This is a genomic window from Trinickia diaoshuihuensis (assembly GCF_003390925.1).
Classification (GTDB): Bacteria; Pseudomonadota; Gammaproteobacteria; order Burkholderiales; family Burkholderiaceae; genus Trinickia; species Trinickia diaoshuihuensis.
The window spans coordinates 1-56,367 of sequence record NZ_QUBS01000013.1; the positions used below are offsets into that span (position 1 = coordinate 1).

The following is a 56,367-nucleotide window of genomic DNA, read 5'->3' on the forward strand; positions in this document are numbered from 1 at the left end:
GCGTTTCATCACGGCGGGCAGCGTGGACGACGGCAAGAGCACGCTGATCGGGCGCTTGCTGTACGACAGCCGCGCCGTGCTCTCCGATCAGCTCTCGGCGCTCTCGCGCGCGAAGAACAAGCGCACGGTGGGCGAGGACATCGATCTGTCGCTGCTCACGGACGGCTTGGAAGCCGAGCGCGAGCAAGGCATCACGATCGACGTGGCCTATCGCTATTTCGCCACGGCGCGGCGCAAGTTCATCATCGCCGATACGCCGGGGCACGAGCAGTACACGCGCAACATGGTGACGGGCGCGTCCACGGCGCACGCGGCGATCATCCTCGTCGATGCGACGCGCGTGACGAAGACGGACGACGGCCAGACGGTGCTATTGCCGCAGACCAAGCGCCATAGCGCGATCGTGAAGCTGCTCGGCTTGCAGCACGTGATCGTGGCGATCAACAAGATGGACTTGGTCGAGTACAGCGAGACGCGCTTCAACGAGATTCGCGATGCCTACGTGGAGTTGGCTCGCCAATTAGGCATTGCGGGCGTGCGCTTCGTGCCGGTATCGGCGCTCAAGGGCGACAACATCGTGCAGGCGAGCGAGCGGATGCCGTGGTATGCGGGCGAGCCGCTGCTCGACGTGCTCGAAGCGCTGCCCGTTGCGCAGCCCACGGGCGAGGCGCTGCGCTTCCCGGTGCAGTGGGTGGCGCGTCAGGACGGCTCGAGCGCGGACGACTTCCGCGGCTACATGGGCCGAGTCGAAGCGGGCGAGGTGCGCGTGGGCGATGCGATCGTCGTGTTGCCGGCGGCGCGCGAGGCGACGGTGGCCGAAATCATTGCTCCGGTGCCGGGCGGCACGGCGCAAGTGGATCGCGCGTTCGCGGGCCAGACGGTGACGATCCGCTTGGCGCAGGACGTGGACGTCTCGCGCGGCGACACGTTCGTGGCGGTGCAAGCGGCGCCGCAGCCGGCCAAGAAACTGGAGGCCGATCTGTGCTGGTTCGACGACGAGCCGCTTTCCACGCAGCGTAAATATCTGCTCAAGCAGACGACTAATACGGTATTCGCGCGGATCGGTTCTATACAACGGGTTCTCGATGTCCATACCCTATCGACGATGAGCGGCATACGCGACTTGAAAATGAACGATATCGGGCGCGTTACGGTAATGCTGCAAAAGCCCATCGTCTGCGACACCTATGATGCACAGCCGGCGACGGGCGCCTTCGTGCTCATCGACGAAGCCACGCACCATACGGTAGCGGCGGGCATGATTCGTACGACCGCTGAATAGAATGTATTGCTGAAACTGAAATAATGAGTGTGGGCATTTCGCCACGTTAAACAAAAAGTTCATAAAGGTGCCGTGGAAATCGGCAAAAATTCGCCCCGGCGCTATAGGGGCCGCTACCAATTCAACAAAGACCACTCAAGAGAAATGATGAACAAACGTATTCTTGTGGCTGCCGTGCTCGGCAGCATCGGTGTCGCGGCGCACGCGCAAAGCAGCGTTACGCTGTACGGCTTGATCGATGCCGGCGTGAGCTACGTCAATCACGCGGGTACCAACTCGAAGAGCCTGTACAAGTACGACGACGGCGTCGCGCAAGGCAGCCGTTGGGGCATCAAGGGCAGCGAAGATCTGGGCGGCGGCCTGAAGGCGATCTTCACGTTGGAAAACGGCTTCAACAGCGGCAACGGTACGCTGGGCCAAAACAGCCGTGAATTCGGCCGTCAAGCTTTCGTCGGCCTCACGAAGGACGGCATGGGCTCGGTGACGTTCGGCCGCCAGTACTCGCTGTCGACCGACGTGCTCGGCAACTACACGACCGGTAGCAACACGGTCGCCGGCAACTATGCCTACCACATCAACGACATCGACCAACTGACGTCGAGCCGCATCGATAACTCGGTCAAGTTCCAAAGCGCGAACTTCGCGGGCTTCACGTTCGGTGCGTTGTACGGCTTCTCGAACCAAGCCGGCGCGTTCGCCGGTGCCCCGGGTACGGGCAGCGGCGCGACGGCGGTGGCCGGTTCGGCTCGCACGTACAGCTTCGGCTTGAACTACGCGGCTGGCCCGATCGGTGTCGGCGCCGCTTACACGGACATCCGTTTCCCGAGCCAGCAAGCGGGTGTGCCGACGACGATCTCGAACCAATCGCCGATCGGCGCGAACAACATCAAGGAACTGCGCACGTTCGGCCTCGGCGCGCGCTACCTGATGGGTCCGGCGGCATTCTGGGCATCGTGGACGAACACGCGTCTGGTCCAATTGCCGGGCACGGGCCCCTCGAACCTCGTGTTCGACGCCTATGAAGCGGGCGGCAAGTACTCGTTCACGCCGGCCCTGACGGCTGGTTTGGGCTATACGTATATGCACTTGTCCGACGCAGCCTCGGGTCACTTCAACCAGGTGGATCTGAGCCTCGACTACGCGCTGAGCAAGCGTACGGACGTCTACGTCCTCGGCGTGTACCAAAATGCTTCGGGCACCAACGGCACGACGCCGCTGCAAGCGCAAATCGGCGACTCGACGAGCTACTTCGGCCCGTCGGGCAACAACTCGCAATCGCAAGTTGCCGCGCGCGTGGGCATTCGTCATAAGTTCTAATGATGTGGCGCGGCAGGCGGCGTGCGCGGCCTGGCCGATGCAGTAAAAAAGGGGCGCCTCGTGCGCCCCCTTTTTTTCAATGCGAATCCGTTATTTGCTGAGTTCGTAGCCGACAACGCCCCCGGCTACCGCACCGCCCACCGTCCCGAGCGTGCTGCCGTGCGTCAGTTTATTACCCGCGACGCCGCCGACGGCTGCACCACCCAGCGTGCATCCGCTCAGAAGCGCGAGCATCGCCGCGCCGGTTATGCAAGCCAACCTTAGTCGTCCTGATCGTTTCATGATGATGTCTCCCATCGGCTCGACCTAGCGCGTCGACGCTCGAGCGAGCCCCATGCAAGGTTGCAAAACGCATACAAGCGGCACGCAAGGTTCATGCCGGGCGGCAATCACGCAGCCCGATGGGCGACTTCGTTCAGGGCGGCGAAATCGAGAATCCGCACTTCCTTCCCGTGTACCTCAATGATTCCTTGCTTTTGAAAACGCGATAGTGTTCGGCTGACCGTTTCCAGCTTAAGGCCGAGGAAGCTGCCCGTTTCCTCGCGCGTCATCCGTAACACGAATGCGCTCGGCGAATAGGATCGAGCCTGCCAGCGGCTCGACAGATCGGGCAAAAATGCGGCGACGCGCTCGTCGGCCGTCATCGTGCCGAGCAGCATCATCGAGTTGCTCTCGCGTACGAGTTCCGCGCTGAGCATGCGAAACACATGGTGCTGGACGGCCTTGACCTCGCGCGTGAGCAATTCCAATAGATCGAACGGCATCACGCAGACGCTGCTGTCTTCGAGCGCGATCACGTCGCTTGCGTAGTGATCTTCCGCGATGCCGTCGACGCCGAGCGATTCCCCCGAAACGTAAAAGCCCGTCACCTGCTCGCGACCGTCGGCGAGTAGCGTCACTTTCTTGAACGAACCCGTGCGGACGGCATATAAATTAGTGAACACGTCGCCGAACCGGTACAGCGCTTCGCCCTTCTTCACATGGCGATAGCCCAGCACGAGGTCTTCCATTTGCTGCGAGCAGGCGAGCTCGTCTGGGTTCACGGCGCATACGGGGCGCAGCGCGCAACTCTTGCAGGAGGACGAAGTACCGCCCAAGGCCGAGCGAGGACGCACCTCGATGGACGCGATCGCCCCGGTTGCCGAGTTGGCTGCGTTGTGTTTGCTATCCCGGTCGCTAGTCCCGAACATTCCTATTCTCCTGTTGCATCGATCGACGTGGTTAGCTTCTTTTGTTGCGGCCACTTTGTCACGCATATGCGGCGCGGCCAACGGTCGCATAGCCCGGCGCCATGCGGGGCGGGACGTCAAAACGCATGATCCAAATCAAGTCGATATGCTTAACCCTCTGTTGTAATTACGCGGTTTTGGCGATCGGATCGGGGTCCTGACTTCTCGCCGCCGTATATCGTCGTGTCCCTCGGAGACGATCACGTGATGCTCAAAAGAAAAATCGCCGCTGTGGTATTGACCGCACTCATCGGCGTGACCGCTCGCGCGCAAGACGCGCAACCCGAGCGGGCGCCCGACACCATGCAAGCCCGCGTGCTGGCGTGCGCCGCCTGCCACGGTGCGCAAGGCCAAGGCACCGACAACGACTACTTTCCTCGCTTGGCGGGCAAGCCGGCCGGATACTTGTACAACCAGCTCGCCGCGTTCCGCGACGGCCGGCGTCAGTACCCGCCGATGAACTACCTGCTGGCCTACTTGCCCGACGCCTACCTGCATCGCATCGCCGAGTACTTCGCGGCGCAACGTCCGCCCTACCCGGCCGCCGTCACCGCGGCCGTATCGGCGCCGTTGCTGGCCCGCGGGGAACAACTCGTCAAATCGGGCGATCCGGGCAAGCGCATTCCAGCCTGCGCCGCTTGCCATGGCGCCGCGCTTACCGGCATGGAGCCGGCCGTTCCCGGGCTGCTTGGGTTGCACGCCGATTACATCAGCGCGCAACTGGGCGCTTGGCGCTACGGCACGCGCAAATCGTTAGCGCCCGATTGCATGCATGAAGTCGCTTCGCGTTTGACGAACGACGACATCACCGCCGTTGCCGCGTGGCTCGCGGCATCGCCGGGGGCCGCCAACGCCGCGTTCGCCCCGGCGGGAAGCTTGAAGATGCCGCTGCGTTGCGGCAGCGAACCGCAATGACGGAGTCTTTCGTGCCAGCCATTCATTCTCTTTCACGCACCCTCGCGCGCGTGGGCGCGGGCCTCGTCCTTGCCGCATCGAGCGCGCTCGCGCTCGCTCAAGGGCCCAGTTCGGACATCGTCAGGCAAGGCGAGTACCTCGCACGCGCCGGCGATTGCATCGCCTGTCATACGCAATCCACCGGCAAACTGTTCGCCGGCGGCCGGCCGATGCCGACGCCGTTCGGCACGCTGTATTCGCCGAACATCACGCCCGATAACGAGACGGGGATCGGCACATGGACGGCCGACGAGTTCTACCGGATGATGCATTCCGGCCGCTCGCGCGACGGCTCGCTGCTGTACCCCGCCATGCCCTACGGCGCATATACGAAGGTCACGCGCGCCGACTCCGACGCGATCTTCGCCTACCTGCGCTCCGTGCCGCCCGTGCATCAGCCGAACCGGCCGCACGAGCTGCGCTTCCCGTATAACAACCGCGAACTCCTGCTCGGCTGGCGCACGCTCTATTTCCGCGAAGGCGAGTATCAGGCCGACCCCATGCGCTCGGTCGAATGGAACCGCGGCGCCTATCTGGTTCAAGGACTCGGCCATTGCTCGATGTGCCACACGGCGATCAACGCGCTCGGCGGCAGTTCGGAGTCGAAGGCGTTCGAGGGCGGTTTGATCCCGATGCAAGACTGGTACGCGCCTTCGCTCACGTCGAACAAGGAGGCGGGCCTCGGCGATTGGAGCATTACCGATATCGCCGACCTACTGCAAAAAGGCACGTCCAAGCGGGGCGCCGTCTATGGACCGATGGCCGAGGTCGTCTACGACAGCTTGCAATATTTGTCCGATGACGACGTGAAGGCGATGGCGGTTTACCTGAAGTCGTTGCCGCAGCACGGCGGCGCCGACACGGCGAACGGCAAGAGCGCCGTCTCCGGCGAGGAGCGCAATCTGCTCGCGCAACTCGGCTCGAAGATTTACGACGCCCAATGCGCGAGTTGCCACGGTAAGCACGGCGAGGGCAAATTGCCCGACTTTCCGCCGCTCGCGAACAATCAGTCGATCCAAATGACCTCGGCCGTCAATCCGATCCGGATGGTGCTCAACGGCGGATACGCGCCGGGCACCGCGAAGAACCCCTCGCCCTACGGCATGCCGCCGTTCGCCCAGTCGCTCTCCGATGACGAAGTGGCGGCGGTGGTCACGTTCATCCGCACGGCCTGGGGCAATCACGGCACGCCCGTGACGGCGAAAGACGCGAACGCGCTGCGCTCGGCGCCGCTTTATTGAATCGAGGACGTTATGAATCCGAACAACGAGGCGCATGAAAGCGCCAACGATCCCGAGACCCAGCGGGTGGATGACATCGTGCGCTCGGGGCCGGCCGGGGCCATCGCCGTAGCCGGCATCGCGACGGCCATCGTCGTCGCGCTCTGGTTCGCGTTTTACTTCCTGGTCTTTTTGCCGCGCGGCGTCATTCACTGAGCGAGCGACATGTCGAACACTCCTTCTTCCAGCCACGCCGACAGCGCCGCGGTCGCGGCGCGCGTCGAGCGCAAATGGGCGGCGCTCGTCGTTGCCATCATCGTGTTGCTCGTTGCGATGGTCGTCTACACCGGACTGCACTGGGCGATGATGCCGCCCTCGCGCGTCGAGACGGTCGATCCGACGACGCTGCACGTATCGGGCGAATTCATCGAAAGCAATTTGGGCAGCGCCGTGGAGACCGACGGCTCCGTGACCGTGCGCATCGTCGCGCAGCAATACTCCTTCACGCCGCAATGCATCGTCGTGCCGGCGAATACGCCGATCACGTTTCGCGTGACGAGCGCCGACGTCGTGCACGGCTTTTTGATCGCCGATACGAATATCAATTCCATGGTCGAGCCCGGGTACGTCTCGACCTTCAAGACGAGTTTTGCGGCGAGCGGCGAACACCTGATGCCGTGCCACGAATACTGCGGCACGGGCCACGAAGGCATGTGGGCGCACGTCAAGGTGCTCGATCGCGCCGCATTCGATACGCTCGCGGCCAACGCGCGGAGGCTTAGCTGTGCTCAATAACAAACGACTCGTACTGGCCCATTTCTGGTTCGCGTTCGCCACGTTCGGCGTCGCACTGTTGCTGGGCGCCTGGCAAATGTACGTGCGCAGTCCCATGCATGCATGGCTGCAGCAGCCCGAACTCTATTACCGTTCGGTCACGGCGCACGGCTCGGTCATGGGCTATGTGTTCCCCACGCTGATCGCGATGGGCTTCGGCTACGCGATCAGCGAGATGTCGCTCGATCAGCCGCTCGTCGGCAAGCGCTGGGCGTGGCTCGGATGGTGGCTCGTCGCCGTGGGATCGGTCATGGCGGTGATTCCCGTCGCGCTCGGCCGCGCCTCGGTGCTCTATACGTTCTATCCGCCGATGGTCGGCCACGCGTTTTACTACATCGGAGTCGTGCTCGTCGTCGTGGGCTCGTGGATCTGGGTCGCGCTGATGTCGATCAATCTGCGTACCTGGAAACGGGCGAACCCCGGTAAGCCTGTGCCGCTCGCGATGTTCGCCAACGTGGCCGGGTCGTATCTTTGGGCTTGGACGGCCGTCGGCGCCGCGATCGAGATCCTCTTTCAGATCCTGCCGGTCGCGCTCGGACTCAAATCGACGATCGACTCCGGCCTCGCGCGCGTGTTCTTCTCGTGGACACTGCACGCCATCGTGTATTTCTGGCTGATGCCCGCGTACATCGCCTACTACACGCTCGTGCCGCGCGCCGTCGGCGGGCGCCTTTACAGCGATGCGATGGCGCGCATCTCGTTCATCATGTTCCTCGTGATCGCGATGCCGATCGGCATTCACCACTTGTTCGCGGATCCGCAAGTCGGTTCGGGCTTCAAGTTCCTGCAATCGGTATTTACGGCGCTCGTTTCGGTGCCGACGCTGTTGACCGTTTTCACGATCTGCGCGTCGGTCGAGATTGCGGGACGCTTGCGCGGCGGGCGCGGCCCGTTCGGTTGGCTGCGCGTGCTGCCCTGGCATGAGCCGATGATGCTGGCCGTTGCGTTCTCGTTCGTCATGCTCGGTTTCGGCGGCGCCGGCGGGCTCATCAATATGAGCTACCAGCTCGACTCGACGATCCACAATACGCAGTGGATCACAGGACACTTCCATCTGATCTTCGGCGGCGCCATCGTGATCATGTACTTCGCGATCGCCTATGAGTTGTGGCCGCAACTCACGGGCCGCGCACTCAAGAGCGTGAAGCTCATACGTTGGCAACTGTGGCTGTGGTTCATCGGCATGATCGTGACGACGTTCCCGTGGCATTACGCCGGGATTCTCGGCATGCCGCGACGGATGGCCTACTTCGACTACAGCAATCCGGCGATCGCGCCCGAGGCCATCACCGTCGATATGTCGCTCGTCGGCGCGCTGATTCTCGTCGTCTCCGGCATCTTGTTCTTCATCGTGCTCGCGCGCGGTCATCGCGGGCAACCGAGCGCACAGCCGAAATTCCAGTTCGCCACGGCCGTGCACCCGCCCGCGAAGCTGCCGGTCGCGCTCAACAGTTTCGGTCTGTGGGTCGCGCTGATGATCGCACTGACCGTGGTGAACTACGGCTACCCGATCGCGCAATTGATCGCGCTCAATCAAACGTCGGTGCCGGCGATCTACATGGGAGGCGCGCGATGAGCAACGAACGCCTATTCTCGCTGCGCAATCGCTGGTTTACCGTCAGCGTGGGCCTGACCGCCGGCGTGGCCATCGTGTCGATTCTGATCGGCTTCGTTTGGCTGCCTTCGGTCCAGACCGATTCGCAATTCGCGGGCATTTGGAACGCGATCTGCAGCGCCGCCGGCGTGCCGCAGCAGTGGTTTGTCTCGACGCCCGTCACGTCGCGCGTGAAAACGAGCGACGTGGTCGTCACGCCTTCGACGTTCGCGCACGGCGATCCGCTTTCGATCGGGCGCGGCGCCACGCTTGCGCTGCGCTGCTCGATGTGCCACGGCCCGCAGGGCATCAGCCAAGCGAATTCGCCGAATCTGGCCGGTCAGTACGAAACCGTGATCTACAAGCAGCTCAAGGATTTCCGCAGCGGCGCGCGGACGAACGCGGTGATGAGCCCGATGGTCGGGACGTTGTCCGAGCAAGACATGCGCGACCTCGCGGCGTACTACGCGAGCCTGCCCAAGCTCGTCGGCTATCACCCGGCGAGCCAGCCGGTGCCCCAGATCGTCGCCTCGGGCTCGCCGATGCGCAACATTGCACCGTGCGCGTCGTGCCACGGCGCGGCCGATCACAAGGCCGGCGCGCCTTGGCTCGAAGGCGAGCCGGTGGCCTATGTCCGAGCGCAGTTGCAAGGGTTCGCGACGGGCGATCGTCATAACGATATCGGCGAGCAGATGCGCAACGTGGCCAGGCAGATGACGCCGGCCGAGATCGACGCGGCCGCCCGTTATTATTCGAGCCAGCCCTAACGGCGAGCCCTGAGGGCGAGCCGTTAAATCATCGACGAAGCCTTGACCATCATGGCGAGCGCGATGACTGCGGCGAAGGCGGCGAAGCCGCGCTGGATGTGGCTGCCGCTCAAGCGCCGGGCGATGAGGCGCCCGCCGAGCATGCCCGCGACGGCGCCGCCCGTAAACGGCAGCGCCGCGGCCCACGCCATATGGCCGCTGACGCTCGAGGCCACGACGCCGGACATCGACACGAACGCGATCACGGCGAGCGAAGTTGCCACGATGCCCTCGATTGGAATGTCCGAGATACGGCGCAGCGCCGGGACGATGACGAATCCGCCGCCCACGCCGAGCAATCCCGACAGCAGTCCCGCGAGCGCGCCGGAAAGGGCGAGCGCGCGAGCGCAAGGCAGCGTCCACGCCAGCTTGCCGCGCACTTCGTCGAGGCGGCACGCGGCCTGCGCATTGCGCTCGGGGCCCCTCGCCCGTGCGCCGGCGCGCTGCTGCAAAAACATGCGAACCGCGACATAGAACAGCACGAGCGCGAATAGCAGCATGAGCGGCGCATTCGGCACCCGGCGCGCGAGCCATAGACCGAGCGGCGAGACGACGGCCCCGGCGCCGGCCATCAGTGTCGCGGCTTTGTAGCGCACGCGCCCTTCCCGTAACGCGAGCAACGCGCCGAGCGCCGCGGCGATGCCGACCGCGGCCAAGCCGATCGGCCCGGCCGTCGCGACATCGAGCTTGAGCCCGAACACGAGCAGCGGCACGGCGACGATGCCGCCGCCCGCGCCCGTCAGCGCGAGAATGACGCCAACGAGCGCGCCGAGCGACGCGCTGATGACAAAGGGTTCCGTCATAGCCGGGCCTGCACCGTCAAGCGCTCGTGTTGGTAAACCACTCGCGCGCCTTGAGCATGCCGTTCCAGTAGAACCACGGCAGCAGTTTCGCCTTGAGCAGCCAGCCGAACGTGCTGGGCCGCGTGGGGTCCAGCGGAAACGTCGGCAAGAGCTTGCCGCCGTAGCCGAATTCGGCGAGCACCACCTTGCCGCGTTCCACTGTCAGCGGACAGGCGCCATAGCCGTCGTAACGGCGCGGCATCGAGCGCCCCGCGCGCATCGCGAGCAAATTCTCGGCGACGACGACCGCTTGCTTGCGGGCGGCGGCGGCCGTTTTGGCGTTCGGCGCGGAGCAGACGTCGCCGAGCGCGAACACGTTCGCATAGCGCGGATGCTGCAATGTGGCATGATCGACTTCGCACCAGCCGGCCGCGTCGGCGAGCCGGCTGTCACGAATGAAATCGGGCGCAACTTGCGGCGGAACGACGTGAATCATCTCGAACGGTTTGGTCACGCGCGAGACGACGCCGTCGGCGTTCGTCACGTCGAAGTGCGCGACCTTACCCGGGCCGTCGACCGCGACGAGGTTCGAGCTGAAGGCGAGATTGGCGCTGTAGCGCGTCACGTATTTCATCAGCGCCGGCACGAAGGCGGCCACCCCGAACAAGACGGCGCCCGCCGTATTGAATTCCACGTTGATACGATCGAGCACGCCCGAGCGCCGCCAGTGATCGCATGCGAGGTACATCGCCTTTTGCGGGGCGCCCGCGCATTTGATCGGCATCGCCGGTTGCGTGAACAGTGCGGAGCCGCTCTGAATCGACCGTACCAGTTCCCACGTATAGGGCGCCAAGTCGTAACGATAGTTCGAGGTCACCCCATATTTGCCGAGCGCTTGCTCGAGGCCTTCGATGCGCTCCCAGGCGAGCCGCAGCCCGGGCGCGACGACGAGATCGCGATACGGCAACGTCTGCCCGTTATCGAGCCGCAAGCAATTGTCCTCGGGCTCGATGCGGGTCACGGTCGCACGGATCCACGTCACGCCTTCGGGGATGACCTCGCTCATCGGCCGGCGCGTGCGTCCGATATCGAACAGCCCGCCGCCGACGAGCGTCCATGCCGGTTGGTAATCGTGCGTGTCGCGCGGGTCGACGACGGCGATTTTCAGGCCGCTTTGACGACGCAGCAGGCTCGCCGTTACGGCGATGCCGGCCGAGCCGCCGCCGACCACGACGACGTCGAACGTGCTGTCCCAGGTGCAAGCGGGCGCGGATTGTATTGCCATCAGCGAGACCTCCCGATCAGGTGCGTGCGGCAAGGCGCCGCGTGAAAAGCGAATGAAGCGCCATGCCCGCGAGCATCGCGAGAAAGAAGAGCCAAGCCTTGGATTGGCCGCTCGAGGCCGCGACGAGCGCGGGACCGGGACAAAAGCCCGCGAGTCCCCAGCCGATGCCGAATATCGCGCTGCCGACCATGAGCGGGCGATCGAGCCGGGTGGCCGCGGGCCATGAGATCGGCGCGCCAAAGAGGGTCTTGCCGCGGCGGCGCGCAACCGCGAATGCCGCTGCGCCTACGGCGACCGCCCCACCCATCACGAGCGCGAGCGAAGGGTCCCAGCGGCCGGTTATATCGAGAAAGCCGAGCACCTTCGCAGGATCGGCCATGCGAGAGACGATGAGGCCGAGGCCGAAGAGCAAGCCGGCGGCAAACGCGGACACAGCAAGCATGTTAGAGGTGCCTCAGAACGAATACGGTTAGGAAGCCGAACGACATGAACGTCGCGGTGGCGGCGAACGAGCGCTTCGAGCCGCGCGAGATGCCGCACACGCCGTGACCGCTCGTGCAACCCGATCCATACCGCGTGCCGAAACCGACCAACAGCCCCGCCGCGATCAGCATGGGATTCGATGCCGCGACGACGATCTCGGGCATCGGCGCAAAAAGCCGCCATAGCCACGGTGCGGCGGCGAGCCCCGCCAGAAACATAAGCGGCGTGGCGCGATCGGCCGGGGTCGTATCGATCAAACGCCCAAGCATGCCGCTGATGCCCGCGATACGGCCGCCCAGCAACACAAAGAGCCCCGCGGCCGCGCCGATCATGAGCCCGCCCGCCAAAGCGGCGCCGGGCGTGAAGTGCAGCGTGTCGATGCTCATACGCTCCCGCCTTTGGCCTTGCCGCAAAACAATTCCGACAACGTCTGCATGATGCGCACGACTTCATGGCTCGCGAGGCTGTAGTAGATGTACTTGCCATCCCGCCGGGCGGCCACGAGCCCTTCTTCGCGCAACACGCCCAGATGCTGCGAAAGGCTCGGCTGGCGCAGCCCGACGCTCGCCTCGAGTTCGCCGACGTTGTGCTCGCCCGAGGTGAGTTGGCACAGCAGCAACAAGCGGTCCTCGTGCGCCATCGCTTTGAGCAGCGCGCAGCATTGCGCCGCCGATTCGCGCAATGCTTCCGAGAGAGGTGAACTAAGCTGGTCTTGCATGTGCGCCGCACCTTACCTAACAATATGTTGACCAACATTATATGAATGTATATATTGTTAGGCAACACCCAGTTTGACCCGAGGCATGACGATGCATCTGTGCGTAGAGCCGTTCTTCGATCCCGCGACATCCACTTTCACCTACGTCGTGCACGCGGGTGATGGAACGCAGGCGGCCATCATCGATTCGGTGTTGGATTACGACCCGAAGTCGGGCCGTACGTGCACGCAGTCGGCCGATCGCGTGATCGCATTCGTCAGCGAGCACGGCTTGCAGGTGCAATGGATCCTCGAAACGCACGCGCATGCCGACCATCTCTCGGCCGCGCAGTATTTGAAGGCTCGGCTAGGCGGCACGATCGGCATCGGCGAGCACATTCGCACCGTTCAGCATAAGTTCAAGAGCGTGTTCAACTTGGGGGCAGATCTTGCCGAAGACGGCGCGCAATTCGGCCATCTGTTCGCCGACGATGAACGGTTCTCGATCGGCGCATTGCAGGCGCGTGCCATCCACGTGCCCGGCCATACGCCGGCCGATATGGCATATCAGGTGGGCGATGCCGTGTTCGTCGGCGACACGCTGTTCATGCCCGATGTGGGTTCGGCGCGCTGCGATTTCCCGGGCGGCGATGCCCACCTTCTCTACCGCTCGGTGCAAAAACTGCTGTCGCTGCCCCCGAGCACGCGCTTGTTCATGTGCCACGACTATCCGCCCGCCACGCGCGAGCCGCGATGCGAAACCACCGTCGAGGAAGAGCGGCGCGCGAACGTCCATTTGCATGAGGGCATATCCGAACGCGAATTCGTCGATATGCGGACCGCGCGCGATCGCACGCTCTCGATGCCCGTGCTGATTCTGCCCGCCGTGCAGGTCAATATTCGCGCGGGCGATATGCCGCCGCCCGAATCGAACGGCGTGCGCTATCTGAAGATTCCTTTGAACGCGCTATGACGCGCCCTGCCCGTACGCGCTTCAGATAGAACCATTGCTGACATGCATCAAGTTCGCGGGGCTCGCGCGCTCGATAATGATCGAGAATCGGCGTGAGGCCGAGACCCGTTACGAGAAAGAACATGTCAGCTTATCCGCAGCCTCGCTGCGACGTGCCGGGCGGCGGCGAGCACACCGGCATGGCGTGCTTGACCGATATCGAATGGTCGGAGGCGTTGATTCGCCGCTTCGACACCGCGGGCCCGCGCTATACGTCCTATCCCACCGCCGATCGCTTCGCTCCCGAGTTCGACGAGGCGGCCTATCGCGGCCATCTGGCCGAACGGGCCCAGGCGAGCGCGAAGCCGCCGCTTTCGATTTACGTGCATTTACCGTTTTGCGAGTCGCTCTGCTACTTCTGCGCGTGCAACAAGATCATTACGCGCGATCACAGCCGTTCGGCTGAATACCTCGGCTATCTGCTGCGCGAGATCGCGATGGTCGCGCCCGAGATGGGCGGCGAACGGCACGTTTCGCAACTGCATCTCGGTGGCGGCACGCCGACCTTTTTCACGCTCGCCGAACTCGCGCGTCTGACCGATACGTTGCGTCGTCACCTCGATTTCGCCCCCAACGCCGAGCTGAGCGTCGAGATCGATCCGCGCACGGTCACGGCCGATACGCTTTCGGAATTGGGTGCGTTGGGCTTTAATCGGACGAGTTTTGGCGTGCAGGATTTCGATCCGGCCGTGCAGCAAGCCGTCAATCGGATTCAGCCGCTCGCCATGGTCGAACGCGCCCTCGGCGCGAGCCGCGATGCGGGGTTCGAGTCGATCAACGTCGACCTCATTTACGGTTTGCCGCGGCAAACGGTCGCAAGCTTCGACCGCACGCTCGACGAGGTCGTACGGCTCGCACCCGATCGCATCGCGCTGTACAACTACGCGCATCTGCCGAGCCGGTTCAAGGCGCAGCGGCTGATCGACGCGAGCGAGTTGCCGCGCGCCGAGGACCGCCTGCGCATCTTCATGCGCGCGACGCAGCGCTTGCTCGATGCGGGCTACGTCTATATCGGCCTCGATCATTTCGCGAAGCCCGATGACGAACTGAGCCGGGCGCTGCGCGCGGGCAGTCTGCACCGGAACTTCCAGGGATATACGACCAAGGCCGAATGCGATCTCGTGGGCTTCGGCGTATCGGCAATCGGCAAGATCGGGCGCAGCTATTGTCAATCGACGCGCTCGGTGAAGACTTATTACGAGCGTTTGGACGAGGGCAAACTGCCGGTCGAACGCGGGCTGACGTTGTCGGCCGACGACGTCCTTCGCCGCGAGATCGTGATGACGTTGATGTGCAGCATGCCGCTGCAATATCGTGCGATCGAGGCCCGGCACGATATCGAATTCGCGCGCTACTTCGAGGACGAGCTTCGCGCGCTGGCGCCGCTTGTCGAAGCCGAGCTAGTCGAAATGAACGAGGAAGGCATTCGCATCTTGCCGAAGGGACGCTTGTTCGTCCGTGCTTGTGCAATGATGTTCGATCAATACCTCGGACGACCGAGCGCGGCTTCGTATTCGAAATTGATCTAAAGCACCCTTCTTGACCCAGGTTAAGGTCCGCGCGCGCGGCTCGCTCCACACTGTCGCGTACTTCGATCGTGTTGAGGATGTCCTGTGTCAGTGCCGAAGGCTGGTTTCGAACCCCTGCATATCAAGGGCAAAACGCTGTTGCCCATCGTGCAGGGCGGAATGGGGGTGGGCGTGTCCGCGCATCGCTTAGCGGGTACCGTCGCCTCGCTCGGCGCGCTCGGCACGATATCGAGCGTCGATTTGCGGCGGCATCATCCCGATCTGATGGCGAAGACGGCGCGTTCGCGCGACCGGGCGCTCATCGACTCGATCAATCTCGAAGCGCTCCAACGCGAAGTGCAAGCCGCGCTCGAGCTTTCGAAGGGCAACGGCGCCGTGGCCGTGAACGTGATGCGGGCCGTGTCCGCCTATGCCGACTATGTGCGCTGCGCATGCGAGAGCGGTGCCCATGCCGTCGTCGTCGGAGCCGGGTTGCCGCTCGATTTGCCCGAACTCACGAGCGACCATCCCAATGTCGCGTTGATTCCCATCTTGTCGGATGCGCGCGGCATCGGCCTCGTGCTCAAGAAGTGGATGCGCAAGCAACGGCTGCCCGATGCCGTCGTCATCGAAAACCCGCGCTATGCGGCGGGACATCTGGGCGCGCCGACGCTCGAGGGCGTCGTCAATCCGAATTTCGCATTCCCCGAAGTCATCCAGGGGACGCTGACGCTGTTCAGGGAACTCGGCCTCGAGCGCGAAAAGATTCCGCTTATCGCCGCGGGCGGCATCCATACGCATGAGCAAGTTCGAGAGCTCATCGCGCTGGGCGCGACCGCGGTTCAATTGGGCACGCCGTTCGCCGTGACCGAAGAGGGCGACGCGCATCCGAATTTCAAGAAGGTGCTCGTCGAAGCCGCACCAGACGATATCGTCACCTTCATGAGCGTGGCCGGGCTTCCGGCCCGCGCCGTACGCACGCCGTGGCTGGCCGACTACCTCGAGAAGGAAGCGAAGCTGCAGCGCGTGGCCAGGCCGCGCAAATGCACGGTCGGCTTCGATTGCCTGCAGCAATGCGGGCTGCGCGACGGCATCGCCAAGCAAGGTCAATTCTGTATCGACCAGCGGCTCGCCTATGCGCTGGAGGGCGACGTCAAACGGGGACTCTTCTTCCGTGGATCGGAGGCGCTGCCGTTCGGGAAGCGGATCCGTCCGGCGCGCGAATTGATCGAATACATGCTGACCGGAACGATGGTGGAGCACGAGAGTGCCCCGGCGGGTCCGTCCGGCGATGAATCGCCTTGCTCGCACTCGATAGGCGCGCGCTTTCATGAGGCGGCATAAGCCGGCCGATGACATTTCAACGATGAACGATCGCTCCGCAACGATGGAACTGGTGTGCCCGGCGGGGAGCTTGCCCGCCTTGAAAAGCGCGGTCGACAACGGCGCCGATTGCGTCTACCTCGGGTTTCGCGACGCGACCAACGCGCGCAACTTCGCGGGCTTGAACTTCGACGCGGCGTCGATCGCGAGCGGCATCGATTATGCGCACGCACGCGGCAGCAAGGTATTTCTCGCGCTCAATACCTACCCCCAGCCGGCGGCTTGGCCCGTGTGGCGAGCCGCCGTCGATCGCGCGGCGGCGGCCGGAATCGATGCGGTGATCATGGCCGACCCGGGTCTGATGCGCTATGCGCGCGAACGCCACCCCGATTTGCGCCTGCATTTATCGGTGCAAGGCTCGGCGACGAACTACGAAGCCATCAACTTTTATCAAACGCGCTTCGGCATCGCACGCGCGGTGTTGCCTCGGGTGCTTTCGCTGACGCAGGTCGAGCACGTGACTGTAAACACGACGGTCGAACTCGAAGTGTTCGGTTTCGGCAGTCTGTGCGTGATGGTCGAGGGCCGTTGCGCCTTGTCGTCGTACGTCACCGGCGAATCGCCGAATACCCATGGCGTTTGCTCGCCGGCCAAGCACGTGCGGTGGCAAAAAACGCCGCAAGGCTTGGAGTCGCGCCTGAACGGCGTGCTGATCGACCGCTACGCCGACGACGAAAACGCGGGATATCCGACTTTGTGCAAGGGCCGTTTCGACGTGAGCGACGAAAGCTATTACGCGATCGAGGAGCCCACGAGCCTGAATACGCTCGAATTGCTGCCGCGTTTGATGGCGATGGGCGTGCGCGCGGTCAAGATCGAAGGGCGCCAGCGCAGCCCCGCTTACGTGGCGCAAGTGACGCGCGTCTGGCGCGAGGCCATCGACCAGTGCCTAGCCAACGCGCAGCGCTATAGCGTCAAGCCCGCGTGGATGAGCGCCCTCGATCAGGTAGCGGAGGGGCAACAGCACACGCTCGGTGCTTACCACCGTCCATGGAAATGACGCGGCGCGGCCGTGCGGGCCGCGCGCCGGAGTGCATTCAGTGAAGATAGCGATAGGTCCGATCCATTACTACTGGTCGCGCGTTGCGGCGCTGCGGTTTTACGAGGCGATGAGTCGCACGAGCGCCGACATCGTTTATCTGGGAGAGACCGTTTGCGCGCGCCGTCACGAGCTGCGGCCGGCCGATTGGATGGATATCGCCGAGATGCTGACCGACGCCGGCAAGCAAGTCGTGCTTTCGACGCAGATTTTGCTCGAATCGGGCAAGGATGTCGCGACGATGAAAGCGGTGGCGGGCAACGGTCATTATTGGGTCGAGGCGAACGACATGGGCGCCGCGCACTGCACGAACGGCGGGGCATTCGTGGCGGGTCCCTGGCTGAACGTCTACAACGAACCCACGCTGCAAGTGCTGGCGGACGCGGGCGCCAAGCGCTGGGTGGCGCCGCTCGAAATGAGCGCCGATGCGCTGGCGCGCATGCAGGCCGAGCGTCCGGCGGGCCTGGAGACCGAGGTGTTCGCCTATGGGCGCATGCCGCTCGCGTTTTCGGCGCGATGCTTTACCGCGCGCAATCGAAACTTGCCGCGCGAGAATTGCCAGTACGTCTGCCTCGAACATCCCGACGGACTCACGCTGCGCACGCGCGAGGGCGAGCCGTTTCTCGTGCTCAACGGTGTGTCGATCCAATCGGCGCGCGTCTATAACGTCATCGATTCGGTCGATACGTTCAAGCGCCTCGGCGTCGATGTGCTGCGCCTGAGCCCGCAATCGACAGCGATGAGCGAGATCGTAGAGATCTTCCGGGATGCCGTCGACGAGCGCACGACCGGAACCGAAGCGCTCGAGCGCATGGAGCGCCTCATGCCCGAGTCGCGCTGCGACGGCTACTGGTACGGCATGCCGGGGCTCGCCCAGCATGAGCAGACATGGGTGGAGCGATGAGGGAGCGTGCATGAGCCGGGTTGCCTTTGAAGTGCCTGCATTGATTCGGGGGGTGTTGTCGAAACTGCCCGCCTATCCGGGGTCGTTCTTGTTTACGAGCGGTTTGAACTTCGTATTGAAGCCGTATTGGGCCGGCGATACGTTGCGGCATCTCGAAGGGCGCACGCTGCGTATAGAGGTACGCGATGCCGGCGTATCCTTTGATTTCGCTTGCAAGGACGGGATTTTTCATGCCGCCAAGCATGAAGGCGAGGTGGCGCTCACGATCAGTGCGAGCGCCTATGACTTCGTCCAATTGGCACGCCGAACGCAAGACCCGGACACGCTTTTCTTCAGCCGCCGCTTGACGATGGAAGGCGATACCGAACTTGGCTTGCTCGTGAAGAATTCGCTCGATGCGATTGATTTGTCGACGCTGCTTAGTGATCGTCTCGCGCCGCTCGCGCTGGCCGGGTGGATGCGCGCCGGTGGGCCAGCCAAAACGACTAAATAGGTTTTTGTCCAAAAATTGATCGTCATACCTGACGTATCTGAAGGTACTTAGGAGCATTCCGAAAGAAACGTTTTCGCGTGTTCCCGTTGTTTGACGCACTGTTTCGAGACGGTTAGTTTCCGCTTATTCATTCAGCGATCGATTACGAATCGAATGTAATCGGCCGGCGGTTACTGCGCGTAACGACGCGCCTCCTGCGAGAGAACGAGTCTTGAACTATCCGAACTTGCCGCGCGCGTCGATGGGACCGTTGCCTTCGCAAAGGCACCGCTCCATCCGCCTCAAGTGGAGCGAACAACAAGAACAATTCGAGCAGGTGCTGTTTCCACAACGGGTCGACATACGTGAGACGTTGTGCGGTGGAGTGCAAGGCAGCATTGCCTGCGTTTCGACGAGCGCCGGCATGCCCCTCGATACTTTTATCGGTTTGCCGGTGCAGGTGCAACTCGTGACGGACCGAGGCGGCTTGCACCCGATCTGCGGCATCGTCGTCGATGCGCTTGAAGGTGAGTCGGATGGCTCGCTGGCCACTTATCAGTTGTTTATCCGTGACGCGCTATCCATATTGGAACGGCGCTTCAATACGCGCATCTTTCGGCAAAAGAGTGTGCTCGACGTCGTCCAAACGCTCGTCTGGGAATGGCGAAGTAATAGCTCGGTACTCGGCGGCGCCTTCCACTTGGATATATCGAATGTCGATGCGGCAAGGTTTCCCGGTCGAGAACAGACCGTGCAATTCGACGAATCGGATGCCGCGTTCATTCGTCGTTTATGCCGGCGCGAAGGGATCGGGTGGTTCGTGCGGGCGGGTAAGCCCGGGCAAGCCGACGCCGGCAAGACCGGCGATACGGCTCACACGCTCGTGCTGTACGACAACGCCGTCAAACTGAGGCAGTCGGCGATTGCCTCCATTGCCTACCGGCCCGATGCAACCATTGGAGAACGCGATGCCGTGACGCTGTTGTGCGCGGCGCGGCAGTTGGTACCGGGTTCGATACGGCGTTTCAGTTGGGACCATAAGCCGGCGCGCATGGATCGTATCCAAGGGCGCACGCGCGTCGACCAAGGCAGCGCCGGTAACGATCTCGCGCAGTTGCTGATGGATTCGCGCCTTGATGCGCCGCATATCGCCGATTCATGGGCCGACTATGACCGGATGGGATTGGCGCGTGTGATGTCGCATGGAGCGCGGGCCGCACGCGTGGATGGCGCGAGCGGCGTGCGCGATCTCGCCATCGGCGAATGGGTGGAAATCTCGGGCCATGCGGGCTTGAATCGGCTCACGAATAACGATCGGCGCATTACGATTATCGCCCTGCATCATCGCGCGGAAAACAACCTCCCCAAAGATTTGCACGAACGGGCGCAGTTGCTGTTCGCGGCGAGCCGGTGGGCATTCGACGCGCCTCCCGTCTCGACCGATACGCCCGCAAGGCCGAGCGTCTTCGGGGATTCGGCGCAAAGCCGATACGAGAACACGTTCAGCGGCGTGCCACGCGCGCTGCCGTTGACGCCTACTTACGATCCTCACGTCGATCTTCCGCGAGTCCATCCGATCGTCGGCGTCGTGGTCACGCCCGAGGCGGAGGAAGTGCACTGCGACGAGTACGGACGAATCAATGTCCAATTGCAGGGACTCGACGCCGCGGATCACGAACACGCGGGCGGGATGGGCACGAGCGGCAAGCATGGCGATAGCGCGTGGGTACGGGTGATGACGGGGCTTGCCGGCGACAGCTTCGGTGAAAACTGGTTACCGCGCAAAGGGATGGAGGTACTGCTCGATTTTCTGTCGGGCGATCCGGACAAGATGTATGTGGCCGGGGTATTCCATAACGGGCCGAATAGACCCGCGGCGTTCAGCAATACCGGGTCACTGCCGGGCAATCGCTATGTGTCGGGCAACAAGACCCGCGAAGTGAAGGGCGAACGGTATAACCAACTGCGGTTCGACGACACGCCCTCGCAAATCAGCGTGCAACTCGCGAGTCAGCACGCAACCAGTGAGCTGAATCTCGGCTATCTGACCCATCCGCGCAATAACGGTCATGGGCAGCTTCGGGGGGAGGGCGCGGAGCTTCGTACGGATGCGGCCGCGGCGTTGCGCGCGGCGCAAGGGATCTTGCTGACGACGTATGCGCGCGCGCAGGCGAGCGGTAATCACCTCGATCGAGAGGAACTTATCCAGTTGCTCGGCGAGTGTACGGACCTCTGCGGGTCGCTCGGAAACTACGCGGGACAGCATGGCGGGCAGCCGATGGATACCGCGGGGCAGCGCGCCGCGGCCAGTGCGCTTAAAGCGTGGCAAGCCCCGGGCGGCGAGCCGCTGATGGCGTTCGGCGCACAGGCCGGAGCAGTCAATGTCACGCCTAAAACGCATGTTACGTATGCCGGCGAGAACATCGATCAGGTGGCGCAAAAGCATGTGCAGGTAACGAGCGGGCAGCGGATCAACTTGCAAGCCGGCCATGGCGTGGCGATGTTCGCGCACGCGCGGGACGTTACCGCGGTTGCTAACCAAGGCAACGTGAAATTGCAAAGCCAAGCCGGCGACACGCAGGTCGATTCGGCGAAGAACCTTCAAATGACGGCGGCGGGCGGCAAGCTCTCGGGGATGGCAAGCGATCAGGTGGTGTTCGTGACGTCGGGCGGGGCCTATCTGAAGCTACAGGGCGGCGATATCGAGTTGGGATGTCCGGGGGCTTTCACAGTGAAAGCGGCGACGCATACCTGGACGGGGCCCGCCAGTATGAGTATCGACATGCCGAGGTTCGATCATGCGCCCCTGGGGCGGGTACCCAAACTTGTACGGGCAACGGATGGACAGCCTGCCTCGGGATTCGATGCCGTGGTGGGAAAGGTCTCCGGCGAACTGCCGAGCCAAAAAACCGACGACGCGGGCAAGCTTACTCCGATCAAGAGCGATCAATTCGAATCGGTGGCCGTGCAGTTCGTCAAGAAAAACGTCTGAGCGTCACGTGAGAACTTATTCCGATATGAGCGACCCATCTCCGGACCCATCTATGACGGACGCCGATTCAGCACGTATATCGAACGCGACAGCACAAGCAGAGCCTCCACGCATTGTTATCGGCGAGGGTCGAGGGCCGACGCTCTTCGACTCGACCAGCGAATTGATTTGCGTGAAGCAGCAGCCGTTGCCCGGCATCGTGATCTTCGTGCACGGCGTGAATTCGGAAGGCGAATGGTTCGAGGCGGCGGAGGAGGGCTTGTGCAAGGGGCTGAACCGGCGGCTCGCGCGGCTCGACGACCAGATGGCGTATCGGGGTGTGGCCGGTGGGCAACTCACGCCTGCGCAGTACACCGAGGGCCTAACGCCGGATGGGTTTTTGAATCCGAAACTGTGGGCTGGAACTTATATCAAACCCTCCCCGTCGTTCTCTCCTGTCATCCACTTTCGTTGGGGTTACAAAGCCAACAAGGAGGAGTTGAAGGAGTACGGCGACAAGATCTTCTTGAACGAGCAGGACTATTGGGGCGGCGGGCCCTTCGCGAACGGCACCTCTAGCTTGCCCGATCTCTGGCATGAAGGCTTGGATGACCGCATTTTCGGTTTCATTTCCGTGCAGGCGGTTAATCCGACCCAGCGCCCACTATTCCGGACACCGCCGCGCGGCTATTGCGTATTGGCGGCGTTGCGCCTCGCTAAGCTGGTAGAGTCGATTCGGCGCAAACAGGCGAGGGCGTTGCGCCTCGCTAAGCTGGTAGAGTCGATTCGGCGCAAACAGGCGAGTGTGCCGATCACGATCGTCTGCCATAGCCAGGGCAACATGGTTGGCCTCGCGGCGGCGTTCTTCGGCGATGCGTTGCCGCCGGTCACGGATCCCTGGAATAACACGGGACGTTGCGTCGCCGATGCGTATGTCTTGGCCAATCCACCCTACAGCCTCGCAAACGCGGGGGCCGGTATGGAGAATTGGTCGCAGCGCAAGGCACGTGACGTCAACAACCGTGGCGGTCGAGAAACGTATACAGCGCGCACAAAGACGTTCGGTGCGTTTCTCGAGATCATTCGCGATCGTGCCGCGTTGGAAGTGCCCGCCGATCAAATCGATCGCGAGATGGGCAATACGCGCACTTCCGAGAGCGGCGGCAAGCCGTACGCAGCAGGCGACGATAGAACCGCACATGGCTTGAACGGCAACACGTACGGACGCGTGACGCTCTATTGCTGCCCGCACGATCAGGTGATTTCCGCGGTGACGGTCCAAGGGATCGGATGGCGGGGGCTGGGCTATGCCGGCGATCAGCCATCGCAGGAGTTGCTCGACGTAGGCGCACAGGGCGTGCTGACTCAGCGCGTATTCGCTAGCGGCATCAAAGTGGGTGAGTGTCGCGAATACCGGTTTTGGGAGGACGACTGGCGCTACGAGAAGGGCAGTACCCCCGGCTTTTGGTATCCCCCTTCGCCACCGGCGAAATATGGGTTGACCCGTGCATGGAGCGCGAATGAAGACGCTTTGGCGCGGGTGTTGACCACGGCGGCCGCGCCGGTGCTCTATGTCGTGACGCTAGCGACATCCGCATTCAAGCTGTTTCGCGTCAATGCCGATCCGCCGAAGGGTTGGACGGTCAGAGTGGATGCACCGCCGCTCGACGAGCCGTTCGAACCTGAGGCATTGCGCTATGGGTATCGCACGAAGGTCAGCGATGGTCCGCATGCAACGAGCGCTTTCAACGAAGGCAACGATCCACCTGCCGCTGCCCGAGATGCGGAAAAGCAGGAGAAGAAAGCCGATGACCCGTACGACAACTACGCGGCTGAGGAAGAGGCGCAGCGGGCGATTGGGAACGTGGAGAGCGAGGCGTCGCAGCGATACGAGGACCATGCCATCTTGCGCATGCGTGCGCGCAGGGTCGGCAATTCGTCGTGGGTGGACAGCAATGGCAATGTGATCGGCGAGGATGGGAAGAGCGCTGCGCCGCAGGGCTATGAGCAGTGGCGCAACAAGCAGGTCACGCAGATTCTGGACGCTGGTCGGACGAACAACCCGACCAATCACTCGACGATCTTGACGAACCCGATGCATGCCGAGAAGGCGCTTGCGTATGACGTGGCGATCGGGTTGTGCTACTTGACGCCCGAGCAGCTTTCCGAATTGCGGATAGAGGCGGATTGGCGAATGTGGAAGGGGATCGACAAAAGCAGTCCTAACGCGAAGTACGGAAGATATTTCGAATTCGGGAAAATGAACGGGAAATTCCTGACCGAGTGGATGACCGAAAAAGACAGCGAAGGGAGACGACCCGAGAAGATCTCCGACGAACGTGAAGGCGAGTTTTTTCTGAAGGTCGGGGGCATCGTATGAGCCGTATGGTTTCAACTTGGCGTCGAAGAATGGCCTTCGCTCTAGTAGCAATGGCGCTAGCTGCGGTCATCGTATGGCTTTGGAGCGTGAAGGTCGTCCCCACGCCAGCGGATGAGCTAGATTTAGGAGATTGGATGAAGCGACTGACCATAGTACCGGGGCTGTTCGCCCTGGTGACATTTTTTGTCACGACGATGGCGACGTACGCGTCAGCAGAAGCGTCAACGCCCCAGGCCACGACGCGGCCATCCTCGGCAGGCCAGGAATCGGCGAAGCCGTTCATAGCGCAAGTGGTAGGGCTTGAATGGCTAAATCCGCTTCAACGCCGAGACTACCCTACAGAGTGGCAAGCATTATGGACGATGGGCTTAGTACAACCGAATCGGGACGACGATATGGTCAGGACCGATCCAGAGTCATTCACCACGTTGCAGTCGGTTGCCGGTGTCGCGTACGGCAATCACGGCAAGGAAACGTTTAGGGGTTACTACGAGAAATACATAGATGGCCTGCTTCCGCGTTTCGGCAACCGCTACGTAATGAACTCAAAGTATTTCTACACGGTGAAGTCCGATAACAGAAACGACTGGCGAGAACTAGCGGGAATCCATGTCGAATTTGCGATTCCTCCACGGCTTGATCCAATCGAAGCTCGCGCGTACTTGCGGGACGAAATCATCAACAACTACGAGATCGGCAACCGATCCGCTCGTGACCTTTGGAGTCACGACACCCCGCCTGACGTCCGCATCACCCAGGGCGGCGCCAACGCCGGCTTCACCTCATTGAACGCGGCACTCGACTACCTGCAGGCGAACCCCGACAAAAGCGTCTGGGTAATGAATTGGGACGCGCCGAGCTTTCCGCCGAAGGACGGGCAAATCAACGAAAACATGGTGCTGTTGTTCCTCGTGGGCCCGGACTTCAACACCGAGCGCGCGCCGCTTGCGTGGATCGGCCGTGCCGCGACGAGCAACGTACAGGACTTCGAGAGAAAAGCAGGTACGACACGCGCGGTCGAAGCATGGAAAGCGGCGATCGCGACAGCCGCTAGCAACGCTAACATCCCGGCGACAAGCATCGACTACGTCATTCACGACGCGGGCCAAGGCAACGACGAAGCGTCGTCGCGAATCGGCACGCTTGGTCAAACCTTGACTGAAACACTCCCGGAGTTCGATTTCCGAAAACACACGTTCAATACGCCAAGTCTGCTCGGAGAAATGGGCACAGGCACGGCGCTAACGGACGTCGTACTCGCCATCGGGAGAGCAAATCATCTCGGCGAAAGAGTCCTGGTGGCGGGAACGAGCGATCGGGACCATCCAGTCGCTGTCGTGATCGCCCCACCGGCCCAGCCGGTGCCGATCGACCCGAACGCCGATTGGTTCCGCGCCCGCGGCGAGGACAACGCGTACTTGCCTTGGTGGGGGCGGCGCCACGACACCCAATATGGCCGGCAGGGCTGGTCATGGTGATGGGGGGCTAGCTCGATGAAAGGCATCATCCGCGTCGGCGATGCAACGAGTCACGGCGGGCAGGTGATTGCGGGCAGCGCCGCGAGTAGAGTGATGGGTCGTCCGGTGGCGCGGCAGGGCGATCGATGCCAATGCCCGATGCAAGGACACCAAAACTGCGTCATTGCCGAAGGCGATCCCGCGTTCATCGTCGAGGGCAAACCCGCGGCCTTCGACGGCCACAAAACCTCTTGCGGCGCGACGCTGATATCGAGCGTATCGACGTCGGGTCGCGCCTGACGCGGCACGCTCAACCGCGTCTTTGCCGCCCACGCCAAGCCCCTAGATGGACGACCTCCTTCCCGAGTACGAGCGCGAGCTGGCCGTGCTACGCCAGTCGCTCGGCGAATTCGCCGAGCGCTACCCGAAAGCCGCTGCGCGCCTAGCCATCTCGGGCCAATCCTCGCAGGATCCCCATGTCGAGCGGCTCATACAATCGGCTGCATTGCTCAACGCAAGAGCCGCCGCGCGTCTTGACGATGCATGCCCGGAATTGCCCGCGGCCATGCTCGAGATCCTCTATCCGGAGTATCTACGGCCGTTTCCATCGTGTTCGATCGCGCGTTTCGAGGGCACTGCGGCGATCGCCAAACTTACCCAACCACTCACCATCAAACGCGGTACCCAACTCAAGACACGCGCGAGCGAATACTTATTCCGCACGGTCTACGATGTGGTGTTAGCACCGCTTCGAATCGCGCGGGCGCGCTACGCGCCGGCCACGGCCGCACCGGGGAATGTGCGGCTATGCGAAGACTCCACGGCCATCGTTTCGATCACATTCGCCGCGCTTGCGGGCGGTACCGCACTCGACAGTAAGACCCCCAAACGCGCTCGCGTTTTCGTGGACGGCACGCGCCGCATGGTTGCCGCAACGATCGATACGCTCTTGCTGCGTGCACCGAACGCCTTCGTCGAAGCCGACGAGAGCGGAACATGGATTGCACTGGACGCCGTCCCTCTATCCGGATGCGGCTACTCCTACGGTGAATCGCTGATCGAGCGCCGCGACGCGAGCCAGTCGCAGTTTCGCGTGCTGCTCGAATATTTTGCCTTTCCGGAGAAATTCGATTTCCTCGACTTCGACCTAGCAGCGCTCATGCGTGCGGCGGGCCGTTGCAACAGCGTCACGCTCCATCTTCCCATCAAAGATCTGTCGACTGACAGCGCGACCGCTCAATGTCTGCGGCACTTGGATGCGACGAACTTTAAATTGTCCTGCACGCCGGTCATCAACTTATTCGACTGTGCTTCGGAGCCGGTTCCAGTCGAGAAGATGGACTTTCCGATCTTCCCTGTCGTGCCCGGCACATTGAACGCCGCGAGCGCGCATGTATATGGCATCGAGGCAGTCCGGCTTCTGGAAGCCAGGCCGGAGGGCGCGATTGCAAGAAACGTCGAACCGTACCATTCGTTGTTCCACCATACTGCCCAGGGCGGGCCCATCGCCTTTTGGGAGGCGCAGCGCGATGGCCGCCTCGCGGAGCTGCTGCCCGGCCATGACATGGTCCTTTCGCTCGTCGATTCGAGCGGTCAATTGACGAAGGCAACCGGCAAGCAGATCGAGATCGATCTAACCTGTACGAACGGCAATCTGCCTTCAAGGATGCGAATCGGCAATCGGAACGGGGACCTTCTTCATACGAACGAATCGATGGCCGGGCGCGTATCGATGTTGCGCGCGCCGACGCAAAGCGCCATGCGGCCGAATGCATTGCGTCACCTGTGGGACATCGTCGGAATGATGTCCGCGCACGCGTTAAGTTTGAGTCCGGCCGGATTGCCGGCCTTTAAGAAGCTCATGGCGGCGCACGTCTGTACGCATTCGTCCATTGCCATGCGGCACATCGATAGCATGATGCACCTCGCGCGCGAGTCGGCGCTCGAATGGATGCCCATGGAGCCGCAGCCGATGCTGATGCGCGGCGTGCGCGTTCGCTTGGCAGTCGACGACAACCAACTCGGCGACTGTGCAATCGCTTCGTTCGCTCGCGTATTCGAGACCATTCTTCGGCATTTCGTGCCCGCGAACGGTTTCGTGCAACTGATGGTGATATCGGGGCAAAGCGGTGCGCAGCTCGTCGAGGGGCGCCCTTTGCCCGGCGCGCTAGGAGTTGTTTGATCCCGAGGCCGCAACCGTCACGAGGCCGACCATCAATGCTGCTGCTCCGCACACGCGGGATTGAAGACGCGCTGAGTCGACGCGGGATTGTTCGCCAACTTACCGGCCGGACGCCTTGGCCGGCTGACGAGTTCGCCGCCGCAATTCGGGCACTTACCCTTTAGCACGTCCTTCGCGCATTCAACGCAGAATGTACATTCGAAGGAGCAAATGAGTGCGTCGGCCGTCTCGGGCGGCAAATCTTTGTCGCAGCATTCACATCCGGGTCTGAGTTCGAGCATCGGGTTCTCCGTCGAGCATGGGCGAGCAAGTGACAAGACGCATGCTTGCGTTGGCCGCCATAGCATGCGCCTCGGTCAGGCATTCTACTTATCCATTGCATTTTGCAGGCGCAGTTCGCGCCGTCAAAAACCGACAAACAGCAGCCTCGGAACGTATTCCATCCTTCACCATGGTCTGCCCCGTGTGTCGCCGCGACAGCGAGAGATCTAGCCTCGGCCGCCGGCCGAACCATCCAGCCGGAACAGCGAAACCGCCTCGTTCAACCGCCGCCCTTGGTCCTCGAGGGATTTCGACGCGGCCGCCGCCTCCTCGACCAGCGCGGCGTTTTGCTGGGTCACTTCGTCCATCTGTGTGATGGCCTGGTTGACCTGTTCGATACCGCGGCTCTGTTCCGTCGATGCCGCTGCGATTTCGCCCATGATGTCGGTCACGCGGCCGATCGCGTGAGTCACTTCCGACATCGTTTTGCCCGCATCATCGACGAGCGCCGAACCATCGCGGATTTTTTGCACGGACGCATTGATCAGATCTTTGATCTCTTTAGCCGCACTGGATGAACGCTGAGCGAGGCTGCGCACTTCGCTGGCGACCACCGCGAAGCCACGCCCTTGCTCGCCGGCACGGGCCGCTTCGACCGCCGCGTTGAGCGCGAGAATATTGGTTTGGAATGCGATCCCTTCGATGATGCCGGTAATGTCTGCGATCTTGGTGGAACTGGCGCTGATTTCGCCCATGGTCTCGACGACCTGGCCGACCACTTGATTACCTCTCCCCGCGATATCCGAGGCGTTAGCCGATAGCGAACTCGCTTGGTGCGCGTTCTCTGCGTTCTGCTTCACGGTCGAGGTCAGTTCCTCCATGCTCGCGGCGGTTTCCTGCAATGAAGAAGCTTGCTGTTCGGTGCGCGAGGAAAGGTCGACATTGCCCGAGGCGATTTCGCTGGAGCCCGTGGCGATCCCGTCGGCAGCGGTGCGAACTTGACTAATGAGACAGACGAGGCTGGCTTGCATCTCGCCCATCGAGGCAAGCACGCTTCCTGACGGGGCATCTTGCGCTCCCGGCACAGGGCTCAAATCTCCGCCCGCGACTCGCCGCGTCACTTCGCCGAGCGTTGCCGGCTCGGCCCCGAGCGCGCGCAATATGCCCCGAGTGATGATCGTCCCCGCGACGGCGGCGACGATGACGGCGAGCAGGCTGATCGTGATCAGCATATTGCGTTGGCTCGCAAATTCATCCGCCGACTGTTGGACCAATTGCACCGCGTGCTCGCGTGTGAAGTCGACGTAGTCGTTGGATGCCTTCACGAGCGCCGACAGGAGCGGTCTGCACTTGGTGCCGATTTCGGCAATGGCGGCATCGCGCTGATTGTCCAATGCGAGGCGATTGATATCCAACGCGACGGGGCGGTAGAGTGCCTCGATCCGGGGCAGTTCGGCGGCCAAGCTTTTGCCTTTCTCGCTCATATCGGAAGCATTGGCGACCAACGCATTGAACTTTTCCAAGTTGATTTCGACTCGGTGTTCGGCATCGGTTACCGCGGCCTTTTCTATCTCGACGTCTGCGGGCGTCGTAACCAGAACGAGATTTCGTACCGCCATCGCGCGATCGTCCACCGCGGTACGTACGGCTTGCGCCGCCTCGGCGCGTGCGTTGATGCCGCTGATGTAGCCCGAGAAGCGGTCGTGCGCGTCGTTCAGCGCTTTCAACGACAGCGCCGAGACGATCAATACGATAAGGGCCAAGATGGCGAATGCTCCGGTGAGCTTCGTTCTTACGGGTACGTGATTCCAATTCATGTTTCTCGATTCCAGTGAGCTAAAGGCAATAAACCCAGGCACGGACGATTCCATTGGCGATGTCCGCGTCGCAGAGGTATGCGTCCAAGCAATTCGAGAAATCGCATGCTCGCGCACCGTCCTTCCGGTTCTACGGCGGTGATTCGGTGTGCTGAAGTGGGTCTAGACCTGAGCGTTAGGACGCAAACGTTGGCGCGGCATTGTATTTTTCTATCGAATGAAGTGATCCGGTTGGCCACAACGTTCGCCCGTAAGGGCCGCCCGGGGAAACCCGATAGCCTTTCGACAGGGATGGAATAAAGTGACCGGTGTACCGTTTATTTCATATCCCTCGACCGTCAGGAGGCGGACATGAAATCGATACGGATGCTGTCAGTCGTGCTCGCGGTGCTCTCGCTCGCGCTATCCATGGGCTGTATGTCCTCGGGCGCGCCCGATTCGTCTTGGCATTCGTCGAGCGGCGCCAGCGATGGCTCAGGCGGCAGTGGCGGTGGGAGCGGCGGTTATTGAGCTCTGCGCCATCCGCGGCTTATGAGCTTCGAGGCAGAGGTGGTCGGGTGGCTACCGCAGTTGCGGCGGTATGCGCGCGCGCTGACGGGCGACCCCGCGTGGGCGGACGATTTGGTTCAAGACACGGCGGAGCGTGCGCTCACTCGCATGCGCGCTTTTCGTACCGGTACCAATCTGCGTGCGTGGCTGCTCACGATATTGCGCCATTTGTATATCGACCAACTGCGCGCCCGCCGCGAATTCGCCGTCGATGACGAAGATGCGCCGTGGCACGCGCTCGAAGCCCCTTCCGGCCAAGTCGATTCGCTCGTGCTGCGCGACGTGCAACGGATGCTGTACCGGCTACCCTTCGAGCAACGGGAAGCTCTCTTGCTCGTCTGCGTCGAGGAGTTGAGCTACCAAGAGGTGTCGGCCGTGCTCGATGTGCCGGTCGGCACGGTGATGTCCCGGCTTTCGCGCGCGAGAGAGCACATGCGGTCGCTGCTGGCGGACGGCTCGCATAGACACCCTGCCGCGCTAAAGGCTGTGAGGAATACGTCATGACCGGCGAAACGAACGTCACGCCCACCGACGGCCTCAGCCAATCCGAACTGGACGCCCTATCGGCGTTCGTGGACGGCGAGTTGCCCGAAGGCGAGCGCCGGGTTGTCGCCGAGCGCCTCGGTGCCGATCCACGCGCGGCCGCTTACGTCACGCACTTGCGCGCTCAGCGAGCGGCGTTGCGTGCGTTGTTTGCCGATCCGGCGGCGCAAACGAGCGGTCCATGCATCGTGCTGCGCGTCCGTACGCCCTGGTGGCGGCACGCGATGCTCGGGGCCGGCTCGCTCGCTGCCGGCGCGGCGCTCGTTTGGTTCGCCGGTGTGTTGGAGACCTCCCACTCGCTTTCCATGACCCCAAGCGCGTTCGCTCGGCAGGCCGACCTCGCGTACGCGCTTTACGCGCCCGAACAGGAGCATGCGGTCGAGGTGGCCGCCACGCGCGAGGGAACCGTCGTCAGTTGGCTTTCGAAACGTTTGAATCGCCCGCTGTCCGTGCCGTCGCTCACGGAGTACGGGTACTCGTTCCTCGGCGGTCGGCTGCTGCCCGGCATCGCCGGTCCGGCCGCGCAATTCATGTACGAAAACGGGCGCGGTGAGCGCCTCGCGCTGTATATCAGCGCCGCGTCGCATACGGAGGCGCCGGTGCGGCTGTTGCGCGACGGCGATCGCCGCACCTTTTATTGGGCGACCCGCCAGACGGCGTATGCGCTTTCTGGCGACATGGCCGACGACCGTCTACGCGAGATCGCCGTCGACGTTTGCGGCGACTTGGGCGGACACCCCGAGCAGTGGCGATAGAGGTCGCGCCACGGGGCGCGCGGCGATTCGCTTGATCGGCATCAACCTTCAACCACCTCATAGATAGAGGCCAATCATGATCAAAGTCATACTTTGCGTGCTTGCCTGCGCCGCGTCGGCTGCGTCGTACGCCGAATCGCCAAAGGTGCAGGGCGGCATGATCGTCGACGATGACGGCATGACGTTATACACGTTCGACCGGGACACGGCGCCGGGCGCGAGCGCTTGCACCGGCGGTTGCGCGGCGATTTGGCCCGCCGCGATCGCCGATTCGTACGACAAGCCGAGCGGGGACTGGGGGCTCATCGCCGCCGCACAGGGTAAGCATCAGTGGACCTATAAGGGGCATCCGCTTTATCGCTTCTCGGGTGACAAAGCCGCCGGGCAGAAGAACGGCGACGGGGTGAAGGGAATCTGGCACGTCGCGCGGCCCGGTTAGCCGGTTCGTCGAGCGCCGGTCTTCAGGCGCTGCTTTCCAAGCTTTCGAAGCCATCCGCCTCTTCGAATGCCAACGCTTGCCTGGCCGAAAACGTGACGAATTCCGTGACGCGTCGGGCGAGCGGTGGCTCGCGCCGCCAGTGATGCCAATACAGCGGCACGCGCAGCGGGGAGAACGGGGCGAGATCGACCAGCCGCCCCGATGCAAGTAAAGCTTGAATATGATCCGAAGGCACGACACCATAACCGCAACCCATCTCTATCGCCCGTAACAACGCACTCGATGACGGAAAATAGTGTTTGACGTAGCGCTCCACCTCTACGCCGAACTGCGTCTTGAGAAATTTATCGTGTAGCGCGTCTTTTCGGTTGAATACGATCGCCGGGGCCGAGACGGCCTCATGCAACCTCAATCGATGCGGAAAATACTTTTGCGCGAAAGCCGGCGTCGCAACGCACCGATAGATCATTTCCCCTAGACGTACGGCTTCGAATCCTTGTGCGGGTTTAGGTTCGGTGCTGATGCAGCCGATGACCTCGCCTCTTAAAAGCATCGGCCACGTATGATCTTGATCCTCGACGATGATTTCCAGCGCGACCGGCAATGCCTCGAGCAATCTCGCGGAACACACACCGAACCACGTCTCCAATGAGTCTGCGCTGACCGCGACCGCCAACCGCGCGCGTTCGTCACCGCTTTCGGCGGGGGCAAGCTGACGTCGGACCTCGAGTTCCAGCAATGCCACGGCCTTCGCGTGGCGTAATAGCGTTTCTCCCGCAATAGTCGGTCTAATTGGACGGTCGCGTATCAATAACACGGCGGATACCGCTTCCTCGAGTAATTTGATTCGTTGCGATATCGCCCCACGCGTGATGCTCAACGTTGCCGCGGCGCGCTCAAAGCTTTGTTGTTCAACGACGGCTACGAATGCTTCCAATTGATCCCGATCAAGCACGCTCGCTCCTTTCCAGGTTAATTGCAGAAGTTCGACTGCGACTTGCGAGACTGACAGAGCTGTTTGCACCGATTAAAGGCGATTGGGATGAGGGAACTGACTATAACCGCAATTTACAGGCGGGTCTGATCAGTGACGCCGGTGCGAAGTTCCATCGATTCGAACAGGGCTCTGTGAAAACGAAAGAGTTCAAACTTATGCGCTTCGGTTAGAAAAATAGGCGCTCGTTCAAAAAAATTGAGAGCTGAATTTCGTTAAGAAAGACGGTGATAGGATTCCCTCGAACTTGCTGCGCTGTAGAAGAAAACGAAACAACGAGACAACACCCGTGACCGCCGGCCGCCGGTCGTACGAGGCACCACCCTGAAACGAAAGAGCACGGAGTCCCTGTGTGCTAAGGGAATTCCCCGAGCATTGTTGCCAATCCTATTGATCCATCGGTGATGCCCCCGCCGATGGCATGAGTCGCCAAGGTTCTTGCGTGGACAGTCCGGAATGGACTGTCCGGCATCGATGTATTACCGATTCCACGCCTGCAAGCCTGCGTTGAAACCAGGGGGTGGCACGGCAGTTAATTTGGAACCCTGAACAAGTATTTTGAATGCACCGATCATCGTTTCGCCATCTTGCTCATTAAGGAAGAAAGTATGTCAGTGGAACTTATTGTCTTCGAGCTTGTGAAGCTGGCCCAATCGAAAACGGACGGTAATTCCATCCAGCGCTGCTTCACGTTGGATGGGCGAATTAGCGACGCGGATGCCTTGCGAGCAATGAGTGCGTTCGAGCGAGTGCTCTATGACGGATTGGAGGCCGATGGGCCGGCCGAGAATTGGCCCGAAGCGGGCGTGGAGGTCGTGCTCGCATTTCGGCCTCACGGTAGGGCTTTTCTCTTGGAATCGGAGTTCGCAGCCGATAACGAAGCCGCGCTGAGCATAGCCGCGAGGCTGACGGTTTCGCGCCGACTCTATCGTGCCGCACGCGATGCCGCCGCCGCGCAGAACGAAGAGATGGAATCTCGGCGCGCCGAGATCGTGCAATACCTCGAGGCGCAAGGACTGCGCGCGATCGTCGAGACGCTCGGAGAATCCGCGGAGCACATGGCCCCGTTGTTGTTTTACGTCGGCACGCAATGCTTCTCGAACTTCTATCAGATCGGTCAATCCGGGTATCCGCGCGAGTGCACCGTGGATCGCGCGCTGGCGGAAGTCGGAGAGCGCGGGGCGCTCGCCAGTATCGAGTCGTTGACGCTGATCTACTGCATGGCGCTGCTGCGGGCCTCCGGAGCCTTTACGCGGCTCGAGGAAATGAACTCCAGTCAGTTGCAAGTGCTTACCGTTGCCCGCCACTTTCAGGCGTTGGCGCGGCGCTATCAGGCGATATGTGAATTCTCGGACGCGGACTTGGACTCGTTCGGCGAGCACCCGCTGCCTCAGCAAGCGCTGATGCTGGGGAAATGGCGAGAGCAGTGCTTGAACTATGGGCGTTTCGTACGCGATATCAACGGCTTGAACCTATGTAAAAAAGAGCGGTTCATTCGCCACTGGTCACTCGATGCTGCCACGCGCAAGCTGACCCAGCGCGCGCAGTCGATCGCACTGATCGAGGATGCGCTACAAGGCTCGGAAGATATCGGGCAAGCGCTGTCGATCGAGAACATCGGCGCCTGGTTGCGGCCGGTCGAAGCGGGCGACAGCGGGCAAGGATTCGCGTCGTTCATCGAGTACGCGATCGATACGGTGGTGCGCAAGGCCGTCGAGGTCACGCAATCGGACGTGGGCATGACGCGCGGCACCCGGTCATTCTCGCGGTTGCGCGAATTGCTTGCCGAAAACAATACGGCCGAGGCGTGCGCGCTGACGCAGGCGGATTATTTCTGCCAGGCGGTTCCAAGCCGTGCGCTCGAGCGTGCGATGCCGCCGAAAGGGCTGATGATGCTGTTGAACGCGGTGTCCTCCAGGATGCGCTACAACGCGTGGCATTACGCCCCGAGCTACTTCGATATCGAAGCCATCCCGCCGACGCGCGGCTGGTTTCACGCGCCCCGTATGGCCGACTTGGCGGAGTGGTCCGATCAGCATCATGCCGGTCACGTTCATGCGGCGGTGCGCTATAGCATCCGCTCGCCTTATCCGATTCGCGTCGGCGAGCGCGTATTGCTGGGCCTCGTCGATTTGCGCCTGATGCGCCAGAAGGGCGAGCGCTATTCGATGGTCGAGCTCGGTACGGCCATCGCCTACACCGAAGCACTCGGCCTGATTTATCAAACGTTGATGGATTACATCGTGGCTGGCCGCGGCCCGGATTTCACGTTCGATTTCGGGGACAAGCGCTGGATCGAAAAATTCTATACGAACGCAATTAGCGTCGCCTGATAGGAGCGTGACATGACCTTTGTCGTGACCGAGCCGTGCATCAAGTGCACCTACAAACATTGCATCGATCCTTGCCCCGTCGATTGCTTCCGCGAGGGGCCCGACTTCCTCGTCATCGATCCGGAGATGTGCATCGATTGCAACGTGTGCGCAACCGAATGCCCCGTGAAAGCGATCTACCAAGATAAAGAACTGCCCGACGATCAACTGGAATTTATCGAAATCAATCGGCGGCTTGCTCGGATATACCCGAGCGCGACGAACGTCAAAGTGGCGAGCGCGGAAAAGGACGAATGGGCGAACGTCCGAGACAAACGCCATTTGTTGGAGCTCCCGGAGTCGACGTAAAACCGCACGGGAACGACCGGCTACCGCGGCGAGGGGCCATCGAACGGTATCTGGTCGCGGGGCGGCAAATCAATGTAGTTCGGACAGGATCGGTGATCATGGCGATAACACAAGCGCTCCATGCGGAGCATGCTGCACGGATGCCGGCGAGCGTCGGCGCTATTTGGACCAAATGGCTCAGGCAAGAGGATCTGCGCCTGCTGACCGAGCACCCGCTGCTCGTGGCGCTGGAAGATGGAACGGCCAGCCTCGAACTGCTCAAGCGCCTGCTGGCTCAGCACAGTCATTACTCGCGCCATTTCACGCGCTATCTGTGCGCGTTGCTGGGACAATTCGGCGATGCACGCAGCATTCGCGCGCTGCTCGCGAATCTACGCGAGGAAATGGGCGTGGACGAGGATGGGCAGGACACGCATGCGGAGATGTTCCAGCGCAGCCTGCGGCTCGTCGGCGTCGATCCAAACCAAGAAGCGGCGTTGCCCGCGACAGCGCAATTGAGATCGTCGATGCTGGCGTACTGCAAGAGCGCCGATCCAATGTGCGGTCTCGCCGCAATGTGCTTGGGGGCGGAGGCCATCGTGCCGCTCATTTACGGCCCCATCTTGCACGCGTTGCGCCGGTTCGGGTTCGGTCCCGAGGCGACGGAATTTTTTCGGCTGCATATCGAGGAAGACGAAGAGCACGCGATCACGATGCTGCGGATGATGGAGGAGATCGTGAGCGAGCACCCCGCGCGCGGCGAAGTGGGCGTGGCGGTCGGTAGCGAGATGATCCGGCGGCGTGTCGAAATGCTCGATGCCGTGTGGACGTCCGCAGCCGCGCCGATGCCGGCGGCGCTCAACCGATCGCACAACTCGTCGGACTTCTGGCGCGTGCCGAGCAGCTTGACGGCCAATATTCCGATCCGGCTGAGTCACCCCGACGTCATGGCGGTCTCGAGCGCGGCCGACCATAAGTTCTCGGGCGAACGTAAGCATCGAGTGCATATCGTCGATTTGCCGAGCCATACGATCAGCATGACGATAGGGCATCTCGAGATCGGCGAAGCGACTGGCGCCCATCGGCACAACTACGAGACGCTTATCTACGTGCTGCAGGGCATCGGCTCGTCGGTCGTCGGCGACCGCGTGGTCGAATGGAAAGCGGGGGATGCCTTTTATATCCCGCCTTGGGCCGTGCATCGGCACCAAAACAGCGCGAACCAAGAGTGCATCTATATCGCCTGCGAAAACGCGCCGCTATTGCAGAACTTGGGCGGCATTGCGCTGCGCGAGGAGTTGAGCGAGTTCAACGCAGTTTGAGGCGGCCAACGGCTCGCGTCGTTTTGATAGATCGGTAACCCAATTCGATATGGAGGATGGCATGTCACAGGACCAATGCTTGGAAATCAATCTGATCGAGTCGCCGAGCGTGACTGCGACCGAGGTTGCCGAGCTGTACCGGTCGTCGGGAATCAGGCGGCCGGTCGACGATCTCCCGAGGATCGGAGCCATGTTGCGGCACGCGAACCTGGTCGTCGGCGCCTATCAGGATGGAAAGCTCGTGGGCCTCGCGCGTGCGGTAACCGACTTCAGTTACTGCTGTTATCTATCCGATCTCGCCGTGTCGAAGGAGCACCAGAAGCAGGGTATCGGCAAGCAACTGATCGGATATATCCGCGAGAGACTGGGGCCTCAAGTGATGCTGCTGCTCTTGGCTTCGCCCGATGCCATGACCTACTACCCGGGGGCGGGTTTCACGGCGGTCGATAACGGTTGGATTATCAAACGCACGAGCTGAACGACCCCATCGCCACCTGAGAGATCGAACTATCGTGCGTAACTATCGAGTTGCCATTGTAGGTTTTGGGCCACGCGGCTTGAGTCTTCTCGAACGCCTAGCCGCCGCGTACCGCGGTCTAGCGCCGGGCTTTGCGTTGGCGGTCGATCTGGTCGATCCGGGCGCGCCGGGCCAAGGCGCCCACCCGGCGGGCCAACCCGATCATCTACTCGCGAACACGGTTGCCGGTCAGGTGACGATGTTCACCGACGACTCGGTTCGCGGCGCGGGACCGATCGAGCCGGGACCTTCACTGCTGGAGTGGGCGAACGCGGCCGGCTACCGTAGATTCGGGAACACGTTCAAGCAAGCGCGGGCGGGCGGCGCGGCTATCGAAGAAAACGACTACCTGCCCCGCAGCTTGCTGGGACGCTACTTCAGCGACGTGTTCGATCGTCTCGTCGAAGGACTGCCGCCCAATGTCGTTGTGACACACCACCGCTGTCTTGCGAAAGACGTGCATCGGTTAGCGAACGGCCACTACGAAGTCGTCCTCGATTCCGGCATTCGCCTCGATGCGAATCACGTCGTAATCGTGACCGGGCATGGCGACAACGATCTGAGCGAGGCGGATAGGCATCTCCTAGACCGCGCGCAGGCGTTGCAGTCCGTCAATCCGCGGCTGCGATTCATTCCGCGCGTGAAGCCCTTCAGCGTATTGCAATCGATTCCCGGCGACGCGATCGTCGGCATTCAGGGAATCGGGCTGACCGCATACGACATCATCGCCGACCTGACGATCGGGCGAGGCGGCGAGTTTCATGCGCAAAGCGATGGACGTTTGCGTTATCGCGCAAGCGGTCAGGAGCCGAGACTCGTCGTGTTCTCGCGGCAAGGGATTCCCTTCTGTGCGCGCGCAACGAACGAAAAGGGCGTCGGCGGGCTTTATAAGCCGCGATTTTTTACTCGGTCTTGGATCGATGGCATTCGCCGCGACCGATATCGTGAAACCGGCAGCGAGCAATTGGATTTCGAGCGCGACCTGTGGCCGGTCCTGGTCAAGGAGATGTGCTTCGCGTATCGGCTGAGCGAAACGGGCGAGACCGAGGCGCTCGATTATGAACCGTTGCCGCGTCACCGCGCGATCATCGAGCGCCTCCTCTTCCCATTCAAAGGAAAGACATTCGATACGAGCGAAGCATTCGCGGCGGCGGTCAAGCAACACGTCGAGGACGACGTCGCACATGCCCGAGGCGGGAACGTCAGCGATCCCGTGAAGGCCGCGACGGATGTATTGCGCGACGTACGCGATTATCTACGCTATGCCGTGGACTACGGCGGATTGACGGAGCAAAGCCATCGCGCGTTTCTCAACGAAGCGGTGCCGAATATGTATCGCCTCTCGGCCGGCGCGCCGAAGGAGCGGAACATGGAATTGTTGGCCTTGTTCGAGGCCGGCTTGCTTTCGTTTGGACCGGGGCCCAACGCGCAATTGGACCTCGACGAAACTCGCGCCTGCTTTGTGCTGCATTCGACGAGGTTGACGGAACCGGCCAGCCGGACATTCGACGTACTCGTGCGGGCGCGGACCGATTGCGCGGTCGAGCTTGGCGGACAGACGTCGCCCTTCCTGCGGAACCTATTGGATGGCGGCATGATTCGGCCGTTTAAGAACGGAGCGTTTTTGCCGGGCGGGCTGGACGTCGACAGTTCGCAAAACGTGGTCGATGCACACGGGCAGGTCCAAAAGCGCGTCTGGGCGCTCGGTATTCCGGCCGAAGGTCCGAACTTTTGCACCTACGTGTTGCCGCGCGTGCAGGTGAACTCGCGCTTCCTACAGTTTTCGGGGCGTTGCGCCGTCAGTATCTTGGCCGATATTCAGGCGCAAGATGCCGCGCTCGATCGAGAGACGCGCTATGCGGAGGACTTGCGCGTATGAACGACGTCGATCTGACTGAAATCAGCGCAAGCGACCTACTAATGCATTTCGAACAGAAGCGGCTGTCGCCGGTTGAGGTGACGCGCGCCGTTCTCGAGCGGGCCGACCGCGTGAACCCTATCCTCAACGCGTTTCGCTTGATCGATCATGAGCGCGCGTTGGATAGCGCGAAGGAAAGCGAGGCGCGTTGGCTGCGAGGCGAACCGCTCGGCCTGCTCGACGGCGTGCCGGTGTCGATCAAGGATCTGATTTTGACGAAAGGCTGGGCGACGTTGCGCGGCAGCCGGACAATCGATCCGAATCAAGCATGGGATGTCGATGCCCCTTGCACGGCCCGTCTTCGCGAAGCGGGCGCGGTCCTATTCGGAAAAACCTGCACGCCCGAGTTCGCATGCAAGTGCGAAACCACCTCGCCGTTGACGGGCATTAGCCGCAACCCGTGGAATCGCGATAAAAGCCCGGGCGGCTCATCGGGTGGCAGCGCCGCGGCCGTTGCCGCGGGCGCGGGGCCGCTATCGGTTGGCACCGACGGCGCCGGCAGCATGCGCATTCCCGCCGCCTTTTGCGGCACCTTCGGTATGAAGCCCAGCTTCGGTCGGGCACCGACCTATCCCCCTTCGGCATTCGCCTCGCTATCGCACATCGGGCCGCATACGATGAGCGTTGAAGACGCGGCCTTGTTGATGAATGTCCTGAAGCAGCCCGATGCACGCGACTGGGCGGCATTGCCGTTCGATCCGGCCGACTATCGCACGGGCCTCGGCGACGGGATTCGAGGGGTGCGGGTCGCCTATTCGCCGACGCTAGGTTTCGCGAAGCATATCGATCCGCAAGTGGCCGCCGCCGTGCGCCGGGCCGCGCTTGAATTCGAAGCGCTGGGCGCGCGCGTGGAGGAGGTCGATCCCGGGATCGAAGATCCCATCGACCTGATCGCCGGGCTTTGGTTTTCGGGAATGTGGGCGGCATGGCAAACGCTGACACCAGAGCAGAGGGCGCTTACCGATCCCGATGTCGCGCGTCAAGCCGAATTGGGGGAAGCGATGACGATGGCGGACCTCTTGCGGATTCAGCAAGCGCGGATGGTTTTGGGTTCGCGGATGCGGCAATTCATGGCCTCGTACGACCTGATCTTGACGCCCACGGTGTCTATCGCGGCATTCGACGCGACGCCGTCGGGAGCGCCGATGTCCGCTCGATCGCTGCTTGGGTGGACGCCTTTTAGCTATCTCTTCAATCTGACTCATCAACCCGCCGCATCGATCCCGTGCGGGCTGACGAGCGCGGGGCTGCCTATCGGCTTGCAAATCGCGGGGCCTATGTTCGGCGATGCGCTCGTCCTGCGGGCCGCGCGCGCTTATGAGGCGAGCAATCCGATTCCTCGACCGCCGAAGCACATCGAGCCGGAAACGGCCGCCGGCGTTTAACCAATGCAAGCAAATGGGGATCATGAGCTATGCGAGATGCCGATACGTACCAGCGGGGACTTGAGCGCATTGCCGAGCTGGACGACGACGTGGACAAGCGAGTCGAGCGATTGAACGGCATTCACCCGGATCTCGGTCGATACGTGATCGAATTCGGTTTTGGGGAAATTCTTTCGCGATCCGGTTTGACGTTGCAGCAGCGCGAGCTTTCGACGGTAGCTGCATTGACGGCGATGGGGGCGATCGCGCAACTGAAGGTCCATGTGGCGGCGAGCCTGAAAGTCGGACTCAGCCGAGGCGAGATCGCCGAGACGATCATTCAAATGGCGTTTTACGCCGGCTTCCCGGCGGCGCTCAACGCGATGAATGCGGCTAAAGAAGTGTTCGAGCAGCACCATGAAAGCTGATTCGGAACGTTCGGCATCGTCCTTTGGCGGGCTCGACGGCAAGGTGGCGGTCGTGACCGGCGCGGCCAGCGGCATCGGGGAGTCCATTGCCCGCGCGTTGGCGAAGGCAGGCGCCGCGGTAGCCATTGCGGACCGCAATTGGGCTGGCGCGAACGCGATTGCGGACGAGATCGCCGAGGCGGGCGGCAAGGCGCTCGCCGTCATGATGGACGTGACGGACGAAGATGCTGTGAACAGCGCCATCGACCGGGTCGCGGCTACCTTCGGCGCAATCGATATTCTCGTGTCGAACGCGGGTATTCAAATCGTGAGCCCGATCGACCAATACGCGTTCGCCGACTGGAAGAAGATTCAGGCGATCTACGTGGACGGCGCCTTTCTGACCACGAAGGCCGCACTAAAGTACATGTATCAGGGCGATCGAGGCGGCGCGGTGATCTATATCGGCTCCGTTTACTCCCACGAGGCGTCGCCGCTGAAGTCCGCTTATGCAACGGCCTCGCATGGCGTGCTCGGTTTCGCGCGCGCGGTCGCCAAGGAGGGGGCGATGCACAACGTACGCGCCCATGTCGTATGTCCAGGCTTCGTCCGCACGCCGCTGCTCGACAAGCAAATTCCGGAACTCGCCAAGGCGTCGGGTCTGAGCGACGAGCGCGTCGTCAAGGAGATGATGCTTTGCGACACGGTGGACGGTGTGTTTACCACGCTGGACGACATCGCCCGGACAGTCCTGTTTCTTTCATCGTTTTCTAGCGCCGCGCTGACCGGGCAATCGGTCCTCGTGAGCCACGGTTGGCATATGCAATGACGGCGCGGATCCATTCACGTTCAGTTTCGAGCCGTTCCAGCAAATCGATGCGTCACCGTTAATCAAAAAAGGAGAAGAGAAAATGCCCAAGGCTTACTGGATTACTCAATACCGCGCCATTACCGACCCGGACAAGTTCACGGCGTACGCGAAGCTTGCGGGTCCGGCATTGACCGGTGCCGGCGGCACGTTTCTCGCGCGTGGCGCACCGGTTAAAGTTTTCGAAGCAGGGCTTGATATACGGACAGTTCTGGTTGAATTCGCATCGCTCGATTCCGCCGTTGCCGCCTATCACAGCCCAGCGTACCAAGCGGCGCTTCGAGTTCTGGATAATGGCGCGGAGCGCGACATTCGCTTTATCGAAGCGGCCGACGCTAGCGCCGCCACGGCGGGGGCGCGGCCTGATGGGTCGGCCGCGTAATAGAGTCTTTATTCAATCCGCGATGCCGACGCCCGTCAGTTTTCGCATGGGCGCGGTTCTTGTCGCAAATCGGCGTGTATTTTGGGTATGATGCGCAAGTCATTTGAGCCATTGCGCATTCAGATTCGATCAATGTCGTGCGTCGCCGCGATGTTTCATGGCGCTCGGCCGGCGCCATGAACCGCTTCCTCAATACTAAAGTGAGACGATCGATGTCCAGCCCAGGGAAAGGTGGCAATTTGAAGACGTTGTCTTCGAATATGGCGATGCTCTTATTCGCGGTCGTGATTGCGTCGTGGGGCACGATGTGGGTCGTGATCAAGGTGATCGTGGCCGAGGTTTCGCCGCTGTGGGCCATTGCGATTCGCAACGGTGCGGCCGCGGTGGGACTGGCCTTGATACTGAAGTTGACGGGCCGGTTCATCGTTCCGCGCCGAGGCGATTGGCCCATCGTATTGGTCATTTCGCTCATGCATATGACCGCCTTCGCCGTATTGATGACGATCGGATTGAAGTACGTGCCCGTCGGCCGCTCGGTCGTGCTGGGCTATACGACACCGCTTTGGGTTGCGCCGGCCGCTTGGCTCTTTCTGAAGGAGCCGATGCCTGCGCGGCGGATCATTGGCGTGTTGATCGGTCTTTTAGGGACGGCGCTGCTGTTCAAACCCGCCTCGCTCGATTGGCACAATCCGCATGCGGTGATCGGTAATGGCATTTTGCTGATCGCCGCACTGTGCTGGTCGGTGAGCATTCTCTACACGCGTGTCCATCGCTGGGTATCGACGCCGATTCAATTGGTACCGTGGCAAGCGTTCATTTCCGCGATCGTTTTGGCGGTGCTTGCAAGCGTTCTCGAGGGACGACCGCATGTGGTGCCGAGCGCGAAACTGATTTCGGCGTTTGCCTATTGCAGCATCGTCGGCGTGGTCATCGCTTACTGGGCGATGACGATCGTGAACAGCAGCCTGCCCGCTACGACGACTTCGCTCGGCGTGCTCGCGACGCCGGTGGTGGGTATCGTCGTTTCGGCGATTGCATTGGGCGAGAAGATCGACACGGGACTGGTCATCTCAGCCGCGATGATTATCTTCGGTATCGCGCTGGGGACGACGGCCGGCACGGGGCGGCGAACGCCGGCGGCGATTGCGCCGGTAACGGCGGATGCGAAGGAGTAGGTGTTTTTTTGGAGGATCGAGGTCGATCGTCGCTACGGCAAGGACGGCGGCGACATTCCGGCCCACTGTTGCGCACAAGAGCGATTCGATATCATCCGCCCAGTCGACCGTGTCGATCCCGAACAAAGTTAGCGAGCGAATTCCCCCCTTCAAGCAAATGCCGAGAAAGGATGGCGCACCCGCCCTCGATATCGCGCGCGCGGCAGCAGGCTAGCAAGGCGCGGTGTTCGCTGTCCGACTTTGCCGAGTAACCCAGTTGGCTCATCAGCAGGCGTAGATAGCGATCGATCGTAGTGTTGAGCGAAGTCAGCAGCGATTTGGTGCGTTGCCGCTCCACGCCCGAATAGAGTTTCAGATGGAACTGCAGATTCAACGCGCCGGTATGCACCGGCGAGGGATGAGTCTCGATCTGGGCCTGCAGCAATTCGGCTTCTTGCAAGGCGGATTCGGATAAATTCGGGATCGAAAGCTGCAACAAGGTAGGTTCGATCTGTGCCCGTAACTCGTAGATCTCGACGATATCGTCCGGTGAAAGCGTCGCCACGACGGCGCCCTTGCGCGGCTGAAAATCGACAAGTCCTTCGGCTTCCAACTGACGGAGCGCCTCGCGAACGGGCATGCGGCTCAGATCGAGTTTCTTCGCGAGTTCGTCTTGACGCAATGGCATGCCGTCGGGGAAGCTGCCGTTCAAAATGCGCTCCCGAATAACGAGCGCCGCATACTCCGTGGCGGTCCGATAGCCTCGTTGCTCCTCCGGGTGCAGTTCCGAGACATTGGAGGGTTCTTGCATGGCAATGAGGAATCCAGAATCCAGATAGTGCCCGAAAGATACACTGGCGCACCCCCCGCATCAAGAACGTGGTCCTTGCAATCGCGTCAGGATGGCCGTCTCTTGCGCCTCGCGCCGAATCAGTCTGCGGCGCTAGCGGGATGGCCCGAGCACGCGAATAGGACGAGCCCGGCACTGATGATCGCGATGCCGGCGAATTCGGCGATATTCGGCATGGCGGCGCCAATGAATATCATCTCGCCGAGTAGCGCCAGAGGCACTTCGGCCGCCTGCGTGGCATCGACCGCCATGAGTCCGATCGGTTGCTGGTTGAGGTTGCGTGCGTAGAGAAACAGCGGCGTCGCGATGCAGCCCGAGAGCAGCGCCACCAGCGCCGTGCTGAGAAGCTCCGACGTTCCCGGTAGGCTCACGCCCCCGAACAGCAGGACTGCGCAGAAGACCGGGAGTGCGCCCAGCGTCAGCAGCAGCACGCAGGCGGCGGGGTCCGCCAGCACCTCCCCGATGGCTGTGTCGGCATTCGTCCGCTTGAACTGCCAGATCATTTGGTTACCGAGCGGGTAAGCGAACGCCGCCACCACGACAGGAAGGCTGTTCAGCAGAATTTCGCCGGGCGGTGCGCCGGCGGATAGGCGAGTGATCTGGATCAGACAGACGCCGGATGCGACCAGCAGCAAATAGCCGAGGCCGCGCCGCGTGACGGGATGCCCGAACGCCCGCAGGACCATCGGCGTGGCCAGCATCGTAATCTGCCACGCCGAGGCCACTACCCAGCCGGGGGAATAGCGCGCGGAAAAGCAGATACCGGTATAGAACACGCCGTATCCGACGCCGCCCGATATCAGAAAAAACAGCGGCCGGCTGGCGAACAGGCGACCGGTGCGCGCCAAAAAAGGCACCCCCCGCCGCAGGGCGAGCCACAGCGCGAGCACCGGCACCATATAGAAAAAACGCAGCGCGGCAGTCCATTGCCAGCGCCCGCCGACCGTACTGACGAACCGGTTCAGAAAGAAGGTGGAGGAGAACAGGGCTGCCGCGAGTACCCCCAGCGCCACGACCGCCAGCATCGAGCTTCTTTCGTTGGCAAAGGCCGCCGTGGACCGACGCGTTTCGCCGCGGCCCGTTCCTAGATCCATCGCTTAACCCGGTTGTAAAAAGTCATGACTGCCGATAGTCTATCGGATAAGATCGATTGGATCCAAAAGACAAAAAGATTACATGGGCGCCGTCCCCTGCTCATTGGGGTTCCCCACCATGTGCTAGGTGAAAACATTGATGAACCTGGGAGTGGTTGCAGCGTCAGCGCCCGAGCCGCCGAGCGGCAAAAACAGCAAGCGGGCGCTGAATCGCGCAGATCCGGCCAGCCATGCCGAGTTGCCGTCGCTCGTATCCATCTCCTGTGTCTCGCCCCCTTCGACATCTTTGATGGCCGCCTCACCGCGCATCGCTGCGGCGATACCGGACGCGGCTGCATTTACAGTTGCCGGTTCTGCGGGGAAGGCAGCGCGGTCACCGGCGCGCCAACGGATCTTGCGAATAGTGGGGGCCGGCTGTATCGGCAACTACAAGATGCCGGAAGACGAGAACCGCGATTCATTTGCGGGCCGCGATTTCGAATGCGGCGCGGCCGCCGGAGTGCACAAAAAAGCGTAACAGCCTCTCGCCGCGCGTAAGCCTCGGACGCGCGGATTTTGGGCCGGCCAGTAAGGCGGCCGTTTTTTAAGAGGCTTGCCTCCCATATGGGAAAAGAACACCGGTGTCGTCGCCGACTTCGAAGGCAAGCGTCTGACGACGGATAACTGGCAACCCGCCTGACAAAAACGGAGGTGCGTGAACCATGTCCCAGCGAATGTCGACCGGCCAGGGCGGTGCCGTCCATCGGCTGGGCAGCTATGGCTGCCTGGCGCTTGCGATGACGCTGACCGGTGTTTACGTCAGCGTATGCAAGCCGCTCGGAGCCCAGTTGCCCATTTTCCTGCTGGCGTGGCTGCGCTTTTGCATCGCGGCCGTGGCCGTATTGCGCTGGCTGCCGGCGCCGGCGGGCACGCCGCCGCTGTCGTGGAAATCGCGGGGACTGCTGTTCCTCCAGTCGTTCTTCGGCAACTTCCTCTTCACGATCTGCATGCTCTACGGACTGCGGCTGACCTCGACCGTGTCGGCCGGCGTGATCCTCGCGTGCATTCCAGCGGCGGTGGCGTTGCTCAGCCGGGTCTTTCTGCGAGAGCGCATCGGCAGCCGGATGCTCGCCAGCATCGCGCTGGGCGTCGCCGGCGTCGCCATCCTTTCGCTGGCGCAGGCGCGCCAGGAAGGGAGCGTTGGCGCTTCAGGGGCCGGCCATCTCGCATGGCTCGGCAACTTGCTGGTGCTCGTGACGGTGTTGTGCGAGGCGGCGTATGTCGTGATCGGCAAGAAGCTGACCGAAAACGTGTCGCCCAAACGGGTGGCTGCCTTGATCAACCTGAGCGGGCTGGTGCTGTTCACGTTGCCGGGTTTGTATCAGGCGCGCGGGTTCGATTTTGCGCGGATCACGCCAGACCTTTGGGCGTTGCTGGTGTTCTACGCGCTCGCCGCGAGTATCGTCTGCGTGTGGCTTTGGATGACGGGGCTGAAAGGCGTACCCGCTTCGCAAAGCGGTGTGTTTACCGTCATGCTGCCGGTTGGCGCGACGCTAACCGGCGTGTTGTTCCTCAACGAACGATTCACGGCCCTGCATCTCGTGGCGTTCGCGCTGGCGATTTGCGGTCTGCTCATGGCTACCACGCGGCCAGCCGCATCGAAGCTGCGCGGGGGACACGCGGCATCGTGAGGAGATTGGGGTTATGACTCGGAGAGGGGAGCGAAATTTGCCCCGGAGTCCATGGGTAGTCGGATCCGGTGGCGTTGCGCTGTGGACCGCCGCATTACTCGGCGTGTTGTCTGGCGAGCCGAGTGCAGCTTGGATCTGTGCATAGCAGGTGGCGTTTTCCGCACTCGGTGGATGGCAGGCCCTAAGGTTGCCCAGGCCCAGTGCTACGTGTAGGAATGGTTGACGTTTTAGTTAATTTGACATCTCACTGCGCACATGCCCGGCGCCTTCGCTCCCGGTGCATGCCGTTGCGCCGGGATCTCGCTGTGTTTTGCCGTTAAGGCAGACGTTCAAGTCGGATGCGTCGCTAATGCGCCCCCTTCACCGCCAACCACTTGCGTAACGCCTCCCACGCCCTCAACTTCTCGGCATAAGGCACGGCCGCATAAGCTGGGCTGCTCGACGTCAGCCTGATGAGGTCGAGCGATATACGGCGGTGTTGTTGGTCACAGCAATTCGAAACGAAACAGTGGGACATTGGTTTTCATAAACTTCGACGACACCGGCGAAGCTTTAAACTATTTGCGGTCGCACAGGCGCTCGGCCGTGCGGGTGCATGCTTCTCCAAGATTCCGTCTTTCAACGCTCATCCACCCGTTCGGAGGACGCTCGCGGAACGTATCGCAATGGCCTCCTGGTCGATTCGGCAGTCATCGCGTCCAACTGGTCTTCGATGCAGTGTGCGCATGGCCCTGCATTGAGCGGGTCGTCGCTCGACAGTACGTCGCGCAGCAGGCTGCGGCCGACTTGCGTCGACATCTCCTCGACATACTGCGCCAGCCGGGTCTCGATGTCCCGTCAACGTATCCGTGCCCGGCGGCAAGTTGTCGGGCAGCAGATGCTCGAGGACCACATCGGACAGCAACTGCGGCAGGTCACCCCAGGGCCGGTAGCAAGATGCCCTGTCACGATGCAGCGACCGGCGCAGCGCATTCCTGCTTGGCGGGACATGCAGGGAAGCCGTGCTCAAATGCATCGGCCGCGGGCTGGCTCGCGACCCGAAGTGCATCAAGGTATTCATCGACGACGGCGGCGTGAGTGACTCCGTCGCTCTCGAGTATTCCGCAGGCGGTGAGCGGATCGAGACCTACCGGATCATTGTGCAACGCCGGGTGCCCGGTATGGTGCGCGTGATGGCCGTTCGCTTCGCAGCTTCGCATGTTCGAACATAACTTCTTGCCGGCTCGTATCCGCCGCCCCGCGCCCGGTACATTGGATGTCACCAGCGTCCACGGAGCATCCCATGTCCTCGCTCACGATTTCTCCCCAGAATCTCGATACTGGCTACGGCTTCGATTCCGCATCGGCGAGCCAGCAATCGCAGCAGTTGCAGCAATTCCTTCTTCAATTGATCAGCGAACTCGCGCCGCTGTTGCTTGCCGCAACGCAGTCGGGAGTGTCCGGAAGCGGCGGGAGCGGTGGCGCGGGCGGCTACGGGGCGGGTGGCGCGGGTGGCTTTTCGCCGGACGCCGTTCCCGGATCGTCCGCGCCCGCGCCCACGCCGCCGGTGACGGGCGCCACGGGTGCGGCGGGCTCTTCGGCCGTCTCACCGCCCGTCACTCCGCCCGTCGGCGGCTTATCCGACGCGTCGACGTCTTCGAGCCCCGCGTCCTTGAGCAATAATGCGGGCGGCGTGGCGCAAGCCGCCGCTATCAGTGGCGTGAGTCCCGCGTCGACGCAGGTTCTCAATACCGGGACCGGCAACGACAAGACGTTCAACGTCACCAACAATACGAGCCGGCCGGAATCGTTCACCTATTCGGTTCAAGGGAACAACAAGGCGACGATGACGTTGCAGCCGGGGCAAACCGGCACATTCGTCGCGGGTTCCGGCGATATCGGCGTGAGAATCTCGCCTTCCGATGCGAACGGCAACACGCACCCGAACGAGGTCCTCTATGAGGATGGCGGCGCGGATAACGGCCAGGCGACGGGCGCAGGCAATCCGGACGTGAGCAAGGTGGACGGCAATAAGGATTTCGACGGCAATGCGATGAATATGACAGTCACGTTGTCGGACGGCCGCACGGCGGGCGACGGCGATGCAATTCGGCCCTACATGTACTCAACCGACGACGCGGCCGCGATGGGCCTCGCCGGAGACCCGAGTAAGACAGTCAACGTCGTAATGTCGGACGCTCGGTAACACCGGAGCCTGCGTCCAGATTTTTTGGTCCGAAGCCAGGCGCTAATTCGCCGTTGACGAGAGCGGCGAAGACGAGCCGAATACCGCGGCCACTCCCGTGCGGTGTCCACCGCGTGGAGCGCCGCACGCACTGCGGGATCGCGATAGTCGCCATGCACGAGCGCATGCGGCGGTAACTGGCGAACATCGACACATTGCACGGAATAGCCTCGCTCCCCGTACATATCCGTTCCGGCAGAACACCTTGAGTGAAATTGGCGGATTAAGCTGCCGCCCGGGTGTCGATCGTCGCTTCGTAGAGTTCCCGGAAGTACATGGCCAGGATGGTCTGGATGTCGTCGAAATAGCGTAGGACCTTCTCGACGTCCGCTTCCTCGCGGATCAGGTAGCGCAAGATGCGCCACATTTCTCCCGCATGATCGTCGCCGACATCGGTGTTGATGTGCGCAAGCTCGTCCAGTATGGCGGACAGCGCGGGCAGTTGTCCGGCAATTTCAGAAATTGGCACTTTCCAGAGGGCGTTCAGAATGAAGATGCCGCGCTCCGAATCGGGGAGCCGGGTCCGGACACGCACGGGCATCTCGACGATGTCGGGTCGGGGCGTGAGATGCTCGACGCAGATCTCTTCCAGTACGCGGTTGCGCTCGCCGTAGCGGCTGAAGAACACGGTGCCGTACGTTCCGCTTAAAAATCACAGAGAACGGTACCTGCCATCCCTCCCATCCCTCCCGACCTTCGACAGGGACAAAATAAATTTACGGGTAAACGTAAATTCGTATGAAGAATTCTTCCTCGATGCCGTTATCCCGATAGTTGAAGGTCTCATAGCGTCCTTGGCGAGCCATCTCAGCGCAGAGCATGAGGCCGGGTGTCAAACGTTTTCTCGGGTCGTGGAAGCCAGCAATGAACATCGGAAACATGAAACTCGGCGCCAAGCTAATCGGCGCCTTCGTCCTCGTATCGGTCATCAGCGCGATCGTCAGCGTAATCGGCATTCGCAGCATGGGACAGATCAGCGCGAACGCGGACGCCACTTACCGACAGGATCTCGTCGGGCTTAACCTGATCCAGCAGGCGAACGCCGATGTGCTGAGGGCTGGCACCTATCTGCGCAATGCCATTCTGGCTGCCACGGTCGAGCAACGGACTGCCTCCGTCGCCCAGGCCGAGAAAGCCATCACCTCGGCGCGCCAGCATCTGGATCAGGCCGAACCGCTTGTCTATACCGAAAAGGGCAAGGCTACCTTCGCCGATCTGGACCAGAGTTGGCGCGATTTCATCCAGGCCTTCGACGGAATGAAAGGCCGGCTCAATGCTGCTGGCCTACAGGACCAGGCTGCGCTCACCAACTATCTGCTGGGCGAATATCACGACAAGGGCTTCAAGACGCTGGTTCTGATGGGCACCCTCGTCGCCGTCAAGCAGAGCGATGCGCAGACGACGGCCGGAAACAACGACAAGGTGTACGACGACGGTCGCAACCTCATGCTGGTGCTTGTGGTTCTTTCCGTGCTGATCGGTATTGGAATTGGCGTTTGGGTTGCGCGTAGCCTGACACGACAGTTGGGCACCGAGCCGGCGATTGCCGTCGATCTCGCCAGAAGCGTGGCAGCCGGCGACCTCGGCGTCGCCATCGATCTCCGCCCAGGTGACACGAGCAGCCTGATGGCCTCGCTGATGGCGATGCGCGATGCGCTGTCGCGGGTCGTCGCGGACGTCCGCGAGAACGCCGAAGGGGTGGCGACCGCGAGCGCCCAGATTGCACAAGGGAATCTCGATCTGTCGAGCCGAACGGAAGAGCAGGCGGCATCGCTCGAAGAAACTGCCTCGAGCATCGAGGAACTGACGGCTGCCGTTCGCCACAACACGGACAACGCGAAGCAGGCCGCAACGCTCGCCGGCACGGCGTCCGACGTTGCGCAGCAAGGCGGTGAAGTCGTGAGTCGAGTTGTCGAGACGATGCGCGGCATCGCTGCTAGTTCGACCAGAATGTCCGAGATCATTGGTGTGATCGAAGGTATCGCTTTCCAGACCAACATCCTCGCACTTAACGCTGCAGTGGAAGCGGCGCGTGCTGGTGAAGAAGGGCGAGGATTCGCCGTCGTCGCAGGTGAAGTCCGCGCACTCGCGCAGCGCAGCGCCAGCGCCGCCAGGGAAATCAAGGATCTGATCGCCGACTCTGCGGGCCGGGTGGAGGCAGGTTCGGCTCTCGTCGCACAGGCCGGCGACACGATCAATGAAATCGTCGGGTCGGTGAAACGTGTCACTGACATCGTGAGTGAAATATCGTCGGCGTCTCAAGAACAGAGTGCCGGTATCGAGCAGGTCAATCTGGCGATCAATCAGATGGACCAGGTGACCCAGCAGAATGCATCGTTGGTTGAACAGGTCTCCGCGGCGGCTCAATGGGTGGCCCAACAGGCCCAAGGCCTGCGTGCGGCGGTGGCTTTCTTCAAGGTCGATCAGCGGCGCGTATCGGCATCGCCGGCGAACACACCGCGGATGGCATCAGTGCGAGCACAACCGAGCACTTCCGCGGCGTCTCCGGCCAAGTCCTTCAAGACCAAGCCGTCGCCGCGCGTCGCCCAGGCACAAAGCAACGCCGTTGCTGCTCGTATCGATGAGACTCCCGACTGGCAGACGTTTTGAACCGGACAGTGCGTTCACGCAGAACAACAATCAGCAGTCTCGAATGAACCGAGGTTCGCAATCGTGCGAATCGAGGAAAGCGTAGTCATGGGCGGAGACACGGGCTTGGTTGTATAGGCCCGACGACGCAGCACGGAACGCGACGGCAGACCTTGTGCCGTGCGTTCAAGGTTATCTCGTTGCTAGCTCAACTAGTTTGCCGATGACGCTGCCGTTTCGAAGCGGCGCGCGGCGAATGGGTGATGGATAGCGAGATCCGATTGACGCTCTCTGCCCGGATCAGACTCGAAGACTATGGAATCACATGCTCCCCTGAACGTATCGAATGCGGTTGTAGCCGCATTGGAAGCCGCGAAGATCGACCATGTCTTCCTTGTGCCGGGGAAGATGATCTACCCGCTTCTGGAGGCGATCGCAAGATCGCCGTCCATCCGCGGAATTGTTTGCGCCCACGAGACGGGTGCCGCTTTCATGGCTGACGGATATGCACGCAGTAGCCGGAAATTTGGCGTATGCATGGCGATTTCCGGACCCGGGACCATGAATTTTGTACCCGGCATGGCGGCGGCCAACGCAGATCGAATTCCCGTGCTTTATATCGGCGGCGGCGTGTCGTCGCGGGCGGAGGGAAAGGGCGCATTTCAGGACGCGACGCTAGGCGGCATGTTTGAAAGCGGAGTGGTAAGAGGGCTGATAGGCACCGCCGTTGAACTGAAGAACAAAGAAAATCTTCGTGCCGAAATGCGTCGCGCTCTGGACGGGTTGAACTGGATGCGTCGATCACAGTCCTTTTTCACCATTCCCGTCGACATCCAAAAAGAGGGTGTCCCACCCGGTCAGCCGGTGTCCCGGCAAATGGTCGGCCAGCACGAGTCCAATGCCTTCGGGGCTCCGGCGAACGGCGAGGCGTTGGAAGCGCTGTGCGAGCAGTACTTGCTCAAATCGAAGAAAGTCGCTTTCCTGATCGGCAGTCGAGGAAACGACCCGCAAACAGCAAAGTTCCTGCTTGAGGTAGCCGAGAAATTCTCCGTTCCCGTTGCGACCACGCTATCGGGAAAGGGAGCGTTTCCCGAGACCCACGTTCTTTCGCTCGGTGTTTATGGATTCGCGGCTCATTCACGAGCTGTTCGCGTGATCAACTCGGACGAACTCGACGCGCTCGTTGTGTTCGGCAGTGACCTGAATCAGCGCGACAGCATGAATTGGACCGAAAAGCTAAGCGCAGGCAAAGAGTTGATCGTTTTCGACGACAGCTTCGACGCCCCTGCGATGGGGCATATCGCGAGCAAAAGAATTTTCTCGGGAATATGTGCGGCCTTTCGCTTCCTGTTGCAGATCGACGCAAAACGAGACGACGACTTTAGCACCGCGTTGAATCGTCGGAGAGCATGGATCGCGGAAGTTGGTCAGATCCCGCTGTACGATCCTCGGTTCGAACAACGAGATATGCGAAGGTCAGCCGGCGGGCTGTCGCTTTATCCAGGCGATGTCGTCAAGCGTTTGTGTCAACTCTTGCCGAAGGACAGCAACGTCGTCGTAGATTCCGGCGCTCACCGAATATTCATGGCGCATTACTGGATTTCGTCGGGCATCGGCAACTATTTTTCGTCGAGCTCGCTTGCGCCAATGGGATGGGCGATCGCCGCCGGCATCGGTGTCAAGCTTGCCTCGCCGGAGCGCCCTTGTGTCGTGGTGACCGGAGACGGATGCATGCTCATGCACGGGATGGAGATTCAGACCGCCGCGCGCTACGAGGTGAAAATCCTTTACGTCATTCTGAACAATTCCGCGCATGGCGCAATCCATATCGATGCGATCAGCAAGGGCTCCATTCCGGAGCAATTCAGCAAGCTCCCATCCCACAGTTGGGCGGCTTTTGCCGCTTCGCTGGGCGTCGCGGCGCGAAGGGTCGACCATCTCGACGAACTGGAAGATGCGCTGAACGAAGCGTCACGGTTGAACGGGCCGTTCGTGCTCGAAGTGCCGACCGGCGTTTTTGCGGCGCCGAATCGGTACTATTCGGAATGTGAAACTTGTTCGTGGGTACGCGATGGGGTGGACGCCTCGACCCTATGACGCTTGCAAAGCGCCTGTAGAGCAATAATCTGAGCGATGCGGTGGCCAACATGCGCAGACGCAAGATCCCGCTCAAAACCCATAGAACATTCCGCTGGGCAATATGAACGCGTAGATGGCGGCTGTGAAGGGTGATACGAGGGTTGGTCGGCCAATCCGGGTGCCTGATTAGACAAGTTCTTGCGGGGCATAGGTACCTCAGATTCCTTGAACTGAAGTATGGCTATTCGCCTATAATAATTCCTATTGCAAATCAATAAAGGACGCCGATCATGACGGTGGAAACGAGAACGCTTACGGCGCAAGTGCCCGTCGAACTGGCGCAGCAAGTGGATGCGCTGTCCGACCTGATCGAACGCCCGAAGCAATGGATCATCAAAAAGGCGTTGATCCAATACCTCGCACGCGAAGCGGAGAAGCGCCGGCTGATTCAAGAAGGGCTGGACGACGTGACGGCAGGACGCACGATCACGATGCAGCAGGCTCGGGCATGGGCTGAAAGCCTCGACACGGACGACGAGCTTCCCCTCCCGACGCCGAAAGGTAAGGCATGAGCATCAAAGTCGTACCGACCAGCAAGGCCATGTCGGACCTGCAAGTCATCCGGCAGCACGTCAAGACGTACAACGACGCAGCGACCGCGCGCAAGACTGTGAACGCGCTGCTCGACGAAGCGGAACGGCTAGGGCAGGACTTCTTCCACCGGCTGGGCGAAGAACTCGACGGGTACGACGACCCACCGCGCGACGTTCATCGGTGGGTGTGTCTCGAAGGGAGGTATGAGCTTCATTACGAGGTGCTTCCGCCCTACGCGGACGAACCCGCCGCCATCGCGATCTTGCGGGTGTGGGACACCCGGCAGGACCGATAGACCAAGGGGCGGAAGCACCTTTTTGCTCCGGGGGGCTGTACGCGCGCGGGAGACCGTGCGTGATGATTTAGGTGCAAGGCACCTTGATGGGGGGAAGTGTCACCTTCAGGCATAAAGGAGCCGGGTATTTCCGGCATATAGGCGCCAGTAAAAGTGGGTAGAAACGAGCATCTTTGCGGTTCAAGAATGGGCCGTTTAGGTGGCATTTGCAAGGTTCAAGTGATGCTCCGGAAGGTGCCTTGGGCTTCGATAGAAGTGACCGTCGAATACCTGGCAGTAAGCGTTCTGACGCAATCGGTCGAGCGTGGCCGAGGCGAGCAATCGATTGGCCGGAAACGCTTGATCCCATTCGGTCAGATCAAGGTTGCTCGTGACGATGGTGGAGGCCGCCTCGTAACGCTCGGCGATCAGTTCATGCAGATCCTCGTCGGCGGGCGGACGCAGCGGCTTGAGCCCGAATGGACCGGCCCCCCGAAAGTCCGGACACAGTCTCCCACTTACAATAGCGGGTAGGCATACGACTGCGTTTTTGACTAACAGCAATCAAGAAGTGATGGACGCGTTGGCGGGGCCCGAGCGCCGGCGGCGGTGGTCGGTAGAAGAGAAAGTCGCGATGGTCAGGGTCGGGAGGCAAAGTCAATCTGTGGGGCATCAACAAGCGCGGCGACACTTATCTGCGCACGTCGCTGGTTTACGGTGCGCGCAGTGTGTTGGCAAACGCTAAAGATCCCGGTCCATGGGTTGCGCAGATCAGAAAGCGGCGGCCGCCGAATGTCGTGATCGTTGCGTTGGCCAACAAGATGCACGAACGGTCCGTAAGGCGTAGGTCTGGCGCTCGCAATGGACGGTTACGCTCGTTCAGAGTTGCGATGCAGCGATCGCCTATGACGAACCCATCGCGCAGGGCGCGAAGGCGGGGCTGCCCGCCTTCTGCCAACTGGTGTCGTAAGCTTGGCGGCCGTAAGGCGGACGCTAGGTCCGTGCGATTACCGATAGTATGTGAAAGTGCATCCCTCCCGGGATGAACCTCCCCATTTGAACGAGGGCGACGGGGCTTGAAAATTTCAAGCAATCGCGAATGCAAATCTCTCGTGCAGGATAGGCTGTCGCCGGCATTTGTGCACCATGCGTTCCACGTAGGTGGCGCGAGTCCGAATATCTAGGCGCGCGACCGTGACTGGGCGATCGAAAGTACAGGAATAAATGAGCAACTGGAAAGAAAATCTCGGCA

General features: G+C 61.7%; 57 protein-coding genes and 1 pseudogene (1 of these 58 only partly in view). 44 read left to right on the top strand and 14 right to left on the bottom strand.

The genetic code is table 11. The features are described from left to right. Together DXT59_RS02015 and DXT59_RS02020 are read left to right on the top strand one after the other, a co-directional pair. The coding region (locus DXT59_RS02015; protein ID WP_116135273.1) for a sulfate adenylyltransferase subunit 1 at window positions 1–1,282 on the top strand (1,282 nt) is incomplete at its 5' end. Window positions 1,283–1,429: 147 nt separating this feature from the next. Beyond that, complete coding sequence (locus DXT59_RS02020; RefSeq protein ID WP_116135320.1) at window positions 1,430–2,599, top strand: porin; 1,170 nt, start codon at window positions 1,430–1,432, stop codon at window positions 2,597–2,599. A gap of 90 nt (window positions 2,600–2,689) precedes the next feature. Here the strand turns inward: DXT59_RS02020 and DXT59_RS02025 are convergent, their stop codons facing one another. Then, window positions 2,690–2,881 carry a glycine zipper 2TM domain-containing protein gene (locus tag DXT59_RS02025; protein WP_240324362.1) on the bottom strand — a complete coding sequence of 64 codons (192 nt, stop codon included), beginning with the start codon at window positions 2,879–2,881 and terminating at the stop codon, window positions 2,690–2,692. Between the two features lie 107 nt (window positions 2,882–2,988). Continuing rightward, window positions 2,989–3,789, bottom strand: a complete 801-nt coding sequence (locus tag DXT59_RS02030) for a helix-turn-helix domain-containing protein (protein ID WP_162877907.1) — start codon at window positions 3,787–3,789, stop codon at window positions 2,989–2,991. A gap of 246 nt (window positions 3,790–4,035) precedes the next feature. Here DXT59_RS02030 and DXT59_RS02035 point away from each other — a divergent pair, with 246 nt between their 5' ends. From DXT59_RS02035 to DXT59_RS02060, 6 genes are read left to right on the top strand one after another with little or no spacing between them, the layout of a single operon-like run. Next, window positions 4,036–4,743, top strand: coding sequence for a c-type cytochrome (locus DXT59_RS02035; protein ID WP_116135275.1), 708 nt, complete (start codon window positions 4,036–4,038; stop codon window positions 4,741–4,743). Further along, the gene (locus tag DXT59_RS02040; RefSeq protein ID WP_116135276.1) at window positions 4,740–6,023 is read left to right on the top strand and encodes a c-type cytochrome; all 1,284 of its coding nucleotides are present in this window, start codon (window positions 4,740–4,742) and stop codon (window positions 6,021–6,023) included. Before DXT59_RS02035 ends, DXT59_RS02040 begins: the two co-directional genes overlap by 4 nt. A gap of 12 nt (window positions 6,024–6,035) precedes the next feature. After that, entirely contained in the window at window positions 6,036–6,218 is a 183-nt protein-coding gene (locus tag DXT59_RS02045; RefSeq protein ID WP_116135277.1) for a hypothetical protein, read from the top strand. Between the two features lie 9 nt (window positions 6,219–6,227). Next, a complete protein-coding gene (locus DXT59_RS02050; RefSeq protein WP_116135278.1) occupies window positions 6,228–6,797 on the top strand; it encodes a cupredoxin domain-containing protein in 570 nt (189 codons plus the stop codon). Continuing rightward, entirely contained in the window at window positions 6,787–8,412 is a 1,626-nt protein-coding gene (locus DXT59_RS02055) for a b(o/a)3-type cytochrome-c oxidase subunit 1 (protein WP_116135279.1), read from the top strand. Before DXT59_RS02050 ends, DXT59_RS02055 begins: the two co-directional genes overlap by 11 nt. Then, window positions 8,409–9,197: a c-type cytochrome gene (locus DXT59_RS02060; protein ID WP_116135280.1), complete on the top strand. Its 789-nt coding sequence runs from the start codon at window positions 8,409–8,411 to the stop codon at window positions 9,195–9,197. Before DXT59_RS02055 ends, DXT59_RS02060 begins: the two co-directional genes overlap by 4 nt. Window positions 9,198–9,220: 23 nt before the next feature. On the opposite strand, the gene DXT59_RS02065 is transcribed toward DXT59_RS02060, so the two are convergent. The 5 genes from DXT59_RS02065 to DXT59_RS02085 are packed head-to-tail and all read right to left on the bottom strand — an operon-like array spanning window position 9,221 to window position 12,504. Next, on the bottom strand, window positions 9,221–10,039 hold the full coding sequence (locus tag DXT59_RS02065) for a sulfite exporter TauE/SafE family protein (protein WP_116135281.1): 819 nt from the start codon (window positions 10,037–10,039) through the stop codon (window positions 9,221–9,223). A gap of 16 nt (window positions 10,040–10,055) precedes the next feature. After that, window positions 10,056–11,303 (bottom strand): NAD(P)/FAD-dependent oxidoreductase, encoded by a 1,248-nt coding sequence (locus DXT59_RS02070; RefSeq protein ID WP_116135282.1) that lies wholly within the window; start codon window positions 11,301–11,303, stop codon window positions 10,056–10,058. 16 nt (window positions 11,304–11,319) lie between these two features. Continuing rightward, complete coding sequence (locus DXT59_RS02075; protein WP_116135283.1) at window positions 11,320–11,745, bottom strand: DUF6691 family protein; 426 nt, start codon at window positions 11,743–11,745, stop codon at window positions 11,320–11,322. A gap of 1 nt (window position 11,746) precedes the next feature. Next, window positions 11,747–12,172, bottom strand: a complete 426-nt coding sequence (locus tag DXT59_RS02080) for a YeeE/YedE family protein (RefSeq protein WP_116135284.1) — start codon at window positions 12,170–12,172, stop codon at window positions 11,747–11,749. Then, window positions 12,169–12,504, bottom strand: coding sequence for an ArsR/SmtB family transcription factor (locus tag DXT59_RS02085; RefSeq protein ID WP_116135285.1), 336 nt, complete (start codon window positions 12,502–12,504; stop codon window positions 12,169–12,171). The genes DXT59_RS02080 and DXT59_RS02085 overlap by 4 nt, the downstream gene beginning before the upstream one ends. Window positions 12,505–12,595: 91 nt before the next feature. Between DXT59_RS02085 and DXT59_RS02090 the strand changes: the two genes are divergently transcribed. The 11 genes from DXT59_RS02090 (at window position 12,596) to tssF (ending at window position 27,791) form a co-directional block, all read left to right on the top strand. After that, window positions 12,596–13,456, top strand: coding sequence for an MBL fold metallo-hydrolase (locus DXT59_RS02090; protein WP_116135322.1), 861 nt, complete (start codon window positions 12,596–12,598; stop codon window positions 13,454–13,456). A gap of 179 nt (window positions 13,457–13,635) precedes the next feature. After that, entirely contained in the window at window positions 13,636–15,024 is a 1,389-nt protein-coding gene (gene hemN / locus DXT59_RS02095; protein ID WP_240324365.1) for an oxygen-independent coproporphyrinogen III oxidase, read from the top strand. Window positions 15,025–15,108: 84 nt separating this feature from the next. After that, window positions 15,109–16,347, top strand: coding sequence for an NAD(P)H-dependent flavin oxidoreductase (locus DXT59_RS02100; protein ID WP_116135287.1), 1,239 nt, complete (start codon window positions 15,109–15,111; stop codon window positions 16,345–16,347). A gap of 22 nt (window positions 16,348–16,369) precedes the next feature. Next, a complete protein-coding gene (gene ubiU / locus DXT59_RS02105; RefSeq protein ID WP_116135323.1) occupies window positions 16,370–17,386 on the top strand; it encodes a ubiquinone anaerobic biosynthesis protein UbiU in 1,017 nt (338 codons plus the stop codon). Window positions 17,387–17,426: 40 nt separating this feature from the next. Continuing rightward, window positions 17,427–18,329, top strand: a complete 903-nt coding sequence (gene ubiV, locus DXT59_RS02110; RefSeq protein ID WP_116135324.1) for a ubiquinone anaerobic biosynthesis protein UbiV — start codon at window positions 17,427–17,429, stop codon at window positions 18,327–18,329. Between the two features lie 10 nt (window positions 18,330–18,339). Next, the gene (gene ubiT / locus DXT59_RS02115) at window positions 18,340–18,822 is read left to right on the top strand and encodes a ubiquinone anaerobic biosynthesis accessory factor UbiT (protein ID WP_116135288.1); all 483 of its coding nucleotides are present in this window, start codon (window positions 18,340–18,342) and stop codon (window positions 18,820–18,822) included. A 241-nt stretch (window positions 18,823–19,063) separates the two neighbouring features. Continuing rightward, entirely contained in the window at window positions 19,064–21,793 is a 2,730-nt protein-coding gene (locus DXT59_RS02120) for a type VI secretion system Vgr family protein (RefSeq protein ID WP_116135325.1), read from the top strand. Between the two features lie 52 nt (window positions 21,794–21,845). Continuing rightward, window positions 21,846–24,152 (top strand): T6SS effector phospholipase Tle3 domain-containing protein, encoded by a 2,307-nt coding sequence (locus tag DXT59_RS02125; protein WP_205417359.1) that lies wholly within the window; start codon window positions 21,846–21,848, stop codon window positions 24,150–24,152. Next, a complete protein-coding gene (locus DXT59_RS02130; RefSeq protein ID WP_116135289.1) occupies window positions 24,149–25,630 on the top strand; it encodes a virulence factor in 1,482 nt (493 codons plus the stop codon). The genes DXT59_RS02125 and DXT59_RS02130 overlap by 4 nt, the downstream gene beginning before the upstream one ends. A gap of 15 nt (window positions 25,631–25,645) precedes the next feature. Beyond that, entirely contained in the window at window positions 25,646–25,909 is a 264-nt protein-coding gene (locus DXT59_RS02135) for a PAAR domain-containing protein (protein WP_116135290.1), read from the top strand. A 46-nt stretch (window positions 25,910–25,955) separates the two neighbouring features. Then, a complete protein-coding gene (gene tssF, locus DXT59_RS02140) occupies window positions 25,956–27,791 on the top strand; it encodes a type VI secretion system baseplate subunit TssF (protein WP_116135291.1) in 1,836 nt (611 codons plus the stop codon). 32 nt (window positions 27,792–27,823) lie between these two features. On the opposite strand, the gene DXT59_RS02145 is transcribed toward tssF, so the two are convergent. Continuing rightward, window positions 27,824–28,072: a DUF1272 domain-containing protein gene (locus tag DXT59_RS02145; RefSeq protein WP_116135292.1), complete on the bottom strand. Its 249-nt coding sequence runs from the start codon at window positions 28,070–28,072 to the stop codon at window positions 27,824–27,826. A gap of 207 nt (window positions 28,073–28,279) precedes the next feature. Continuing rightward, entirely contained in the window at window positions 28,280–29,869 is a 1,590-nt protein-coding gene (locus DXT59_RS02150) for a methyl-accepting chemotaxis protein (protein ID WP_116135293.1), read from the bottom strand. Between the two features lie 351 nt (window positions 29,870–30,220). Between DXT59_RS02150 and DXT59_RS30415 the strand changes: the two genes are divergently transcribed. From DXT59_RS30415 to DXT59_RS02165, 4 genes are all read left to right on the top strand, one after another. Further along, window positions 30,221–30,379: a hypothetical protein gene (locus tag DXT59_RS30415; protein ID WP_162877908.1), complete on the top strand. Its 159-nt coding sequence runs from the start codon at window positions 30,221–30,223 to the stop codon at window positions 30,377–30,379. A gap of 21 nt (window positions 30,380–30,400) precedes the next feature. Further along, entirely contained in the window at window positions 30,401–30,922 is a 522-nt protein-coding gene (locus tag DXT59_RS02155; RefSeq protein ID WP_116135294.1) for a sigma-70 family RNA polymerase sigma factor, read from the top strand. Continuing rightward, on the top strand, window positions 30,919–31,716 hold the full coding sequence (locus DXT59_RS02160; RefSeq protein WP_116135295.1) for an anti-sigma factor family protein: 798 nt from the start codon (window positions 30,919–30,921) through the stop codon (window positions 31,714–31,716). The genes DXT59_RS02155 and DXT59_RS02160 overlap by 4 nt, the downstream gene beginning before the upstream one ends. Before the next feature lie 76 nt (window positions 31,717–31,792). After that, on the top strand, window positions 31,793–32,155 hold the full coding sequence (locus DXT59_RS02165; protein WP_116135296.1) for a COG4315 family predicted lipoprotein: 363 nt from the start codon (window positions 31,793–31,795) through the stop codon (window positions 32,153–32,155). 22 nt (window positions 32,156–32,177) lie between these two features. Here DXT59_RS02165 and argP read toward each other — a convergent pair whose 3' ends face one another. Then, window positions 32,178–33,179, bottom strand: coding sequence for an HTH-type transcriptional regulator ArgP (argP, locus tag DXT59_RS02170; RefSeq protein WP_338065125.1), 1,002 nt, complete (start codon window positions 33,177–33,179; stop codon window positions 32,178–32,180). Between argP and DXT59_RS30420 the strand changes: the two genes are divergently transcribed. From DXT59_RS30420 to DXT59_RS02225, 11 genes are all read left to right on the top strand, one after another. After that, window positions 33,083–33,322, top strand: a complete 240-nt coding sequence (locus DXT59_RS30420; RefSeq protein ID WP_162877906.1) for a hypothetical protein — start codon at window positions 33,083–33,085, stop codon at window positions 33,320–33,322. The two genes, argP and DXT59_RS30420, sit on opposite strands and share 97 nt — an antisense overlap. A 435-nt stretch (window positions 33,323–33,757) precedes the next feature. Further along, window positions 33,758–35,482 (top strand): hypothetical protein, encoded by a 1,725-nt coding sequence (locus tag DXT59_RS02175; protein ID WP_116135298.1) that lies wholly within the window; start codon window positions 33,758–33,760, stop codon window positions 35,480–35,482. A gap of 12 nt (window positions 35,483–35,494) precedes the next feature. Then, the gene (locus tag DXT59_RS02180; protein WP_116135299.1) at window positions 35,495–35,830 is read left to right on the top strand and encodes a ferredoxin family protein; all 336 of its coding nucleotides are present in this window, start codon (window positions 35,495–35,497) and stop codon (window positions 35,828–35,830) included. 98 nt (window positions 35,831–35,928) lie between these two features. Continuing rightward, entirely contained in the window at window positions 35,929–37,131 is a 1,203-nt protein-coding gene (locus DXT59_RS30920) for an iron-containing redox enzyme family protein (RefSeq protein WP_205417360.1), read from the top strand. Window positions 37,132–37,192: 61 nt separating this feature from the next. Then, on the top strand, window positions 37,193–37,609 hold the full coding sequence (locus DXT59_RS02195; RefSeq protein WP_116135328.1) for a GNAT family N-acetyltransferase: 417 nt from the start codon (window positions 37,193–37,195) through the stop codon (window positions 37,607–37,609). Between the two features lie 34 nt (window positions 37,610–37,643). After that, the gene (locus DXT59_RS02200) at window positions 37,644–39,527 is read left to right on the top strand and encodes an FAD/NAD(P)-binding protein (RefSeq protein ID WP_275895756.1); all 1,884 of its coding nucleotides are present in this window, start codon (window positions 37,644–37,646) and stop codon (window positions 39,525–39,527) included. Further along, window positions 39,524–40,951, top strand: a complete 1,428-nt coding sequence (locus DXT59_RS02205; RefSeq protein WP_116135301.1) for an amidase — start codon at window positions 39,524–39,526, stop codon at window positions 40,949–40,951. The genes DXT59_RS02200 and DXT59_RS02205 overlap by 4 nt, the downstream gene beginning before the upstream one ends. A 29-nt stretch (window positions 40,952–40,980) precedes the next feature. Beyond that, a complete protein-coding gene (locus DXT59_RS02210) occupies window positions 40,981–41,358 on the top strand; it encodes a carboxymuconolactone decarboxylase family protein (protein ID WP_116135302.1) in 378 nt (125 codons plus the stop codon). Further along, window positions 41,348–42,166, top strand: coding sequence for a 3-hydroxybutyrate dehydrogenase (locus DXT59_RS02215; protein ID WP_116135303.1), 819 nt, complete (start codon window positions 41,348–41,350; stop codon window positions 42,164–42,166). The genes DXT59_RS02210 and DXT59_RS02215 overlap by 11 nt, the downstream gene beginning before the upstream one ends. An 82-nt stretch (window positions 42,167–42,248) precedes the next feature. Beyond that, on the top strand, window positions 42,249–42,587 hold the full coding sequence (locus DXT59_RS02220) for a DUF1330 domain-containing protein (protein WP_116135304.1): 339 nt from the start codon (window positions 42,249–42,251) through the stop codon (window positions 42,585–42,587). A 239-nt stretch (window positions 42,588–42,826) separates the two neighbouring features. Next, entirely contained in the window at window positions 42,827–43,762 is a 936-nt protein-coding gene (locus tag DXT59_RS02225; RefSeq protein ID WP_162877910.1) for a DMT family transporter, read from the top strand. Between the two features lie 91 nt (window positions 43,763–43,853). Here DXT59_RS02225 and DXT59_RS02230 read toward each other — a convergent pair whose 3' ends face one another. Together DXT59_RS02230 and DXT59_RS02235 are read right to left on the bottom strand one after the other, a co-directional pair. Continuing rightward, the gene (locus tag DXT59_RS02230; RefSeq protein ID WP_116135306.1) at window positions 43,854–44,552 is read right to left on the bottom strand and encodes a GntR family transcriptional regulator; all 699 of its coding nucleotides are present in this window, start codon (window positions 44,550–44,552) and stop codon (window positions 43,854–43,856) included. Between the two features lie 119 nt (window positions 44,553–44,671). Then, on the bottom strand, window positions 44,672–45,616 hold the full coding sequence (locus DXT59_RS02235) for a multidrug resistance efflux transporter family protein (protein WP_162877911.1): 945 nt from the start codon (window positions 45,614–45,616) through the stop codon (window positions 44,672–44,674). Window positions 45,617–45,824: 208 nt separating this feature from the next. Here DXT59_RS02235 and DXT59_RS30425 point away from each other — a divergent pair, with 208 nt between their 5' ends. The 4 genes from DXT59_RS30425 (at window position 45,825) to DXT59_RS02260 (ending at window position 49,540) form a co-directional block, all read left to right on the top strand. Further along, entirely contained in the window at window positions 45,825–46,202 is a 378-nt protein-coding gene (locus DXT59_RS30425; RefSeq protein WP_162877912.1) for a hypothetical protein, read from the top strand. Between the two features lie 184 nt (window positions 46,203–46,386). Beyond that, window positions 46,387–47,355 (top strand): DMT family transporter, encoded by a 969-nt coding sequence (locus tag DXT59_RS02245; RefSeq protein ID WP_240324363.1) that lies wholly within the window; start codon window positions 46,387–46,389, stop codon window positions 47,353–47,355. A gap of 1,001 nt (window positions 47,356–48,356) precedes the next feature. Beyond that, window positions 48,357–48,566 (top strand): hypothetical protein, encoded by a 210-nt coding sequence (locus tag DXT59_RS02255; protein WP_116135310.1) that lies wholly within the window; start codon window positions 48,357–48,359, stop codon window positions 48,564–48,566. Between the two features lie 71 nt (window positions 48,567–48,637). Further along, a complete protein-coding gene (locus tag DXT59_RS02260; protein WP_116135311.1) occupies window positions 48,638–49,540 on the top strand; it encodes a hypothetical protein in 903 nt (300 codons plus the stop codon). Between the two features lie 262 nt (window positions 49,541–49,802). Here the strand turns inward: DXT59_RS02260 and DXT59_RS31035 are convergent, their stop codons facing one another. Then, a complete protein-coding gene (locus tag DXT59_RS31035) occupies window positions 49,803–50,207 on the bottom strand; it encodes a hypothetical protein (protein ID WP_240324364.1) in 405 nt (134 codons plus the stop codon). Between the two features lie 236 nt (window positions 50,208–50,443). On the opposite strand from DXT59_RS31035, the gene DXT59_RS02275 reads away from it, so the two are divergent. From DXT59_RS02275 to DXT59_RS02290, 4 genes are all read left to right on the top strand, one after another. Then, a complete protein-coding gene (locus DXT59_RS02275) occupies window positions 50,444–52,189 on the top strand; it encodes a methyl-accepting chemotaxis protein (RefSeq protein ID WP_116135312.1) in 1,746 nt (581 codons plus the stop codon). Between the two features lie 294 nt (window positions 52,190–52,483). Further along, entirely contained in the window at window positions 52,484–54,265 is a 1,782-nt protein-coding gene (locus DXT59_RS02280) for a thiamine pyrophosphate-binding protein (RefSeq protein WP_116135313.1), read from the top strand. Between the two features lie 272 nt (window positions 54,266–54,537). Then, a complete protein-coding gene (locus DXT59_RS02285) occupies window positions 54,538–54,819 on the top strand; it encodes a CopG family ribbon-helix-helix protein (protein WP_116135314.1) in 282 nt (93 codons plus the stop codon). Further along, entirely contained in the window at window positions 54,816–55,136 is a 321-nt protein-coding gene (locus DXT59_RS02290; RefSeq protein ID WP_116135315.1) for a type II toxin-antitoxin system RelE/ParE family toxin, read from the top strand. Before DXT59_RS02285 ends, DXT59_RS02290 begins: the two co-directional genes overlap by 4 nt. Before the next feature lie 195 nt (window positions 55,137–55,331). On the opposite strand, the gene DXT59_RS02295 is transcribed toward DXT59_RS02290, so the two are convergent. Then, a complete protein-coding gene (locus DXT59_RS02295) occupies window positions 55,332–55,679 on the bottom strand; it encodes an ATP-binding protein (RefSeq protein WP_275895757.1) in 348 nt (115 codons plus the stop codon). 74 nt (window positions 55,680–55,753) lie between these two features. Here DXT59_RS02295 and DXT59_RS02300 point away from each other — a divergent pair. Next, a pseudogene (locus DXT59_RS02300) lies at window positions 55,754–55,939 on the top strand (transposase); the annotation flags it as partial. Window positions 55,940–56,339: 400 nt separating this feature from the next. Continuing rightward, a protein-coding gene (locus DXT59_RS02305; protein WP_116135316.1) for a hypothetical protein crosses the window boundary here: on the top strand, window positions 56,340–56,367 show its 5' portion. Its footprint extends 518 nt past the window's final position; 28 of the gene's 546 nt are visible here — the first part of the coding sequence; it begins with the start codon at window positions 56,340–56,342; its stop codon lies off the right edge, out of view.

What these genes read in the sequence shown, in the direction of transcription:
- DXT59_RS02025 (WP_240324362.1), bottom strand. Translation starts at nt 2,881, where the DNA reads ATGAAACGATCAGGACGACTAAGGTTGGCTTGCATAACCGGCGCGGCG.
- DXT59_RS02275 (WP_116135312.1), top strand. Translation starts at nt 50,444, where the DNA reads ATGAACATCGGAAACATGAAACTCGGCGCCAAGCTAATCGGCGCCTTC.
- DXT59_RS02235 (WP_162877911.1), bottom strand. Translation starts at nt 45,616, where the DNA reads ATGCTGGCGGTCGTGGCGCTGGGGGTACTCGCGGCAGCCCTGTTCTCC.
- DXT59_RS02035 (WP_116135275.1), top strand. Translation starts at nt 4,036, where the DNA reads ATGCTCAAAAGAAAAATCGCCGCTGTGGTATTGACCGCACTCATCGGC.
- ubiT (WP_116135288.1), top strand. Translation starts at nt 18,340, where the DNA reads ATGAGCCGGGTTGCCTTTGAAGTGCCTGCATTGATTCGGGGGGTGTTG.
- DXT59_RS02050 (WP_116135278.1), top strand. Translation starts at nt 6,228, where the DNA reads ATGTCGAACACTCCTTCTTCCAGCCACGCCGACAGCGCCGCGGTCGCG.
- DXT59_RS02220 (WP_116135304.1), top strand. Translation starts at nt 42,249, where the DNA reads ATGCCCAAGGCTTACTGGATTACTCAATACCGCGCCATTACCGACCCG.
- DXT59_RS02195 (WP_116135328.1), top strand. Translation starts at nt 37,193, where the DNA reads ATGTCACAGGACCAATGCTTGGAAATCAATCTGATCGAGTCGCCGAGC.
- DXT59_RS02180 (WP_116135299.1), top strand. Translation starts at nt 35,495, where the DNA reads ATGACCTTTGTCGTGACCGAGCCGTGCATCAAGTGCACCTACAAACAT.
- DXT59_RS02230 (WP_116135306.1), bottom strand. Translation starts at nt 44,552, where the DNA reads ATGCAAGAACCCTCCAATGTCTCGGAACTGCACCCGGAGGAGCAACGA.
- DXT59_RS02090 (WP_116135322.1), top strand. Translation starts at nt 12,596, where the DNA reads ATGCATCTGTGCGTAGAGCCGTTCTTCGATCCCGCGACATCCACTTTC.
- DXT59_RS02040 (WP_116135276.1), top strand. Translation starts at nt 4,740, where the DNA reads ATGACGGAGTCTTTCGTGCCAGCCATTCATTCTCTTTCACGCACCCTC.
- DXT59_RS30425 (WP_162877912.1), top strand. Translation starts at nt 45,825, where the DNA reads ATGAACCTGGGAGTGGTTGCAGCGTCAGCGCCCGAGCCGCCGAGCGGC.
- DXT59_RS02245 (WP_240324363.1), top strand. Translation starts at nt 46,387, where the DNA reads ATGTCCCAGCGAATGTCGACCGGCCAGGGCGGTGCCGTCCATCGGCTG.
- DXT59_RS02150 (WP_116135293.1), bottom strand. Translation starts at nt 29,869, where the DNA reads ATGAATTGGAATCACGTACCCGTAAGAACGAAGCTCACCGGAGCATTC.
- DXT59_RS02210 (WP_116135302.1), top strand. Translation starts at nt 40,981, where the DNA reads ATGCGAGATGCCGATACGTACCAGCGGGGACTTGAGCGCATTGCCGAG.
- DXT59_RS02085 (WP_116135285.1), bottom strand. Translation starts at nt 12,504, where the DNA reads ATGCAAGACCAGCTTAGTTCACCTCTCTCGGAAGCATTGCGCGAATCG.
- DXT59_RS02260 (WP_116135311.1), top strand. Translation starts at nt 48,638, where the DNA reads ATGTCCTCGCTCACGATTTCTCCCCAGAATCTCGATACTGGCTACGGC.
- DXT59_RS02285 (WP_116135314.1), top strand. Translation starts at nt 54,538, where the DNA reads ATGACGGTGGAAACGAGAACGCTTACGGCGCAAGTGCCCGTCGAACTG.
- ubiU (WP_116135323.1), top strand. Translation starts at nt 16,370, where the DNA reads ATGAACGATCGCTCCGCAACGATGGAACTGGTGTGCCCGGCGGGGAGC.
- hemN (WP_240324365.1), top strand. Translation starts at nt 13,636, where the DNA reads ATGGCGTGCTTGACCGATATCGAATGGTCGGAGGCGTTGATTCGCCGC.
- DXT59_RS02145 (WP_116135292.1), bottom strand. Translation starts at nt 28,072, where the DNA reads ATGCTCGAACTCAGACCCGGATGTGAATGCTGCGACAAAGATTTGCCG.
- DXT59_RS02030 (WP_162877907.1), bottom strand. Translation starts at nt 3,789, where the DNA reads ATGTTCGGGACTAGCGACCGGGATAGCAAACACAACGCAGCCAACTCG.
- tssF (WP_116135291.1), top strand. Translation starts at nt 25,956, where the DNA reads ATGGACGACCTCCTTCCCGAGTACGAGCGCGAGCTGGCCGTGCTACGC.
- DXT59_RS02075 (WP_116135283.1), bottom strand. Translation starts at nt 11,745, where the DNA reads ATGCTTGCTGTGTCCGCGTTTGCCGCCGGCTTGCTCTTCGGCCTCGGC.
- DXT59_RS02130 (WP_116135289.1), top strand. Translation starts at nt 24,149, where the DNA reads ATGAGCCGTATGGTTTCAACTTGGCGTCGAAGAATGGCCTTCGCTCTA.
- DXT59_RS02065 (WP_116135281.1), bottom strand. Translation starts at nt 10,039, where the DNA reads ATGACGGAACCCTTTGTCATCAGCGCGTCGCTCGGCGCGCTCGTTGGC.
- DXT59_RS02290 (WP_116135315.1), top strand. Translation starts at nt 54,816, where the DNA reads ATGAGCATCAAAGTCGTACCGACCAGCAAGGCCATGTCGGACCTGCAA.
- DXT59_RS02165 (WP_116135296.1), top strand. Translation starts at nt 31,793, where the DNA reads ATGATCAAAGTCATACTTTGCGTGCTTGCCTGCGCCGCGTCGGCTGCG.
- DXT59_RS02155 (WP_116135294.1), top strand. Translation starts at nt 30,401, where the DNA reads ATGAGCTTCGAGGCAGAGGTGGTCGGGTGGCTACCGCAGTTGCGGCGG.
- DXT59_RS02080 (WP_116135284.1), bottom strand. Translation starts at nt 12,172, where the DNA reads ATGAGCATCGACACGCTGCACTTCACGCCCGGCGCCGCTTTGGCGGGC.
- DXT59_RS02205 (WP_116135301.1), top strand. Translation starts at nt 39,524, where the DNA reads ATGAACGACGTCGATCTGACTGAAATCAGCGCAAGCGACCTACTAATG.
- DXT59_RS02070 (WP_116135282.1), bottom strand. Translation starts at nt 11,303, where the DNA reads ATGGCAATACAATCCGCGCCCGCTTGCACCTGGGACAGCACGTTCGAC.
- DXT59_RS02020 (WP_116135320.1), top strand. Translation starts at nt 1,430, where the DNA reads ATGAACAAACGTATTCTTGTGGCTGCCGTGCTCGGCAGCATCGGTGTC.
- DXT59_RS30920 (WP_205417360.1), top strand. Translation starts at nt 35,929, where the DNA reads ATGGCGATAACACAAGCGCTCCATGCGGAGCATGCTGCACGGATGCCG.
- DXT59_RS02175 (WP_116135298.1), top strand. Translation starts at nt 33,758, where the DNA reads ATGTCAGTGGAACTTATTGTCTTCGAGCTTGTGAAGCTGGCCCAATCG.
- DXT59_RS30420 (WP_162877906.1), top strand. Translation starts at nt 33,083, where the DNA reads ATGCTTCCAATTGATCCCGATCAAGCACGCTCGCTCCTTTCCAGGTTA.
- DXT59_RS30415 (WP_162877908.1), top strand. Translation starts at nt 30,221, where the DNA reads ATGAAATCGATACGGATGCTGTCAGTCGTGCTCGCGGTGCTCTCGCTC.
- DXT59_RS02125 (WP_205417359.1), top strand. Translation starts at nt 21,846, where the DNA reads ATGACGGACGCCGATTCAGCACGTATATCGAACGCGACAGCACAAGCA.
- DXT59_RS02215 (WP_116135303.1), top strand. Translation starts at nt 41,348, where the DNA reads ATGAAAGCTGATTCGGAACGTTCGGCATCGTCCTTTGGCGGGCTCGAC.
- DXT59_RS02135 (WP_116135290.1), top strand. Translation starts at nt 25,646, where the DNA reads ATGAAAGGCATCATCCGCGTCGGCGATGCAACGAGTCACGGCGGGCAG.
- DXT59_RS02060 (WP_116135280.1), top strand. Translation starts at nt 8,409, where the DNA reads ATGAGCAACGAACGCCTATTCTCGCTGCGCAATCGCTGGTTTACCGTC.
- DXT59_RS02160 (WP_116135295.1), top strand. Translation starts at nt 30,919, where the DNA reads ATGACCGGCGAAACGAACGTCACGCCCACCGACGGCCTCAGCCAATCC.
- DXT59_RS02280 (WP_116135313.1), top strand. Translation starts at nt 52,484, where the DNA reads ATGGAATCACATGCTCCCCTGAACGTATCGAATGCGGTTGTAGCCGCA.
- DXT59_RS02045 (WP_116135277.1), top strand. Translation starts at nt 6,036, where the DNA reads ATGAATCCGAACAACGAGGCGCATGAAAGCGCCAACGATCCCGAGACC.
- DXT59_RS02120 (WP_116135325.1), top strand. Translation starts at nt 19,064, where the DNA reads ATGGGACCGTTGCCTTCGCAAAGGCACCGCTCCATCCGCCTCAAGTGG.